General features: G+C 36.5%; 50 protein-coding genes, 4 tRNA genes, 3 rRNA genes and 3 pseudogenes (2 of these 60 running past the window's edge). 28 read left to right on the top strand and 32 right to left on the bottom strand.

Annotated elements, in window-relative coordinates; translation table 11 throughout:
• The 3 genes from lysA to H5J24_RS24415 all read right to left on the bottom strand — a co-directional run.
• On the bottom strand, window positions 1-352 hold the beginning of the coding sequence (lysA, locus tag H5J24_RS24425) for a diaminopimelate decarboxylase (protein ID WP_185124638.1). Its footprint begins 851 nt before the window's first position; 352 of the gene's 1,203 nt are visible here — the first part of the coding sequence; it begins with the start codon at window positions 350-352; the stop codon falls past the left edge of the window.
• A 260-nt stretch (window positions 353-612) separates the two neighbouring features.
• Window positions 613-1,836, bottom strand: coding sequence for a 3'-5' exonuclease (locus H5J24_RS24420; RefSeq protein ID WP_068939009.1), 1,224 nt, complete (start codon window positions 1,834-1,836; stop codon window positions 613-615).
• A gap of 140 nt (window positions 1,837-1,976) precedes the next feature.
• Window positions 1,977-3,503: a helicase HerA-like domain-containing protein gene (locus H5J24_RS24415; protein ID WP_068939007.1), complete on the bottom strand. Its 1,527-nt coding sequence runs from the start codon at window positions 3,501-3,503 to the stop codon at window positions 1,977-1,979.
• A gap of 342 nt (window positions 3,504-3,845) precedes the next feature.
• On the opposite strand from H5J24_RS24415, the gene H5J24_RS24410 reads away from it, so the two are divergent.
• From H5J24_RS24410 to H5J24_RS24400, 3 genes are read left to right on the top strand one after another with little or no spacing between them, the layout of a single operon-like run.
• Window positions 3,846-5,255, top strand: a complete 1,410-nt coding sequence (locus H5J24_RS24410) for an MBL fold metallo-hydrolase (protein WP_068939005.1) — start codon at window positions 3,846-3,848, stop codon at window positions 5,253-5,255.
• 4 nt (window positions 5,256-5,259) lie between these two features.
• Window positions 5,260-5,631 (top strand): rhodanese-like domain-containing protein, encoded by a 372-nt coding sequence (locus tag H5J24_RS24405; protein WP_068939003.1) that lies wholly within the window; start codon window positions 5,260-5,262, stop codon window positions 5,629-5,631.
• A gap of 18 nt (window positions 5,632-5,649) precedes the next feature.
• Window positions 5,650-5,949, top strand: coding sequence for a thioredoxin family protein (locus tag H5J24_RS24400; protein ID WP_047097250.1), 300 nt, complete (start codon window positions 5,650-5,652; stop codon window positions 5,947-5,949).
• 44 nt (window positions 5,950-5,993) lie between these two features.
• Here H5J24_RS24400 and H5J24_RS24395 read toward each other — a convergent pair whose 3' ends face one another.
• Window positions 5,994-6,746 (bottom strand): nitrilase-related carbon-nitrogen hydrolase, encoded by a 753-nt coding sequence (locus tag H5J24_RS24395; RefSeq protein WP_068939001.1) that lies wholly within the window; start codon window positions 6,744-6,746, stop codon window positions 5,994-5,996.
• Between the two features lie 187 nt (window positions 6,747-6,933).
• Between H5J24_RS24395 and H5J24_RS24390 the strand changes: the two are divergent.
• The 4 genes and pseudogenes from H5J24_RS24390 (at window position 6,934) to H5J24_RS24375 (ending at window position 9,975) form a co-directional block, all read left to right on the top strand.
• Window positions 6,934-7,373: pseudogene (locus H5J24_RS24390) on the top strand (DUF6646 family protein).
• Window positions 7,374-7,480: 107 nt separating this feature from the next.
• Entirely contained in the window at window positions 7,481-8,962 is a 1,482-nt protein-coding gene (rseP, locus tag H5J24_RS24385; protein WP_068938997.1) for an RIP metalloprotease RseP, read from the top strand.
• 81 nt (window positions 8,963-9,043) lie between these two features.
• Window positions 9,044-9,117: transfer RNA gene (locus H5J24_RS24380), tRNA-Asn, on the top strand.
• Between the two features lie 784 nt (window positions 9,118-9,901).
• Window positions 9,902-9,975 (top strand) — tRNA-Asn (locus tag H5J24_RS24375).
• Window positions 9,976-10,070: 95 nt separating this feature from the next.
• Here H5J24_RS24375 and H5J24_RS26335 read toward each other — a convergent pair.
• The 9 genes from H5J24_RS26335 to H5J24_RS24335 form a co-directional block, all read right to left on the bottom strand.
• The gene (locus H5J24_RS26335; RefSeq protein WP_228407550.1) at window positions 10,071-10,310 is read right to left on the bottom strand and encodes a transposase; all 240 of its coding nucleotides are present in this window, start codon (window positions 10,308-10,310) and stop codon (window positions 10,071-10,073) included.
• A gap of 115 nt (window positions 10,311-10,425) precedes the next feature.
• Window positions 10,426-10,590, bottom strand: coding sequence for a transposase (locus tag H5J24_RS26330; protein ID WP_262495829.1), 165 nt, complete (start codon window positions 10,588-10,590; stop codon window positions 10,426-10,428).
• Window positions 10,591-10,665: 75 nt separating this feature from the next.
• Window positions 10,666-10,905 carry a hypothetical protein gene (locus tag H5J24_RS26325; protein ID WP_262920572.1) on the bottom strand — a complete coding sequence of 80 codons (240 nt, stop codon included), beginning with the start codon at window positions 10,903-10,905 and terminating at the stop codon, window positions 10,666-10,668.
• 41 nt (window positions 10,906-10,946) lie between these two features.
• Window positions 10,947-11,300, bottom strand: a complete 354-nt coding sequence (locus H5J24_RS24360) for an ISAon1 family transposase N-terminal region protein (RefSeq protein ID WP_068938995.1) — start codon at window positions 11,298-11,300, stop codon at window positions 10,947-10,949.
• Window positions 11,301-11,861: 561 nt separating this feature from the next.
• Window positions 11,862-11,969 (bottom strand): 5S ribosomal RNA (gene rrf / locus H5J24_RS24355).
• Between the two features lie 179 nt (window positions 11,970-12,148).
• Window positions 12,149-14,906: ribosomal RNA gene (locus tag H5J24_RS24350) — 23S ribosomal RNA — on the bottom strand.
• Between the two features lie 157 nt (window positions 14,907-15,063).
• Window positions 15,064-15,137: transfer RNA gene (locus H5J24_RS24345), tRNA-Ala, on the bottom strand.
• Window positions 15,138-15,224: 87 nt separating this feature from the next.
• A tRNA-Ile gene (locus H5J24_RS24340) sits at window positions 15,225-15,298 on the bottom strand.
• Window positions 15,299-15,506: 208 nt separating this feature from the next.
• A 16S ribosomal RNA gene (locus H5J24_RS24335) occupies window positions 15,507-17,023 on the bottom strand.
• The 16S, 23S and 5S rRNA genes sit together here with 2 tRNA genes alongside, the layout of an rRNA operon.
• A 1,734-nt stretch (window positions 17,024-18,757) precedes the next feature.
• On the opposite strand from H5J24_RS24335, the gene H5J24_RS24330 reads away from it, so the two are divergent.
• Window positions 18,758-21,289 carry a DUF5686 family protein gene (locus H5J24_RS24330; protein ID WP_228407588.1) on the top strand — a complete coding sequence of 844 codons (2,532 nt, stop codon included), beginning with the start codon at window positions 18,758-18,760 and terminating at the stop codon, window positions 21,287-21,289.
• A 255-nt stretch (window positions 21,290-21,544) separates the two neighbouring features.
• On the opposite strand, the gene H5J24_RS24325 is transcribed toward H5J24_RS24330, so the two are convergent.
• From H5J24_RS24325 to rplU, 4 genes are all read right to left on the bottom strand, one after another.
• Window positions 21,545-21,712 (bottom strand): bacteriocin-like protein, encoded by a 168-nt coding sequence (locus H5J24_RS24325; protein WP_167386968.1) that lies wholly within the window; start codon window positions 21,710-21,712, stop codon window positions 21,545-21,547.
• Window positions 21,713-22,042: 330 nt separating this feature from the next.
• Window positions 22,043-22,204, bottom strand: a complete 162-nt coding sequence (locus H5J24_RS26320) for a bacteriocin-like protein (RefSeq protein WP_141395633.1) — start codon at window positions 22,202-22,204, stop codon at window positions 22,043-22,045.
• A 196-nt stretch (window positions 22,205-22,400) separates the two neighbouring features.
• Window positions 22,401-22,658: a 50S ribosomal protein L27 gene (gene rpmA / locus H5J24_RS24320; protein WP_027372929.1), complete on the bottom strand. Its 258-nt coding sequence runs from the start codon at window positions 22,656-22,658 to the stop codon at window positions 22,401-22,403.
• 12 nt (window positions 22,659-22,670) lie between these two features.
• The gene (gene rplU, locus H5J24_RS24315) at window positions 22,671-23,246 is read right to left on the bottom strand and encodes a 50S ribosomal protein L21 (RefSeq protein WP_073299989.1); all 576 of its coding nucleotides are present in this window, start codon (window positions 23,244-23,246) and stop codon (window positions 22,671-22,673) included.
• A 183-nt stretch (window positions 23,247-23,429) separates the two neighbouring features.
• On the opposite strand from rplU, the gene H5J24_RS24310 reads away from it, so the two are divergent.
• Window positions 23,430-24,317, top strand: a complete 888-nt coding sequence (locus H5J24_RS24310) for a neutral zinc metallopeptidase (RefSeq protein WP_068941473.1) — start codon at window positions 23,430-23,432, stop codon at window positions 24,315-24,317.
• A gap of 118 nt (window positions 24,318-24,435) precedes the next feature.
• A pseudogene (locus H5J24_RS24305) lies at window positions 24,436-25,531 on the top strand (acyltransferase family protein).
• Here H5J24_RS24305 and H5J24_RS24300 read toward each other — a convergent pair.
• A complete protein-coding gene (locus H5J24_RS24300; RefSeq protein ID WP_096788276.1) occupies window positions 25,521-26,714 on the bottom strand; it encodes a porin in 1,194 nt (397 codons plus the stop codon). The pseudogene H5J24_RS24305 and the gene H5J24_RS24300 overlap by 11 nt on opposite strands.
• Window positions 26,715-26,911: 197 nt before the next feature.
• On the opposite strand from H5J24_RS24300, the gene H5J24_RS24295 reads away from it, so the two are divergent.
• Both H5J24_RS24295 and H5J24_RS24290 read left to right on the top strand, forming a co-directional pair.
• Entirely contained in the window at window positions 26,912-27,490 is a 579-nt protein-coding gene (locus tag H5J24_RS24295) for a MiaE family protein (RefSeq protein WP_068941469.1), read from the top strand.
• 25 nt (window positions 27,491-27,515) lie between these two features.
• On the top strand, window positions 27,516-28,139 hold the full coding sequence (locus H5J24_RS24290) for a DUF502 domain-containing protein (RefSeq protein WP_068941467.1): 624 nt from the start codon (window positions 27,516-27,518) through the stop codon (window positions 28,137-28,139).
• 2 nt (window positions 28,140-28,141) lie between these two features.
• Here the strand turns inward: H5J24_RS24290 and H5J24_RS24285 are convergent, their stop codons facing one another.
• Window positions 28,142-29,389: an aminotransferase class I/II-fold pyridoxal phosphate-dependent enzyme gene (locus H5J24_RS24285; protein ID WP_068941465.1), complete on the bottom strand. Its 1,248-nt coding sequence runs from the start codon at window positions 29,387-29,389 to the stop codon at window positions 28,142-28,144.
• Window positions 29,390-29,747: 358 nt separating this feature from the next.
• Here H5J24_RS24285 and H5J24_RS24280 point away from each other — a divergent pair, with 358 nt between their 5' ends.
• From H5J24_RS24280 to H5J24_RS24265, 4 genes are all read left to right on the top strand, one after another.
• Entirely contained in the window at window positions 29,748-30,098 is a 351-nt protein-coding gene (locus H5J24_RS24280; RefSeq protein ID WP_232815922.1) for an NAD(P)-binding protein, read from the top strand.
• Window positions 30,014-30,823, top strand: a complete 810-nt coding sequence (locus H5J24_RS24275; protein WP_232815921.1) for an FAD-dependent monooxygenase — start codon at window positions 30,014-30,016, stop codon at window positions 30,821-30,823. The genes H5J24_RS24280 and H5J24_RS24275 overlap by 85 nt, the downstream gene beginning before the upstream one ends.
• 4 nt (window positions 30,824-30,827) lie before the next feature.
• Window positions 30,828-31,985, top strand: coding sequence for a pyridoxal phosphate-dependent aminotransferase (locus H5J24_RS24270; protein WP_068941460.1), 1,158 nt, complete (start codon window positions 30,828-30,830; stop codon window positions 31,983-31,985).
• Window positions 31,986-32,147: 162 nt separating this feature from the next.
• Complete coding sequence (locus H5J24_RS24265) at window positions 32,148-34,586, top strand: TonB-dependent receptor plug domain-containing protein (protein WP_068941458.1); 2,439 nt, start codon at window positions 32,148-32,150, stop codon at window positions 34,584-34,586.
• A gap of 159 nt (window positions 34,587-34,745) precedes the next feature.
• On the opposite strand, the gene H5J24_RS25785 is transcribed toward H5J24_RS24265, so the two are convergent.
• Both H5J24_RS25785 and H5J24_RS24260 read right to left on the bottom strand, forming a co-directional pair.
• Window positions 34,746-35,132, bottom strand: coding sequence for a PQQ-dependent sugar dehydrogenase (locus H5J24_RS25785; RefSeq protein WP_283250754.1), 387 nt, complete (start codon window positions 35,130-35,132; stop codon window positions 34,746-34,748).
• Window positions 35,053-35,964, bottom strand: coding sequence for a PQQ-dependent sugar dehydrogenase (locus tag H5J24_RS24260; protein ID WP_283250753.1), 912 nt, complete (start codon window positions 35,962-35,964; stop codon window positions 35,053-35,055). The genes H5J24_RS25785 and H5J24_RS24260 overlap by 80 nt, the downstream gene beginning before the upstream one ends.
• 105 nt (window positions 35,965-36,069) lie before the next feature.
• Between H5J24_RS24260 and H5J24_RS24255 the strand changes: the two genes are divergently transcribed.
• The 3 genes from H5J24_RS24255 to uvrB all read left to right on the top strand — a co-directional run bounded on the left by H5J24_RS24255 (window position 36,070) and on the right by uvrB (window position 40,009).
• Window positions 36,070-36,441 carry a BlaI/MecI/CopY family transcriptional regulator gene (locus H5J24_RS24255; RefSeq protein ID WP_068941455.1) on the top strand — a complete coding sequence of 124 codons (372 nt, stop codon included), beginning with the start codon at window positions 36,070-36,072 and terminating at the stop codon, window positions 36,439-36,441.
• 2 nt (window positions 36,442-36,443) lie between these two features.
• Window positions 36,444-37,829, top strand: coding sequence for a M56 family metallopeptidase (locus H5J24_RS24250; RefSeq protein WP_068941453.1), 1,386 nt, complete (start codon window positions 36,444-36,446; stop codon window positions 37,827-37,829).
• Between the two features lie 188 nt (window positions 37,830-38,017).
• Complete coding sequence (gene uvrB / locus H5J24_RS24245) at window positions 38,018-40,009, top strand: excinuclease ABC subunit UvrB (RefSeq protein WP_068941451.1); 1,992 nt, start codon at window positions 38,018-38,020, stop codon at window positions 40,007-40,009.
• A gap of 68 nt (window positions 40,010-40,077) precedes the next feature.
• Here uvrB and H5J24_RS24240 read toward each other — a convergent pair whose 3' ends face one another.
• From H5J24_RS24240 to H5J24_RS24225, 4 genes are all read right to left on the bottom strand, one after another.
• On the bottom strand, window positions 40,078-40,314 hold the full coding sequence (locus H5J24_RS24240) for a DUF3820 family protein (protein ID WP_082811073.1): 237 nt from the start codon (window positions 40,312-40,314) through the stop codon (window positions 40,078-40,080).
• A gap of 11 nt (window positions 40,315-40,325) precedes the next feature.
• Window positions 40,326-41,402 (bottom strand): AI-2E family transporter, encoded by a 1,077-nt coding sequence (locus H5J24_RS24235; RefSeq protein WP_068941448.1) that lies wholly within the window; start codon window positions 41,400-41,402, stop codon window positions 40,326-40,328.
• 464 nt (window positions 41,403-41,866) lie between these two features.
• Window positions 41,867-42,154, bottom strand: coding sequence for a hypothetical protein (locus tag H5J24_RS24230; RefSeq protein ID WP_232815920.1), 288 nt, complete (start codon window positions 42,152-42,154; stop codon window positions 41,867-41,869).
• A 73-nt stretch (window positions 42,155-42,227) separates the two neighbouring features.
• Complete coding sequence (locus H5J24_RS24225; RefSeq protein WP_068941444.1) at window positions 42,228-42,950, bottom strand: hypothetical protein; 723 nt, start codon at window positions 42,948-42,950, stop codon at window positions 42,228-42,230.
• A 47-nt stretch (window positions 42,951-42,997) separates the two neighbouring features.
• Here H5J24_RS24225 and H5J24_RS24220 point away from each other — a divergent pair.
• Together H5J24_RS24220 and H5J24_RS24215 are read left to right on the top strand one after the other, a co-directional pair.
• Window positions 42,998-43,976 (top strand): annotated as a pseudogene (locus H5J24_RS24220) (aminodeoxychorismate synthase component I).
• The gene (locus H5J24_RS24215) at window positions 43,960-44,586 is read left to right on the top strand and encodes an aminotransferase class IV (protein ID WP_068941440.1); all 627 of its coding nucleotides are present in this window, start codon (window positions 43,960-43,962) and stop codon (window positions 44,584-44,586) included. Before H5J24_RS24220 ends, H5J24_RS24215 begins: the two are co-directional and overlap by 17 nt.
• Here H5J24_RS24215 and menD read toward each other — a convergent pair.
• Window positions 44,583-46,259, bottom strand: a complete 1,677-nt coding sequence (menD, locus tag H5J24_RS24210) for a 2-succinyl-5-enolpyruvyl-6-hydroxy-3-cyclohexene-1-carboxylic-acid synthase (protein WP_068941438.1) — start codon at window positions 46,257-46,259, stop codon at window positions 44,583-44,585. The two genes, H5J24_RS24215 and menD, sit on opposite strands and share 4 nt — an antisense overlap.
• A gap of 84 nt (window positions 46,260-46,343) precedes the next feature.
• Between menD and H5J24_RS24205 the strand changes: the two genes are divergently transcribed.
• Entirely contained in the window at window positions 46,344-47,294 is a 951-nt protein-coding gene (locus H5J24_RS24205) for an isopenicillin N synthase family dioxygenase (protein WP_068941436.1), read from the top strand.
• Window positions 47,295-47,333: 39 nt separating this feature from the next.
• On the opposite strand, the gene H5J24_RS24200 is transcribed toward H5J24_RS24205, so the two are convergent.
• Window positions 47,334-47,606, bottom strand: coding sequence for a hypothetical protein (locus H5J24_RS24200; RefSeq protein WP_068941435.1), 273 nt, complete (start codon window positions 47,604-47,606; stop codon window positions 47,334-47,336).
• Window positions 47,607-47,824: 218 nt separating this feature from the next.
• Here H5J24_RS24200 and H5J24_RS24195 point away from each other — a divergent pair, with 218 nt between their 5' ends.
• A complete protein-coding gene (locus H5J24_RS24195; RefSeq protein WP_167386967.1) occupies window positions 47,825-47,989 on the top strand; it encodes a bacteriocin-like protein in 165 nt (54 codons plus the stop codon).
• 157 nt (window positions 47,990-48,146) lie between these two features.
• On the top strand, window positions 48,147-48,317 hold the full coding sequence (locus H5J24_RS26315; protein WP_407918885.1) for a bacteriocin-like protein: 171 nt from the start codon (window positions 48,147-48,149) through the stop codon (window positions 48,315-48,317).
• Window positions 48,318-48,353: 36 nt separating this feature from the next.
• Here H5J24_RS26315 and H5J24_RS24190 read toward each other — a convergent pair whose 3' ends face one another.
• Both H5J24_RS24190 and H5J24_RS24185 read right to left on the bottom strand, forming a co-directional pair.
• Entirely contained in the window at window positions 48,354-49,400 is a 1,047-nt protein-coding gene (locus H5J24_RS24190; RefSeq protein WP_068941434.1) for a PA0069 family radical SAM protein, read from the bottom strand.
• 123 nt (window positions 49,401-49,523) lie between these two features.
• A complete protein-coding gene (locus tag H5J24_RS24185) occupies window positions 49,524-49,796 on the bottom strand; it encodes a hypothetical protein (RefSeq protein WP_232815919.1) in 273 nt (90 codons plus the stop codon).
• Window positions 49,797-49,891: 95 nt separating this feature from the next.
• On the opposite strand from H5J24_RS24185, the gene H5J24_RS24180 reads away from it, so the two are divergent.
• Window positions 49,892-50,242, top strand: a complete 351-nt coding sequence (locus tag H5J24_RS24180) for a hypothetical protein (protein WP_068941433.1) — start codon at window positions 49,892-49,894, stop codon at window positions 50,240-50,242.
• A 141-nt stretch (window positions 50,243-50,383) separates the two neighbouring features.
• Here the strand turns inward: H5J24_RS24180 and H5J24_RS24175 are convergent, their stop codons facing one another.
• Genes H5J24_RS24175 through H5J24_RS24165 form a run of 3 tightly spaced genes read right to left on the bottom strand, consistent with a single transcriptional unit; the run spans window position 50,384 to window position 54,937 of the window.
• Window positions 50,384-53,014, bottom strand: a complete 2,631-nt coding sequence (locus H5J24_RS24175) for an AsmA family protein (RefSeq protein WP_232815918.1) — start codon at window positions 53,012-53,014, stop codon at window positions 50,384-50,386.
• 33 nt (window positions 53,015-53,047) lie between these two features.
• Window positions 53,048-53,845, bottom strand: coding sequence for a DUF2797 domain-containing protein (locus H5J24_RS24170; protein ID WP_068941431.1), 798 nt, complete (start codon window positions 53,843-53,845; stop codon window positions 53,048-53,050).
• A 36-nt stretch (window positions 53,846-53,881) separates the two neighbouring features.
• A complete protein-coding gene (locus H5J24_RS24165) occupies window positions 53,882-54,937 on the bottom strand; it encodes a DUF389 domain-containing protein (RefSeq protein WP_068941430.1) in 1,056 nt (351 codons plus the stop codon).
• Window positions 54,938-55,013: 76 nt separating this feature from the next.
• Here H5J24_RS24165 and H5J24_RS24160 point away from each other — a divergent pair, with 76 nt between their 5' ends.
• The 3 genes from H5J24_RS24160 to secA form a co-directional block, all read left to right on the top strand.
• Window positions 55,014-56,042, top strand: a complete 1,029-nt coding sequence (locus H5J24_RS24160; protein ID WP_068941429.1) for a GDP-mannose 4,6-dehydratase — start codon at window positions 55,014-55,016, stop codon at window positions 56,040-56,042.
• A 135-nt stretch (window positions 56,043-56,177) separates the two neighbouring features.
• A complete protein-coding gene (locus H5J24_RS24155) occupies window positions 56,178-56,399 on the top strand; it encodes a DUF2795 domain-containing protein (RefSeq protein WP_002662059.1) in 222 nt (73 codons plus the stop codon).
• A gap of 125 nt (window positions 56,400-56,524) precedes the next feature.
• Window positions 56,525-57,671 carry the start of a preprotein translocase subunit SecA gene (gene secA, locus H5J24_RS24150; RefSeq protein ID WP_068941427.1) on the top strand. 1,928 nt of this gene lie beyond the right edge of the window, so only the first 1,147 of its 3,075 coding nucleotides appear in the window; its start codon is at window positions 56,525-56,527; the stop codon falls past the right edge of the window.

The raw sequence follows: 57,671 nt of genomic DNA, 5'->3' as shown, positions 1-57,671 counted from the left end.
GCTCAAGAATAGAAATGTTATCAATATTAATATGAACTCCAAAAGTCATTGCTTCTTCTATTTCAGCTAAGTCAACACAATTTGGAGTAAACAATATTTTCTCTTTTGGAAATCCTGCTTTTAGTCCAAGTTTAACTTCATTAATAGACACACAATCCAGAGAGGCCCCCAGGTTCTTGACATACTTTAGAATATTAATGTTTGTCAACGCTTTTGCCGCGTAGAAAAACTTTGTATGTTTTAAAAAAGAAGATGTAAGTTTTTCGTATTGGATTTTGATGGATTCAGCATCATACACATACACCGGGGTGCCAAACTCATTGGCAATCTTTAATAATTCTTTTGAATTCATAATTTCATTTTAACATAAAAAAAGGCAGATTCTTTACAAAAGAGCCTGCCACATTGATTATTTTTTATGCAAGACAAGTCTTTTAAATATTCCAAACCTTAGAGAACTTAATAGCTCCCTTTTTTCCAGTTTTTATTTGTTTAAGAATTTGCATTGCTTCTATTTATTTTTTGCAAAAATACTATTTATTTTTTATTCTGAGAAAATTGATTTGAAAAGCATCTGCTTCTTAATCAAATTTTAAGGTATCAATTTCTCTATTATTTAGGTAGCGGAAGGGTTTCAAAATCACCACGCAGAAGTGCCAGCTGCAGTTCATTGTTCAAATCTGTTGATGATAACTGAAGGTCAATTTTTAATTTCGCAAGTTTACTTAACGTCTGTATCTGCGTAAATAATTCATAAAAACCAAAAGATAGTACCTTTCCATTTTCAATGATCAAGAATAATTTTTCTCCTAATTTTCTTCCAGTTCCCAGCCAAAGTTCATTTCTTTTTCTAAACTCTATTTTCTGTTTCAATACAGCTACATCATTATATTCTTCCTGAGATCCAATAAACTGAACAGCTTTTGTTCCCTGGGTAAATGATCTGAACTTCAGGATTGGCTTTTCCGTTTTATTGAGTGTATTCTTTTCAACAATGTATTTGTTATTTCTGAAATAGAGTCCGAAAGGAAGGATCTCTTTTTTCTTACTATTTTTTGAACTCAGCATCAGTTTAGCAATAATATCAGTTCCGGTAAGTTCAAAATTAACCTGCTCAGCATTTTTTTGAGCTTCTTCCCATTTTTTTGATTTGGAATTAAATACTTTTTTCGAAAACTTATTAATATCCTGAACGTAATCAGAAAAAATAATTCTTCCCGCTTCATCCTGAAAATAAACAAATCCTTTTTCATTGGGAAGATCCTGTGTCAATTGTTTAATCTTATTGATATAAGTTTTGGCATTGGTTTCTTCGTGCTGTTTTTGGATAATCTCGTTTTCAGTATCTTTAGATATTAAGAGTTTAAACAGCTCAAGAGTGGCTCTGGCATCTCCATCCGCTCTATGGTGATTTGTCAATGGAATTCCCAATGATTTCACGAGCTTTCCTAATGAATAGCTTACTTCGTCAGGAATTAGTTTTTTAGCTAAAGGAATTGTATCTAAAGTATTGATTTTAAAATCATACCCCAGCCTTTTAAAGGATTGACGAAGCATTCTGTAATCGAAATCAATATTATGGCCTACCAAAGTTGTATTTTGGGTAATTTCGATAACTCTTTTGGCTATTTCATGGAATTTCGGAGCCGTTTTTACCATTTTCGGGGTAATACTGGTCAACTTCTGAACAAAAGGTGTAATATCTCCTTCCGGATTGACAAGGGATATAAACTGATCTGTAATTTTCTGCCCGTCATATCTGTAAATGGCGATATCTATAATGCATTCATTTCTATAACCTGCACCATTACTTTCTATGTCTATAATTGAATACATTGATTTCTGTTAACTGCTGTGTTTATTATTAAAAAATTTTAGTTCTTTAATCCGATATTACTTTTCCGTCAGTAAAGATAACCTGCTAAAATAACAAAAAATATATCAAAATAGAGCAGTTTATACTTATTACATTCAAATTATCGTCTTCTTCCTCCAAGACCAAACATCCCCAGAATGGCTTTTGCCCCTTCACGCATCAGCGTATTGGTAAAGGTTCTTCCTGCCTGGCTTTGCAAAACCTGTTCAAACATTCCCGGTTCTTCTTTTACTGGCTTTGTTCTTTGATTAGGTAATGGATTCTGAGCAGCCTGTTCCATTCTGTTAGTCAGCATTTCATAGGCAGATTCTCTATCTATTGCTTGCTCATATTTGGCCACCATGGCTGAACTGGACGTTAATTCTGTAATCTCTGCCTCACTCAAAACATCCATTCTGGATTCCGGAGAAATAAGATAAGTATGCACTAACGGAGTGGGAATACCTTTCTCATCCAAAGCGGTTACAAATGCCTCACCAATTCCTAAATTCTGGATCAGATTGGAAGCATTATAGAATTCTGTTGTTGGATAGTTTTCTACAGCCTTGGAAATTTCCTTTTTATCTTTTGCTGTAAAACCTCTCAGGGCATGCTGTATTTTTAGCCCTAATTGAGACAAAACACTTTCCGGAACATCCCCGGGAATCTGGGTAATAAAATAAATTCCCACGCCTTTTGAACGAATAAGTTTCACCATCGTTTCAATCTGGGAAAGAAGTGTTTTTGAGGCTTCATCAAACAGCAAGTGAGCTTCATCTATAAACAGTACCAATTTTGGTTTTCCACTATCCCCTTCTTCCGGGAAAGTCATATAGATCTCTGCAAAAAGAGAAAGCATGAAGGTAGAAAACAGCTGTGGTTTATTCTGAATGTCTGATACTCTTAAAATATTAACCACTCCTTTTCCGTCTCTGGTTTCCAATAAATCCTGAACATCAAAGCTTAACTCTCCAAAGAAATCTCCTGCTCCCTGCTGCTCCAATGCCACAATAGATCTAAGAATTGCGCCTAAAGAAGCTGGTGCTATGGATCCATAGTTGGCTGCAAGCTCAGCCTTTCCTTGTGCATTATCTGTCACATACTGAAGAACTTTCTTTAAATCTTTAAGGTCAATCAAAGGAAGCCCTTTATCATCACAATATTTAAAGACAATAGACATGATACTTTGCTGGGTATCATTAAGCTCAAGAATTTTGCTTAATAAAACAGGTCCGAATTCTGTTACAGTAGCTCTCAGCTTTATTCCTTTTCCTCCTGAAATACTCATCAATTCTACGGGAAACCCCTGTGGAGTATATGGAAGCTGAGTTTTCGCATATCTTTCCTCAATAATGCCATTCATCTGTCCTGCTTCCGCAATTCCGGAAAAGTCACCTTTGATATCCAACACAAGAGACGGAATCCCCTGATGAGAAAGCTGTTCTGCAAAAACCTGTAGTGTTTTTGTCTTTCCTGTTCCGGTTGCTCCGGCAATAAGACCATGACGGTTGATTGTTTTTAAAGGAATGGTTACATTCACTTCAGGAACTACTTCTCCGTCCAGCATTCCTTTTCCTAATATAATATGTTCTCCCTTTGGAGTGTATCTAGCATTTAATTCTTCAATAAATTGTGCTTTGTCTGCCATTTTGATTGCTATTTTTAACTTATAAATATAATTGTTTTTGTAAAATATTTTGTGATATTTTCCCGCTAACTTTCATTCATAGTTTGAAGTAACGGTTTTGCCGTCTGTTTAAGCAAAATTCAAACCATGGTATCTGAAATAAAAAAACTGTGCTGATGAACAAACATGATAAAAAACAGTATTTGTTGATTAACCCTATGTAAGGCATCCTTTTTGCTGAAAAAACACAACACATTAAACATTTGTTTAACACAAGTATTGAAAGAAACTATCAATCGAATTTAACATTTGATTTAGAATTTATCTAATACTTTGTATCTTTAACTATTAAAAAAATACCCAATGAAAATTGAACAAATATATACGGGCTGTCTGGCTCAGGGTGCCTATTATATTGTATCAGAAAACGAAGCTGTCATTATTGATCCTTTAAGAGAGGTAAAACCTTACCTGGATCGTCTGGAAAAAGACAATGTCACTTTAAAATATATTTTTGAAACTCATTTCCACGCTGATTTTGTTTCAGGACATTTAGATTTAAGTAAAAAAACCGGAGCTCCGATTGTATACGGTCCAACGGCAGCACCTGAATTTGAAGCAATTATCGCAGAAGACCACCAGGTTTTCGAAATTGGAAAAGTAAAAATAAAGGTACTCCACACTCCAGGACACACAATGGAGAGTACAACCTATCTTCTAATTGATGAAAATGGCAAGGAAACAGCCATCTTCACAGGAGATACTCTATTTTTAGGAGATGTAGGAAGACCAGATCTTGCACAAAAAGCAACAAACCTTACTCAGGAAGATCTTGCAGGGATTTTGTATGACAGTCTTCAGAACAAAATTATGCCTTTGGATGACAGCATCACAGTGTATCCTGCTCACGGAGCTGGTTCTGCATGTGGAAAAAACATGCAAAAGGAAACTGTAGATATTTTAGGCAATCAAAAAAGAACAAATTATGCACTTAATCAACCTGATAAAGCTTCTTTCATTAGAGAGGTACTTGATGGGTTGACAGCACCCCCAAAATATTTCGGAATGAACGTAGCCATGAACAAAGGTGGCTATGAAAGCCTGGATACAGTAATGGACAAAGGGCTAAACCCTATTTCCCCTGAAGATTTCGAAGCAATGGCTGAAGAAACCGGAGCTTTGATTCTTGATACAAGAGGAGCTGCAGATTTCCATAAAGGTTTTGTTCCAAACTCCGTCAATATTGGATTAAAAGGTGATTTTGCTCCTTGGGTAGGAACTTTAATTGTAGATGTTAAGCATCCTTTATTATTGATAACCGATGAAGGAACTGAAGAAGAAGTCATCATCAGATTAAGCCGTGTAGGTTTTGATAATGTAGTTGGCTATCTGAAAGGAGGTTTTGAAGCCTGGAAAAATGCAGGGAAAGAAATTGATGAAGTAAAGAGGATTACTCCGGCAGAATTTGCAGAGCAGTTTACAACTGATGCCAAAGTAATTGATGTGAGAAAACTGACGGAATATTCTGCGGAACATATTGATAATGCTTACAACAAGCCTTTGGACTCTATCAGTGACTGGGCCCGTAATCTTGACGACTCTGAACATTTCTTCCTACACTGCGCCGGTGGATACAGAAGCATGATTGCCGCAAGCATCCTTAACTCACACGGAATCAGAAATTTCACTGAAATAGAAGGAGGTTTTAATGGCATTAAAAAAACAGAAAAACTTCCTACATCAGACTTTGTATGCCAATCCAAAACATCTTAACAATATGAAAGTTACGATTTTTGGAATTGCTCTAGCTTCTATTTTAGCATTAAGCAGCTGTAAAACAACTCATTCTATTGATGTTTCTAAGACTAACATTAAGGAAGTGGTGACCAGCTCAGATGTAACATTGGTAGACGTAAGAATTCCCGAGCAATATGCTGCAGGAACAGCTAAGAATGCTATCAATATTCCATTGGCAGACATTCAGAACAATCTTGAATCGCTGAAAGGCAAAAAAGTAGTTGTTTTCTGTAATAAAGGAGTACAGGCAGATCAGGCTATGGAAATTTTAAAGAAAAACGGAGTGGAGGCCTATGATGGAACGAGCTGGAAAAACGTAAAAGGCATCCAGGACGAAGCTGATAAAAAATAAACTCATAAAACTCAAACTATGTCACAAAAATTTCAGGAAATCATCAATTCCGAAAGACCGGTACTTATTGACTTTTTTGCCACTTGGTGTCAACCTTGTAAAGTTCAGTCTTCGGTGTTAAATACGGTAAAAGAAAATATAGGTGAAGGAGCCAGAATCATCAAGGTAGATGTAGACCAATACCCTGCTCTCGCAGCACAATACGGGGTAAGAGGCGTTCCTACTTTAGCCGTTTTCAAAAATGGAGAACTTCTATGGAAAGAAAGCGGTGTACATGATGTAAATACATTGACGCAACTTCTACAACAATATATTTAAGATTAAATAAGGCTGAGTTCGATGAAATTCAGCCTTATTCTTTATTATAAATCCATTGAGAAATGATCTCTGTCGTTTAAAAATTGGAAGTGAGTCCTGAAATCGTTCAATTCATTCATATCCAATTCTGCAGATACAATATTGCCATTTTTATCAGAAATTTCTCTTCCATCAGCAAAAAAACAGTGAGAACTTTCCTGATAAAACAAATTATTCCCATCTGTTCCAATTCGGTTTAACCCAAATACAAAAGAGAGGTTTTCAATAGCTCTTGCTTTTAAAAGATGCTCCCAGGCTCCTACTCTTTTCTCCGGCCAGTTCGCTACATATAAAACAGCATCATAATCATCATTATTCCTTGCAAACACAGGAAAACGAAGATCATAGCAGACTTGAAGTAAAAATCGTATTCCTTTATATTCTACAATGACTCTGTTTTTACCAGGAGAATATACTTTATCCTCTCCTGAAAAGGAAAACAGATGTCTTTTATCATAAAATGTAACCTCTCCATTGGGTTGTACAAAATACATTCTATTGTAAAAATGACCATTTTCTTCTACAGGAGCACTTCCACAGAATGCTGCATTTTTTTCTTTTGAGATCTTTTTCAAAAACTCCAGAGATTCTTCATTTCTGTCGGAAACTTCCGATGCATCCATACAAAAACCTGTTGAAAACATTTCAGGAAGAAGGAATAAATCTGCTTCAAGAGTTTCAAGCTCATTCTTTATTATGCTAAAATTTTCAGTTTTATTTTTCCAGATGATATTCAAATTCAGCCCTACAATCTTCATCTTTATCTATTTATTAATTATTTTAATATCTGAAGTATAAAAATACGCCTTTTAAGTCTAATAAGGAAAAGAGATCTATAATTCTTAATATTTATTAAAGTCTTCTATTTTTGTATCATTCAATACCTTTCGGTTTCATTTTTGATACAGGTTATTTTTATTAATATCATTAAAAATTGTGAAATTTATGAAGAAATTGGTTTTTATGGTGATGATTTTCTTTTTGGAATCACGGCTAATGCTCAAGCGTGGACTGGAAAGGGAGATCAAAAAATTCAACTGGGTCTGAGTGCCTGGGGATATGGAACCGGAATAGCAGGAACCTACGATTATGGATTGAATAAACTCATATCTGTTGGAGCCGGTCTTAACGGGTATTTCAGTAATTACAAAAACAACGACAAGGATAATCGGGTATTTGTTTTCGGAAGACTGAATTTCCACCTACAGGAAGCATTAAGCCTTCCGCCAAAGTTGGATATTTATCCGGGAGTTGATGTAGGGGTTGTTGGAAAAGACTTTGGAATTGGTGCTCATATCGGTGCACGTTACTTCTTTACAGAAAGAATTGGAGTGTTTGCAGAGGTAGGTAATAACGGAAGTCTTGGAGTTTCATTCAATTTATAATCAAATAAGTCCTGAAATATGACAAAGCTTCTCGTTTTGAGGGGCTTTTTTATTTGGCATAGTTTTGATAATTGTTACCTTTGCAAATTAAAATCTAAAATCTATTAATGGAAATAGCAATCAAACTCTTCCAGTTCATTCTGAGTATTTCTATACTTGTAGTTCTTCATGAGCTTGGGCACTTCTTACCAGCAAAATGGTTCAAGACCAGAGCAGAGAAATTCTTCCTGTTTTTTGACCCTTACTTCTCCATATTCTCTATGAAGAAAGTGAACGGAAAGTGGAAATATAAATTCTTCTCACAGAATCTACCTGACACTGAAGTGATAGAGGTAAACGGAAAAAAGGAAGAAGTTCCTATCGATATATCAAAACTTTCTGATGATGATTGGAGAAAATATCCGGAACAAACTAAGTATGGTATCGGATGGCTTCCTTTCGGAGGTTATGTAAAAATAGCCGGAATGGTAGACGAAAGTATGGATACCGCTCAAATGAAAAAACCAGCTGAATCTTGGGAATTCAGATCTAAACCAGCTTGGCAGAGATTGATCATCATGCTGGGCGGAGTTACCGTAAACTTTTTCTTAGCTTGGATTATATTCTCAGCTTTAGTTGGGAAAAACGGAGAAACAATTTTTGACGCTGATAAAATCAATACACCACTTCATTATACTGCTGCAGCCAAGAAAATGGGCTTCCAGGATGGTGATAAAATATTGAAAGTTGACGGAAAAGTGCAGAAAGATTTCAAAAAACTAGCGCTAGATGTCTTATTAAGTGATGAAATAACTGTTTCAAGAAACGGAAAAGAAGTTACTTTCCCAACCAGTGATGATGGAAAAGTAATGGCATTTCACGATCCGGAACCAAGATCATTCCTTACTCCAAGAATGTCTCCTATTATTGATACTATTGTTACTCAATCTACAATGGATGCAGGGTTAAAACTTGGTGATAAGATTGTTGCCATCAATGGAAAACCCGTTTCTTATTATGATGAAGTAAAGCCTTTGGTAGTTCCAAATGCAGGTAAAGTAGTAGATTTCCAAGTATCAAGAAACAATCAGATTCAGGATCTTAAAATTCCGGTATCTAAAGAAGGAACTATTGGAATTCTTTCTTTCAAGGAAGCTGAGAAATTTATGGTTCACAATGAATACAGTTTCTTTGGTTCTATAAAAAGAGGATTTACCCTTACAATTGAGAGTTTAACATATCAGATCAAACAGTTTAAGTTAATCTTCAACAAAAAAATCCAAGGATATAAGAAAGTAGGCGGTCCACTTGCTATTGTAAAGAATATGCCGGTAAGCAAAGATGCACAAGGTGGAGTTTCTATTGATTGGACAGCATTCTGGGGCTTTACAGCAATGTTCTCCGTATGGTTGGCATTCCTGAATCTTATTCCTATTCCTGGACTTGATGGTGGGCATGTTATATTTACCCTCTATGAGATGATCGTAGGAAAACCAGTTCCACAAAAAGTATTGGAAAACGCTCAGATGGTGGGAGTTATCTTCCTTTTAGGATTAATGGCTCTTATCTTTGGAAGTGATATCATTAAAGCCATTACAGGAACTTTATAATTTTTTTGAAAATTTTTCTGAAAAATATTTGCAGGGTATAAATATTCGTCCTATATTTGCACCACTTAAAACAAAGGACATTCCTCCTTAGCTCAGTTGGTTAGAGCATCTGACTGTTAATCAGAGGGTCGCTGGTTCGAGCCCAGCAGGAGGAGCAAAAAAGACTTACAGAAATGTAGGTCTTTTTTTATTTCTATCAACAACCAGGATCATAAAGTTTTTGCATAACCTTATCGGAAATTAAAAAAACTTAGATCAGAGCCAAAAATTGGAGCCCTAATACAGTATTATTAAAGAAAAAATCAGAAAAGGCAATCTGAAATCATCGATTTTTGTTTTTCTGAAATACTCTGAAATTTCGAGCAGGGGCAAGGTGGCTGAAAAGAACAAGTAATCATCAACCTGTAAGTTTATTTTTAACAGTTTTTCCACATAAAGCTTTTATACATCGATAAATGAGCTTAAAAAATGATTTTAAATGCGAAGTCCCTATTTATAGAAAAACATATCAAATTAAGCCCATTATGAACCAATTTCAGAGAGCTGGATAGAGAGCTGTTGAAATAAAAAAGATAAAAATCTTTTACAGCTCTAAATACGGTTAATTGACTTTCCTTATCAGATCGAGTTTCAAATAGTAGTAGAGGTAAGATTTACTGATGCTAAGAATTATTATAAATTCAGACATAAAAAAATCTTTGCCCTTTCAGTACAAGTATTCATTAATAAGTTTCTGGCCATAGTGTAAACATATATTGCTTCAAGAAAAATTCTTTTAAGTACAGTTCTTATCATCCTACTTTAAATCCAAAACAATTTTATTGAAATTTAATTTATTGAAAAATAAAACAATAGAGATTTTCATTAAATATTAAGCTATAAAAACTTGCATGGTACGGATATTCATATTATATTTGCACCACTTAAAACAAAGGACATTCCTCCTTAGCTCAGTTGGTTAGAGCATCTGACTGTTAATCAGAGGGTCGCTGGTTCGAGCCCAGCAGGAGGAGCAAAAAGACTTACAGAAATGTAGGTCTTTTTTTATTTCCTTATATTCTATAAATTAAATTGGGGATGGTAACGGATCAATGTCAAAAGTTGTGGACTACGCAAAAAATTTCGTTAATCTAAAGAGAAAAAATGTTCTATCCTTTACACCTCTAAACTGCATTTTGAAGTTTTTGATTTTAGCATTAAAAGATTCAGCAGAAGCATTAGTGCTTCTTTTCTCAAAAAAGGCTAAGATCTCTTCTCTATAATGATTCATTATTGTTTTTCTTAAGATAGAGAATGATTTAAAATCGGCTTCTTCAACCTTTCTAAACCAATGTGAAAATTTAGTCATCGCTGCAGATATTATCAGCCAGAGTCCATTTCTCCCTACTGTTGTAAAGTAAATATCTACTTCTTGCTAAAAGTTGTTTCAGACTGTCTCCATTCTCAAAACTCTGTATATCCTGTTATCCTTCTGAAAGATCTCTAATAGCATTATTTTCCATTTCAATAGCTTCCCAACGGTGTTTGATCCTAAATTCCTGAATAGCCTCTACAGCTAATTTTTGCACATGAAAACGATCTATTACCTGCAAAGCGTTAGGAAAGCTCTTTTTTACAATAAGTTTCATTGATCCTGCCTGCCATATCAAGAGTAATTTCTTTTACCTTCAGACGAAGTCTTCTGTCTATTTTTGAAAGATGCTCTATAAATGTATCGCTCTTGGTGGTTTTAATAATGTCTGCAATACAACCTTTTCTACCTTTTGCTCTTTTTGAAGTAAGAACAGTGTAAAGCTCTCCATCTGATAAAGAGACTTCATCAATTGATAACTGCTCTGAGATATTTTCAGGGAAAATAAGCCAACATTCAGCGTGTGGCTTCTGCTGCCAGGAATCAAACTGGCTAAGACTGTTTTTGTATTGTCTCTGGAACTTTTTCCCATTAAGTCAATAAAACTCTGTAATGGCTTTACAGGAGAATGCTTTAGTATCTACTAAGTTTTTTTAAGAACATCGCAAAATCCTGAGTCATGCGAGTGCCTTTTGCTATCAAACTCCAGTTTCTTTGAAGAACTTCTCCTGTAGTTTTATCAATCCATCTTCTCCTTTTGACATGAAGGAGAACCTGTTTACCCCTTAAAGGAAAATCTTCAGCAAGAACCGAAGAGTGAAATCCATTAGACTGATAGGGGCGATGGGTGAATTCTTGGGGAATGATATTCTTCTCCTCAAATTCGATATGAAGAACTCCATCAACCTCTTCTGCTTTTATGATATCAAAGTACTCTACTAAAAAATCAGGAAGTAAGAGTTTTACTAATTCATCAGGAATATACATCCTCCAAATTTAAAAACTTAACACTACGAGACTGATCCAAGAAAAGATCAATAATTGGCTAGTTCAATCTAAATTCTCATCATCTAGATCATTCATTACTTTTATATTTTCAATCTTAAATGTATTTACACTACAATTTTTCTTTAAGGGCTTTAAATAAGCTCATTTTTCTCGAAATACTTCTGAAGCAGGGATTTAATATAGCTAATATTTTTTGAAGGAAAAAAGGCATTAATCATAGATGATAGGCATCTTGATCATGAGTCATTAATAATGAGCAATGAGTAGTCTGATAAATATTGGGATGATGTAGTGATACCAGGAGTATATCTGTTATAGAATAAAGAATAAAGAACAAAGAATAAAGAACAAAGAACCGGATAAGAAACCGGTGGTAGGAATAGGAATAGCAGCAACACGGGAATACAAGTATCATTTGATTACTCATTACTCATTGCTGATTACTGATATTTTCTCTTTGCTTTCCCTTGGGGATAAAAAGTATAACGCAAAAAAAAAGTCTCACACATTGCTGTATGAGACTTTTAAAAATAAAATAAAAACTGGCGGCGGCCTACTCTCCCGCGTTAGCAGTACCATCGGCGCTGGTGGGCTTAACTTCTGTGTTCGGAATGGGAACAGGTGAGCCCCACCGCTAAAACCACCCTAAAGGTTGTATATAGCAGCTGGCTTATTGCTTATTGCTATTGGCTTGTATGCCAATCGCTAATTGCTTTTTGCCAATTGCGTTTTTAAGCGATAAAAACTTTCACAAAGACAAAACCTTTACTGCGCATAAAGTACTTGTCTATTTAATATGATATTATTCTAGATTACAGCAACCAATAGGCTATAAATCTACGGGTAATTAGTACTACTTGGCTATGACATTACTGTCTTTACACCTATAGCCTATCAACGTCGTCATCTACAACGACCCTTAAAAGATGTCTCATCTTGAGGCGAGTTTCGCACTTATATGCTTTCAGTGCTTATCTCTTCCAAACGTAGCTACTCAGCGGTGCACCTGGCGGTACAACTGATACACCAGAGGTTTGTTCAATTCGGTCCTCTCGTACTAGAATCAAGCCCTCTCAAACATCTAACGCCCGCAATAGATAGAGACCGAACTGTCTCACGACGTTCTGAACCCAGCTCGCGTGCCACTTTAATGGGCGAACAGCCCAACCCTTGGGACCTTCTCCAGCCCCAGGATGTGACGAGCCGACATCGAGGTGCCGAACCTCCCCCGTCGATGTGAGCTCTTGGGGGAGACTAGCCTGTTATCCCCGGAGTACCTTTTATCCTATGAGCGATGGCCCTTCCATACGGAACCACCGGATCACTATGTCCTGCTTTCGCACCTGATCGACTTGTTGGTCTCACAGTCAAGCACCCTTATGCCATTACACTCTACGCACGGTTACCAAGCGTGCTGAGGGTACCTTTGAAAGCCTCCGTTACTCTTTTGGAGGCGACCACCCCAGTCAAACTACCCACCACGCAATGTCCTTCTAAAAGAAGTTAGGCTCCAAGTAAGTAAAGGGTGGTATTTCAACGTCGGCTCCACAAACACTAGCGTGCCTGCTTCAAAGCCTCCCACCTATCCTACACATTACTTACTCAAAGTCAATACGAAGTTATAGTAAAGGTTCACAGGGTCTTTTCGTCCCATTGCGGGTAATCGGCATCTTCACCGATACTACAATTTCACCGAGCTCGTGGCTGAGACAGTGCCCAGATCGTTACACCATTCGTGCAGGTCGGAACTTACCCGACAAGGAATTTCGCTACCTTAGGACCGTTATAGTTACGGCCGCCGTTTACTGGGGCTTCAGTTAATGCCTTCGGTTTAAACCTAAGCACCTTCCTTAACCTTCCAGCACCGGGCAGGTGTCAGACCCTATACAGCATCTTTCGATTTAGCAGAGTCCTGTGTTTTTGATAAACAGTCGCCTGGGCCTCTTCACTGCGGCCACCATTGCTGATGGCGTCTCTTCTTCCGAAGTTACGAGACTATTTTGCCTAGTTCCTTAGCCACGACTCACTCGAGCACCTTAGGATTCTCTCCTCGACCACCTGTGTCGGTTTTGGTACGGGTTGCTTCACTTCGGCTTTTCTTGGATCAGATTACACTGCAGCAGCTTCGCCCGAAGGCTAGGCCTTGACTATTCCGTCAGTCTCCAGCAGCTACATCCAACCGTCCCCTTTATTCGTGAGCAAGTATGGGAATATTAACCCATTGTCCATCCACTACCCCTTTCGGGTTCGCGTTAGGTCCCGACTAACCCTCAGCTGATTAGCATGGCTGAGGAAGCCTTGGTCTTTCGGTGAGCAGGTTTCTCGCCTGCTTTATCGTTACTTATGCCTACATTTTCTTTTCTATCCGCTCCACAATACCTCACAGTACTGCTTCGGCGCAAATAGAATGCTCTCCTACCAGATGTATCTTAAATACAAATCCATAGCTTCGGTAATATGTTTATGCCCGATTATTATCCATGCCGGACCGCTCGACTAGTGAGCTGTTACGCACTCTTTAAATGAATGGCTGCTTCCAAGCCAACATCCTAGCTGTCAATGCAGTCCAACCGCGTTGCTTCAACTTAACATATATTTTGGGACCTTAGCTGTTGGTCTGGGTTCTTTCCCTCTCGGACATGGACCTTAGCACCCATGCCCTCACTGCCGTAGAACATTTATTAGCATTCGGAGTTTGTCAGGAATTGGTAGGCGATGAAACCCCCGCATCCAATCAGTAGCTCTACCTCTAATAAACTTATATACGACGCTGCACCTAAATGCATTTCGGAGAGTACGAGCTATCTCCCAGTTTGATTGGCCTTTCACCCCTACCCACAGGTCATCCGAAGACTTTTCAACGTCAACCGGTTCGGTCCTCCACTCTGTGTTACCAGAGCTTCAACCTGCCCATGGGTAGATCACAAGGTTTCGCGTCTAATCCTACTAACTATACGCCCTATTCAGACTCGCTTTCGCTCCGGCTCCGGTACTTAATACCTTAACCTCGCTAGTAAAATTAACTCGTAGGCTCATTATGCAAAAGGCACGCCGTCACAGCTTAATGCTGCTCCGACCGCTTGTAGGCGTACGGTTTCAGGTTCTATTTCACCCTTCTATTCGAAGTGCTTTTCACCTTTCCTTCACAGTACTTGTTCACTATCGGTCTTTCAGGAGTATTTAGCCTTGGAGGATGGTCCCCCCATATTCAGACAGGATTTCACGTGTCCCGCCCTACTCATTTATCACTCAAATATGCCTTTCATATACGGGGCTATCACCCGCTACGGCTGTTCTTTCCAGAACATTCTATTAAACATATATTAGCTTTTGGGCTAATCCGCTTTCGCTCGCCACTACTTACGGAATCTCTTCGATTTCTTTTCCTCCGGGTACTTAGATGTTTCAGTTCTCCGGGTTTGCTCCTCTTACGAGGTGACTGGTCTTCAACCAGCCGGGTTGCCCCATTCGGACATCTGCGGATCAATTCGTGTGTGCCAATCCCCGCAGCTTTTCGCAGCTTACCACGTCCTTCTTCGCCTCTGAAAGCCTAGGCATCCGCCATACGCCCTTAACGATTTCTTTCCTATTTTTAGGTTACTCAAGCGCTTTATGCGCTCGGTTTTCTCTTTGTGATGTCTTTACCGTTAATGTCAATGATCTTAATGTCTTCTTTTCCAACTGATGAACAAATGTTGTTTTTGGCTCCATTCGTAACTTTTAAATCAGTCTTCCAAAACTGTGGAGAATAAGGGAGTCGAACCCTTGACCTCCTGCGTGCAAGGCAGGCGCTCTAGCCAGCTGAGCTAATTCCCCCTCTAGTAGACTTCAGATGTCAGATTCTAGATCTCAGACCTAAATGTCTGATGTCTATTATCTCATATCTTCCCGTCTTTTAATTAGTAGTCTCGGGCAGGCTCGAACTGCCGACCTCTACATTATCAGTGTAGCGCTCTAACCAGCTGAGCTACGAGACTGTCTCTTAGACTATCAGATTTCAGATAATAGATATCAGATTTAACTGACCATCTTATCTTACATCCTCGTCTCTCTCAATCCCTTTACTAATTTCTAGTGGGTTTTGTATTTTTAATATAATTCAACCAAACAAAAAACTAAAGCTGGAACTTTAAGTAAGTTCTGTATCTTGCGATACTAATTTTTTTATCGTCCGAAGACGCTCTAAAATGAGATGTTCCAGCCGCACCTTCCGGTACGGCTACCTTGTTACGACTTAGCCCTAGTTACCTGTTTTACCCTAGGCAGCTCCTGTTACGGTCACCGACTTCAGGTACCCCAGACTTCCATGGCTTGACGGGCGGTGTGTACAAGGCCCGGGAACGTATTCACCGCGCCATGGCTGATGCGCGATTACTAGCGATTCCAGCTTCATAGAGTCGAGTTGCAGACTCCAATCCGAACTGAGACCGGCTTTCGAGATTTGCATCACATCGCTGTGTAGCTGCCCTCTGTACCGGCCATTGTATTACGTGTGTGGCCCAAGGCGTAAGGGCCGTGATGATTTGACGTCATCCCCACCTTCCTCTCTACTTGCGTAGGCAGTCTCACTAGAGTCCCCAACTTAATGATGGCAACTAGTGACAGGGGTTGCGCTCGTTGCAGGACTTAACCTAACACCTCACGGCACGAGCTGACGACAACCATGCAGCACCTTGAAAAATGTCCGAAGAAAAGTCTATTTCTAAACCTGTCATTTCCCATTTAAGCCTTGGTAAGGTTCCTCGCGTATCATCGAATTAAACCACATAATCCACCGCTTGTGCGGGCCCCCGTCAATTCCTTTGAGTTTCAAACTTGCGTTCGTACTCCCCAGGTGGCTAACTTATCACTTTCGCTTAGTCTCTGAATCCGAAAATCCAAAAACGAGTTAGCATCGTTTACGGCGTGGACTACCAGGGTATCTAATCCTGTTCGCTCCCCACGCTTTCGTCCATCAGCGTCAGTTGTTGCTTAGTAACCTGCCTTCGCAATTGGTGTTCTAAGTAATATCTATGCATTTCACCGCTACACTACTTATTCCAGCTACTTCAACAACACTCAAGACCTGCAGTATCAATGGCAGTTTCACAGTTAAGCTGTGAGATTTCACCACTGACTTACAGATCCGCCTACGGACCCTTTAAACCCAATAAATCCGGATAACGCTTGCACCCTCCGTATTACCGCGGCTGCTGGCACGGAGTTAGCCGGTGCTTATTCGTATAGTACCTTCAGCTACTCTCACGAGAGTAGGTTTATCCCTATACAAAAGAAGTTTACAACCCATAGGGCCGTCGTCCTTCACGCGGGATGGCTGGATCAGGCTCTCACCCATTGTCCAATATTCCTCACTGCTGCCTCCCGTAGGAGTCTGGTCCGTGTCTCAGTACCAGTGTGGGGGATCACCCTCTCAGGCCCCCTAAAGATCGCAGACTTGGTGAGCCGTTACCTCACCAACTATCTAATCTTGCGCGTGCCCATCTCTATCCACCGGAGTTTTCAATATTCATCGATGCCGATAAATATATTATGGGGTATTAATCTCCCTTTCGAAAGGCTATCCCCCAGATAAAGGCAGGTTGCACACGTGTTCCGCACCCGTGCGCCGCTCTCAGGTCTCCGAAGAAACCCTACCGCTCGGCTTGCATGTGTTAGGCCTCCCGCTAGCGTTCATCCTGAGCCAGGATCAAACTCTCCATTGTATGTTTGTCTGACTCACTCAAAGTTTTTTAACGCTTTAGTTTTTCCTTACTTGGTTGTTATATTGTATGTCAATGATCTTTATATCTTCCGCTTTGTAACGAAGCAATCTCTCTGTCAGTGTCGCTCCGTATTTGCGAGTGCAAAAGTAAAACTTTATTTCGTAATGACCAAATGTTTTGAAAGAAAATTTTAAAGTTTTTTAAGTAACCTTAACCTCTATCATAACCCTCAATCTCTCTACTCCTGCGCTCCCTTAATTGGGACTGCAAAGATACAAACTCTTTTTTAACTCACAACTTTTATTTGATAAAAATTAAAAGTTTTTTTTCGTTTGCTATCTTAGTAGATCTTAATGTTCCTGCCTATCTAAAGGCTCTTCTGCGCTTACTGATACTCTCGTTTTCAGTGGGGCAAAGATAGAAACTTCATCCATACCCCGCAACTTTATTTAACATAAAGTTTACATCACCATAACAATTGTGGGTAAGTTATATGTTTAAATAATTGATAAATATATATTTATACAGTTACTAACACTTATCCACAATAGTGGAATTGTTTTTTACAAAGTATAGAATGTCGCTTTGAGGGGGATATAAAGGGGTTTTATACATATATATAAGATATGCTATTATATAATATATATGATGTGAGTCGTTAGGCTGATATAGGTTTGGGCTAAAGCCAGTGGAAGGGGTTTATATTATTTGAGCGGGCTCCCTTCGGCTAAGCTCAGGATTATAGCCCACTTCTATTGATCAACTTCTATTTGTTGGATGATAATGATTGAGTACAGCATTGTTTAGATCTTTACAGGATGACAAAGATACTGGGAAGAAGAAGAGAGAGATGGGAAATAAAGAGACTATATAATATATAAGGAGAAAGATTATTATGAAAGATTCTAGTATAGATTATAAAAATGGTTAAAAGGAAACGTTTTTTTATTTTCCCACAGATCGCACGGATTTTCACAGAGGACTGGAAATAATGGGATAACCACCCCGTCAAAAATTCTTTGAATTTTTGACACCCCTCCAAAGGATGGGAATGATGGAAGCCGACGCATATGGACAATAGGTAATACTATTAATGGATGCCAACCTATTACCTATTACCTATCATTTATAAATCCGTCCCCTACCCTAGCCCTGATAGGAACGGTTACCCCGCAACATGGGTTGGAGAGTGGGAGGGTTTGAGGGTGGCCAGCTCAGTGTGAGGAGTATGAGTGGATAGCAGGAAATAGCTCCTGAAGAAATTTGAGAGATCGCAGTATTGAAGAACGTGAATCGAAAGAAGATTGACATTCCACTTCCTTAATATAAGAATGTATAATGTATGGTAAAGTGTTTTGTACGCCCTGACGATTATCTTCTCTCTACTATAATAAGATGCAAGAATTTGGATCTATTGAGAGCATTAAAACAAAAATCTAATTTAAAAGAATTCATTTTTTTGCCAAAGTCATTAAAGACTTTCTATTTTACTCTTTCTTAAAAAAAGGATTTGGATGTATATAAATCATAAATACAACAACTTTTCACTTGGTCATTAATTAATTGATCCTTATCTACTAAGGTAATAAACATAGTATTTATTTTTTCTTAAATGATAGTACTATTTTTGTTAAATTTGCCGTTTTACATAAAAGCGTAAAAATATTTTATTTTTTTGTATATTTTTTAAAAAACTGCATACTTTTTGTTTGTGCTAATTGCCTGAAGAAACGAATGATGTTAAATAACAATTCCAAAAAACACTATTTTTTATTTTTTTTCCTGACCATTACCAGCTTCGTATATGCTCAAAACAGGGCCAGCGGAAAGATTGTTGATGCTAAAAACAAAGAAGTGAGCAAAGTTGATATTTTTATCAACGATAATACAACTCCATCCCTTACTACAAGTTCTGGAAGCTTCAGCGTTCAGTCTGACAGCATTATCCAAAGATTAAGGTTTGTTCGAAAGAATTATACTACAGAAACTTTTGATGTTACGCCCGAAAACGCAGAAAATATTTTTGTACAGCTTTCCCAAGCTAAAGTAAGTAATATCCAGGAAGTGGTGATCCAGGCAGGAAAACCTAAATACAAAAGCAAAAAGGAAAACCCGGCTTATGCTATTATGCAAAAAGTGTGGGCTCAAAAAAGAAATAACGGTCTCGAGAAATTTGATACTTATTCTTACAAGGAATATGAAAAGACTCAATTTGACCTCAATAATATAGACAGCGCTTTTATGAAGAAGAAAATCTTCAATAAGCTGGACTTTATATTTAATTATGCAGATTCTACAGCCAGTGGCAGACTCGGCCTTCCTATTTTCCTGAATGAAGCCGTTTATGAAAATTATGGTAAAAACAGACCGGATAAAGATAGCAAAAGGACTTTGGTGGCTCAAAAAACGTCAGGTTTTCAGGATAATCAGGTCATTACTGTTTCTGCCAAAAATCTTTACAGAGACATTAATATTTACGATAATACTTTAAATTATTTTGACATTGGATTTCAGAGCCCTGCAGGAAGTGATGGATTCGGGACTTATGATTATAACCTTGTAGATACTATTTCTATTCACGGAGAGAAGGCTTTTCAAATAAGATATCAGCCTAAACGTAAAGATGTATTGGCATTTCAGGGAAATCTTTATATAGATACGGATAGCTATGCTGTTCTGGGTGCGACTTTAAGATCGACACAAAAAATAAATGTCAATTTTGTCAATAGTGTTTACACTCAGCTGGAGTATGATAATCCGGATGAAACAACATTTCTTCCAAAGAAGTTGATTACTGAAGTTGAGATGAGTCCTTTTTCAAAAAAGAAAGGGTCTAAGAGTATTATTGCCCGAAAATCTGTTGATTATTCAGATTATCAATTCAACATATCTCTTGATCCTAAAGTTTTTAAAAGAAAGGAAGAGGAATACGAAGACAAATTCACAGATAAAGATGATGCTTACTGGGTAAAAGCAAGGCCAGATACTTTATCTAAATCTGAACAGGGTGTATATAAAATGTTGGACCAATTACAGCAGACACCCAAGTTCAACCGTATGGTAAAATTGTTTGAAACCCTTGGTTCTCGTTATTACAATGCCTTTAAAGGCGTAGACTTCGGGCCTATTTTCTCAGTGTATGGAAGAAATGAAGTAGAAGGAGACAGGATAAGATTGGGAGCAAGAACCTATTTTGGGTTGAATGATCCGTGGAGAGTTCAATTTTATACGGCTTATGGGTTTAAAGATCAGCAGGTAAAATACGGTGCTGAAGCGCGATATATGTTCAACAGGCTTAACCGATTTATGATTGGAGCCGGAACCAGCAGAGATATTGTTCAGCTAGGAGGGCAACTTACATCCGGAGACGGAGTGGCATCACGTTCTTTATCTTCAAGTACATTTTTTGCAAGAGGTGAGAATACTTCTTTAAGTTCTGTAAACCAAACAAGTGTTTTTGCTGCTATTGAGCCTTGGAAAAATATACAAATACGAGTTGACGGAGTCATGCAAAGTATTAAATCTGCTATTCCGGAAAAATTCAATCTAATGTATTATCAACCGGATGGGCAGCTAAGAAAAACTGTAAATGATTCTCACGTTACGATTAGTTTGATCGCAAAACCGGGAGCACGTTTTTCCCAAACCGGAATTGACCGATACCAAGCAAAAAATCTGGCTCCTACGATTGTATTAAGATATACGAGAGGTATTGAAGGATTATTTAATGCTGATTTCAACTATGATAAGCTTCAGTTTATGTTCTACAAACCATTTTTGATTGGAACATTAGGAAAAACGGTGGTAAGTTTTGAAGCGGGTAAAAACTTCAATACAGTTCCATTAGCTTTGCAGAATATTATTCCTGCTAACCTTTCTTATGGTTTAGTTCCCAATACTTTCTCTCAGCTTAATTATTATGAATTTGTAGCTGACGCCTATACCACTCTTCATTTAGAACATCATTTTAATGGTAAAATACTGTCTTATATCCCTTTAATTAAGAAGCTAAAGTTTAGAGAGGTAGCTTTTATAAGAGCAGCATACGGAACTTTGAGTGATGCATCTAAAGCTATCAATGTAGAAGGATTTAAGTATTCAGCTCCAAGTGATCATATTTATTATGAGTATGGATTCGGAATTGAAAATATTGGTATCGGAAATCTAAGGCTTTTCAGAGTAGATTTCAACTGGAGAGGAAATTATCTTGACAGACCGGATATTTCAAAATTCGGTGTTAAAGCCGGTATTCAAGTAGGATTTTAAAGTGAAACGAGCAAAATAAACAGATCGGGCGGCTTCTTCGAAGCCGCCCGATCTTATTATAAACTTTACGAAGAGCAATTACAAGACTCTTCTAAAGTATTCAGACAATATTGCTGCTGCCAGGAGCTTAGTCCACACCATTGTGCACATGTCTTTATTATGAAATCCGGGCATGTATAATCATTACCACCTCCAATTGACTTCAGCTGCTTCTTTGCAATTTTTTTATAATTTCTCATGTCTGGATAGCTTCTATTAAATACATTCACAAGGCTCTTCAAAGATATTACTTGGGCAATGCAGTTTCTGCCATGTCGTCCATCTACACCATGCATTACAAGAACTTGCCACAGGAGGACAACTTCCTGCTCCGCCATTAATTTCTTTCAATGTCTTTTTTGTTAATTTTTTCAGATTTTTCATAGTATTTAGTTTTAATTCATTGTTATTGTATATATTTTTGGCATCCGCTGCTCCTTTAGAGTTTATTGGAGCAAATAAAATCAAAAACACCGCTGCTAAAAAACAGTGTTTTCAATTTTATTTTATTTATTCATCGCAAGGCATACAAAGTATTTCAAGTAAACAACGTTGTCTCTGGCGCGGCGTCCATCTGCACCAATTGAAGCAATCATCTGTTACAGGAGGACAATTTTCTGAGCCTCCATTAATATTTTTCAGGCTCTTTTTTGTAAGTCTATTTAAATTCTTCATGATTCTATGACAATTTATTGACTGTTTATAAGAAATAGACTAGCAGTCACAAGGCATGTCAATAACCGCATTGGCACAATGAGCTTTTTGCCATGCGCTCCATCCACACCACTCGCTGCACCATGAAGCTGGAATTGGACATCTCTCACCACCAGCAATTGTTTTTAGCTGTCTTTTTGATAGTTTTTTTAGGTTTTTCATAGTATTTAGTTTAAATTTTTTGCCTACTCTGTATGCTTTTCGGCTACCGCAACTGATTTGTTATTTGATATATAGCAAATATATAAATATTTCACAATCTGTAGAATATTTATAAAAATTTTAACTCCTGGGTGTTGAAACAAAAAAAAGCCTCAGCAAAAATGCTGAGGCTTTAATTTTTATAAAACGCTTACGATTATGCGTTTGGTTCTACAGATACGAAAGATCTGTTGTTTGCTTTCTTTCTGAAAACTACTTTACCATCTACTAATGCAAACAAAGTGTGGTCTTTACCGATACCAACGTTATCACCTGGGTGGTGTTGAGTACCTCTTTGTCTAACAATAATATTTCCGGCAATAGCTGCTTGTCCTCCGAAAATCTTCACACCTAATCTTTTAGAGTGAGACTCTCTACCGTTCTTGGAACTACCGACTCCTTTCTTGTGTGCCATTTTATTACTGGATTATTTGTTAAGTGCTTTAAATTGATCAATATTCTTAATGATAGCAGCATCTACTTCTTCATGAGTAAGAATATTCTTTTCTAATTCAACTTTAACTGCTTTACCTAAAGTAATTAAAGTTTCTCTGTTCTCTTTAGACTGAGACAAGTTATTTTTCTTTAAGTGATAGTTCAACTCGTGATCTTCGCTAAAGTTAACAGTTGCGTTGTCAGAAAGAACCTCAGACTTTACAGTTTCTTTTTTAGCAGCTTTTTTAGCTCCTGCTTCAAATCCTGTAATACCAGTGATTACGATTTGAGTTAAAGATTGTCTGTGACCGTTTTTCACTTTGTAACCTTTTCTTCTTTTCTTTTTGAAAACGATTACTTTATCAGCTTTTACATGGTCTAGGATCTCTGCCTCCACAGTGATACCGCTTACAGCTGGGGCGCCTACAGTGATTGCTCCGTTTACAGTAAGAAGAACTTTATCGAAAGAAACTTTTCCTCCTTTATCTCCTTTTAAACGGTTCACAAACAACTTCTGGTCTTGCTCAACTTTGTATTGAAGCCCTGCTATTTCTACAATTGCAAACATTGTTTATAAATTTTTAGTTATTTCGAGGTGCAAATATACAAAGAAATTTCTAAACACCTTACAATCAAAGCAATGTTTTTTGTAAAAATAATATATTCACTATGTTTTGAATAATTTTTCATAGTAAAGTGCTCATACATAAAAGATAATTTCTTACCTTCGTTTCACCAACTAAATAATTATATGAAAAGAAACTTTAATCTCTGCTTTATAGCAGGCGCTATTGCTGCAACATTCCTGACAGCATGTAGTGATGACAAAATGGAAGAGACTGTTCTTCCTCAACAGGAAAACCTTAGTGCAAAAATAGAACAACCAGGAGCCACAGAAAAAAACTGCTCTTATGTAGACAACTATTGGAGTTCCAGTTCTGTTTTAGTTACCGGACTTCAAAACTCCACAGACACCAATTTTATGAATGCTCAGATGACTAAAATTGCAAGTTTATGGGGAAGAAGTAATCCTACTCTACGATTCGTAAACGATCCATCCAATTTCAATTCAACGTACAATGCTATTTCCTACTCTACAGGAAAAATCTATTATGGATATGCTATCTATTATGATGCAAAAGCAAAGGGCGGTGATATTGTGAATGCAATGATCCTCGCTCATGAGTATGGACATCAGTTACAATATATATTCGGACTTCCTTCCGTAAACGAAAATACAGCAAGACCCAACGAGCTTGAGGCAGATGGTTTTGCAGGATATTATCTGAGAAGACCTAATGGATATAACAAAACCAATTTCTCTGAAATTGCTGCAGCTTATGAGTTTGCACAAAGTATTGGAGATTATCAAACATCAGATCCAGGACACCATGGAACCCCTGCACAAAGAAGATCAGCAGTTCGTTTAGGTTTCCTTTTAGGGCAGTATGACCTAAATGCATCTAATTTTGATTACAATTTCTTCTATTATTATCAAGGTGTTCTTAACGGAACTTATAAAATGGCTAAAAACACTGTAAACCCAGAAATTGATGCTTACATGAGCCAATACATAGATGAATTAAGAAAAATTCAATCTGGAGAAATCTCAGCAGAAGAATTCAAACATCTTCAATAACGAAACATTCATTTTTAGCATATTTAAGAAAGGAGGCGGACGATTAGGTTCTGCCTCTTTTTATTTGACTTGAAAAATAACGGAAGTTTATTTACTTTTGATCCCACATCCAATAATAATGAACAGAGATCTCTATATTGACTTCGCCAAAGGATTGGCTACCCTATCCATTATCTTTATCCATACTGCTTTTTGGTCGGGGCAGTTTTATATTCCTGCGGAAATAAGGGTCTTCTCACTTGTTTTTGATGTTGCCTTATTCTATGCATTAAGCGGAATCACTTCAGGTGCTAATATTGAAAAAACTTTTTACAGATTGCTCAAATTACAGATCACTTACATGATCTTTGTGACTTTTCTGTTCTTTTTAGATTATTTCTTTAAGGTATTTGGCCTTACTTTCTTTTCTTTGGAATGGCTTCAGAGTTTTTATTCCACATTTGGGTCCAAATACTCCACAACCAGTATTTCTACAATACCTCAATGGCAAAATCTGGGCAACTGGTACCTTCATCAATATACCAATGCTGATACTTTTCCAGTAGTAATGGGAAGCTTTTGGTATTTGAAGGTCTATTATATTCTTACTGTTTTGGGGGTATTAATCTTAAGGTTTTTTTCCAAAACACATCAATTGGTTCATTGGCCTTTGTATTGGTCTCACTTTGTTATTCAATATCTTGCCGGAATATTATCCGACAGGACAGGTAGGTTACGTTGCCTTTTATATGGCAGTATTCTTAATCGGAAACAGAATGCGTGGGAAAAAGATCCCTATGAAGTTTATCCTTGTTCTATATGCACTTGTAGGAACTGCTTTAGCATGGATGTTTTGGTATTATGGAAATGAAATTTTCTACAAAATCAATAAGAATAAATTTCCGCCCCAAATTCCTTATATCATTTGGGCACAGTTCTCATTGGTTACCTTATTTGTTCTTTATAACAGATTAAAGATCACTAAAGAAAATCTCATTACTTATATAGGTAAAAATGCCATTTTCTTCTATTTCGCACAGGGAATTAGTTCATCATTGGTTTATTTCCTTGTAGTTTCATTGAAGGAGAAAATGCCTTGGTGGATTTTGATGTTATTTATTTATGGAATTAATATCATTTTAGCTTTTGTCATTTCTGCAGGACTGAAGAAAGTAGATGTATTAGGATGGAATATCCTTGAATTTTTAAGAAAGAAAACAGCTGTTAAAGACTGATTTTCTTACTAAAACTTCCTGAAAGATCAATTCTGAGACCTAAAGTAAAAACACTCTTTTCTCTTTCTCCTGTTGATGTTTTTCCCATAGAAAATCTTTGTTCACTATAAATTTGTGCAAATTTAAAAGGGAAATAGGAAAGACCTATAATAATATCATTCTTTTTAAATCCTGAATCAAGAGCATATTGCGCTGAAGCTTCATCTACAGATTTTATCTCGGGTAGATATAGGTTATATCCTGCTAAAAAAGAAAACTTCTGGAACTTATATTTCCCGAAAACTTCTAATCCTTTAGCATTGAAAACTGTTGTAAAAGGCAATGATCCCATGGTGGGGTCAAGATAGTATCCCTGAGAAAAATCCCCGTTTTTCTGCAGCACACCAACAATACTAAAATCTATAGCTTCCCCAATATATTTAGTTCCTAAAGAAAAATAAGAAGGCTGCCCTGTAAGACCAATAATTCGACCATTATTGACCAGATCATCACTAAGCAATGCTCTATTGTAAGCTGCTCCTGCGAAAAAACCTTCTTTTATCTGGTATTGAAGAGAAACACCGAATCCATCGATAAATTTGCCGTTATTTCCACCTCTGGCCTGAATCTGCCCTCCTAAATAAAATGGTCCCAAATGATTACGATAAATAACAGCCTGATCTGCACGGCCAGTTCCTGTTTCTCCGCCATCTGTTCCACCAATAAAAGTTGCGGATGCCCTTGAACCGAAAACATTAAACCGATCTGTATAGGCAGTAACATCCCGATAAACACTCCACTGCTTTCCGATAGTCAGGGTTCCGAATTTTCCTAAATCCAATCCTAAATATCCAAGTCGATTACCAAAAACCTGCTGTTTCTGTGCAGATTCTACATTGAGAAATCCTCCTGACAAATTGCCATCTACATTAAAAGACGTTCCCCCTTTGAACATATTCAACTGAATTTCGCCCCCTGCAATGATACCAAAATCATGTTTTTTAATATTCACTTCTAATCCAATTCTGGAAGCGTTTTCCTGAAGCTCGAGCTTATTATCATACACCGCCAGATGTCCACGAAGGCTTGCATAAGGTTTTACTAAGATTTCCAATGAATCTTTTTCCTGCGCATACATCTTTCCTCCGCCTATAAAAAGCAATAAATATCCTATTGACCAACAGAACTTTCTCCTTATATTCATTCGAATGATTATCTGATTATTAGTTTCGTTATTAGACAGAAATTTAAGAAAAAAATAATAATCTAAGGGTACGGGTATTTATAAATACTGCATAAAAAAAGCTCCTCACTAAACAAAACCCAACAGAATATAAATTCTACTCCGCCAAAAGCACCGAATTATGCCTAATTTGTTTTAAATTTACAAAAATTTAAAACATGTTTAAGTTGAAACTCCCAACCGATCCAAGGTGGGCAAACATTGCAGAAGGAAACATCGAAGAAATTTTAACAGACCATGCTTGGTGTGAGCAAAAAGCAGCTACCAACGCCATTGGCCTGATCACCATGCTTCCTGAATATCCGGAGATCGTTACAGAGCTTCTTGCTATTGCTCAGGAAGAACTGGATCATTTCAATCAGGTTCATGAAATCATTAAAAAGAGAGGCTATAAGTTTGGAAGAGCCAGAAAGGATGATTATGTGAATGAGCTGGCCAAATTTATTATTCAGGGAAGCAGAGAAGATCTGATTGTAGACAAAATGCTTTTTGCTGCTATGATTGAGGCCAGAAGTTGTGAAAGATTCAAGGTTCTTACTGAAAACATCAAAGATGAAGAACTTAAAGTCTTCTACAGGGAACTTATGATCTCTGAAGCCAACCATTATACAACTTTCATAGGGTTTGCCAGAGAACTTGGAGATCCTGAAAAAGTAAATGAACGATGGGAAGCCTGGCTGGAATATGAGGCCAATATCATTAAATCCTATGGAAATAAAGAATCCATTCATGGTTAAAATATAAAACAGTAAAGAAATAACGTTGAAGAAACCAAGCTTTGAAAGTATTGCCAATCTATTCCTGAAAAACTTTTTTCAGGGCCTGGTTATTATTGGACCAATCGGACTGACAATTTTTGTAATCTGGTATATTGTAAGTGCAATAGACAATCTTGTTCCTTCGCTTGCAAAGCAGATTCCTGGACTTGTTTTCGTTTCCATCATATTACTTACTGCTATTTTAGGCTATCTGGGAAATAAATTTGTGGTGGGGAGATTCTTTTTCGACACCATGGACAGCTTACTGGAAAAAACGCCGGGAGTAAAACATATTTATACTCCTACCAAGGACGTGATGTCCTCTTTCGTGGGCGACAAGAAAAAATTCAACGATCCTGTATGGGTAAAAACCAATGAAAATCCAGAAATCTGGAGAATTGGCTTTTTAACTCAAAAAGAAATGTCGGACGTTGACAAGCATAATTACGTTGCGGTATATTTACCCCATTCCTATGCAATTTCAGGCTGGGTAATTGTTACTGAAGAAAAAAACATCAAACCTGTAGTGGGGATGACTGCAGCTTCTGCCATGAAGTTTGCGGTAAGCGGCGGTGTAGCCGGTTTTAATTCCGCAGATGATCCTACAATATTTAAATCAGCTGATTAACCCTATTCCGATAGGGAACCAGCTATTTGTCTTTCCTTTTTTAAATCTGTTAAAAAGCTATCGATCAACTCTTTTTTAACATGATTCATTACGACTACTTTTCTCCACTGTGGATGTAAGTAATTATCTGCTACAAGATAATATTTTTCGGCAAGCTCTTCGGATATTTCATTAGAGGCAATGGTAACAATATTCATATCTGCATTTCTGTAATATTTAATCCCCATTTTATCCAAAGCAGTACATAGATAATCTGCGCGATCTATTAATTGTTTTATTACCTGAGCCCAACCATCAGAGCCATGGGTCATCAATATCATCCACATAGAAATCGCGTTCGCTCCTGACCGGCTGCCACAAAGCGTAAAGTCAGAACCATATACATAGGATGCTTCTTTTGTCTGAACATATTCTATCAATGATTTTCTACATAAAAACATCCCGGTACCGTAAGGTGACTGTAGCATTTTGTGCCCATCAATAGTAATAGAACTAACTTCAGGGTTCTTAAAGTCCAGATCGTTTTTTTGTGTAGAAAAAGGATAAATAAACCCGCCAAAGGCAGCATCTACGTGTACAAAATAATGTTTAAAATATTGTTTGACTAATGCAAGAAAAGTTTCAGGAGAGTCTACACTTCCAAATATGGTAGTTCCCATTGAAAGATGTACTATCAAATATCGAATCCCTTTATTACAGGCTGCTTCCAATTGATTTTTAAGATCGTCCAGTAAAACCTGTCGGCTATCATGATCTACTTTTACAGTAATTGGATGAATTCCTAACAAATTCGATCCTTTATAAACTGAGTAATGGGCATCTTCTGAAAATATTACTCCTATTTCTTCAATCTTAGCATTCTCCTGCTGCATAAAGTAATTCCGGTACATCCATTGCGCCTGAATATTTGCCTCAGTTCCTCCAGGAGCTACATAACCATCATAACTTGACTCTTCAGCACCCAGAATCTCTACAGCACAAATTCTAAGAAGATCTATTTCAAGCTTCTGTGTTCCAGAAAAGTACTTTTCACCATCACTGAAAGTGTGACACCCAATATGATTAGGATTATTCACCAAAACTGAAAGAAATGCAGCTTCTTTTAGGAAAGAGAAATCATAAAATTGCTCCTGATCCAGATAAGTTCCCGGAAGGCCAAGAATAGGTTCAGTGCTATAGTTTAAGTTTTTGTTTAATGCTTCAAAAACTCTTTCCTTAATTGTTGTTGTTGGAAGCTTTGGCCAATACATGTTTCCCTAGTTTAAAATTCAGTAAAATGACACTATCTAAGAGAGTAGAATCGTTTTTCCCAAAATTACATTTTTTTTTAGAGTCATGAAAATTGTCAATCAATAAGTTTGGGGATATTTTTACTTTTCTGGCAAAGAAAAAGCTAAATATCTTTAAATTTAACCTCAATTTTTACTACCAACTCACTTTTTCACAACACAATACATGTTATTACTTTCATATAATTTTTTAAAAATATGAAATCAATTTAATTTATTTTTTTTAAATAGTGAATGATTTTAATTTACTTTTGTATTCATAAAAAACAGACCGAAAAAGTATTTAAACACCAACCTGAAAAAATCCATTATTCCGAACATGAACAAAATTGCTGTCGTGGGCGCCGGTATTTCCGGCTTAAGCATGGCGAATTATCTCGAAAAACACAAAATTGATTACCATATTTATGAAAGAAGAAAGAAAGAAGATCTGGCGGGCCATGGCTTTCTTATTCCACAGGAAGGCATTGAGTATCTTACACAGATCATAGATCCTTCCCTTCTTTTCAAACATGGAAGTTTTCTGAAAAAATACATCCAGTATTCCCATACAGGAAAAAAATTGCAGAAAAGGACCTCAGCAATGTGTTTGCAATTTCAAGGCATGCCCTTATACAGCTTTTATCAGCAAATATCTCTCCTGAAAATATCTCGTACAATGCAACAGTAATTCCTTCTGAGACAGAAAAAGGAAAACTAAGACATGCTGACGGAACTGCTATAGATGTTGATATCCTAATTGTTTCAGACGGTTCTAAAAGCCGCATCAGAAAATGTCTATTCAAGGACGAAAAGATAATACAGGTCAGAGAAAATGAAGTGGTTAATATCATTAAAAATAAAGACATTGCTTCCTCAGTAGAAAATGACTTTATGAAGTTTCATCACGACCAGGGCGGGCTTACTTTTGGAATCCTTAAGCTTTCTCATGACACGATTCTTTGGTACTCTCAGTTTGATAATGAAAAATATCTAATCAATGAGTGCTCCTCAGACAACCTTAAGACCTACATGCTTGAAGTTTTTGCCGACTGGGATCCTTTAGTCTCTTCAATTATTCAACAATCGAGCTATGAAAATGTTCATTTGTGGTGCGTCTATGAACTGGAGGAACTCAATCCTTTCTATAAAGATAATATCGTATTCATAGGCGATGCAGCACATCCGCTCATCCCTTTTACAAGCCAGGGGGTTACCTCAGCGTTGAAAGATTCCCATACACTCACTAAATATCTAGTTGAAGAACCTAATTTTACAGAAGCTTTTCGTAAATATGAAGCGGATAGAAAACCCGAAATAGAAACTCATATCAATAATGGCAGACTATTATTGAATCAGTTTCTTCTCCCGATTGACCAACAGACAGATCGTATTTTACCTATATCTTATAAATAAAAAAATGTTCACCAATAACGATATCAACTTCGAAGCTTTAAAAAGAAAAGCCTATAATGGCAGATGGGCTACTCTGGAAGACGGAATCATCCCTTTAACCGCTGCTGACCCAGATTTTAGAACAGCTCCTGAAATAGAACAGGGAATCATTGAATATATAAAAGACGGCTACCTGAGCTACGGTCCCTTTTCCGGACTTCCTGAATTTAAGAAAAGTGTAGCTGATCATTTCAATCAGGAAAAACATGGCCGCTTCACTGCTGAAAATGTACTTGCCGTAAACAGTGCTGCACAGGGAATGTTTCTGATCGCCAAATATGTTTTAGCACCCGGAGATGAAGCCATCATTCTGGATCCTGTAGATTTTTTATTTAAGAAATCTGTTGAAACAGCTGGTGGAACAGTAAGATTATGTCCTGTAAACACCCAAACAGGGGAAATTGATTTTGAAAAATTGGTTTCTTTAATCAATACCAATACAAAACTGATCTGTATCTGTAACCCACACAATCCTCTTGGAAAAGTGTATTCTAAAGAGGTACTGAAGAAGGTTTCAGAGATTGCTTCAGCCCATGATTTATGGGTGATGAGTGATGAAATCTGGAGTGATATTATTTATGACAACAGAGATTTTTACACCTATTCTTCAGTATCTGAAGAAGCCAAAAGAAAAAGTTTCACTGTTTACGGATTTTCAAAATCATTTGGAATTGCAGGATTGAGAATTGGTGCTATTCTATCCAATGACCAGGAAATTCTGGAGGACTTTACAGAGAAATCCAATTTTAATTCAACGATAGAAGGAGTTTCCACTCTATCCCAGATTGCAGGAAGTGTAGCATTGGAAAAAGCTAAACCTTGGTACAAAGAGTTTTTAAATCATCTACAACAGAATAGAGATCTGGCTTTCCAACTTCTGAGCAGATCAGGTCTTGTCACTCCTAATCTTCCCGAAGCCACTTTTGTATTATTTCCGAAGATTGAAAACGGAATGTCCAGCGACCAATTTGCACAGCATGTTCTTCAGCAAGGAAAAGTCGCTATTGTTCCTGGATCAGAAAGATGGTTCGGAAAAGGAGCTGAAGGACATATAAGAATATGTTTTTCCACTTCTCAGGAAATTCTGGAAGAAGGTCTTAAGAGAATCATTACCAGCTTTTAACATTAAAAATTTTCGTTAAATTCTATATTTTAACTATTATTTTGCGTTTATTTACTACAAACAATATTAAATTAAGACATTCATAACAAATAATCAATTTAAGTATTGATTTAAAAATAAATATTGATAATTTTGAGTAAACCATCACTCAAAATTATCAATATGAAGATAAAATACATAAGCATTATTTTTCTTACGGCATCTTCGCTATCCTATGCCCAGCAGGTAAAAGACACCTTAACAAAGGAATCAAAAATAGACGAAGTAGCCATTACAGGAAGTCGGAATAAAAAAAGAACTGTCATCAACACTCCTGTTCCCATTGATGTTATCGATATCAAACAGGTAAGCCAGTCTACGGGTCAGGTAGAAGTAAACCAACTTTTACAGTTTTCTGCACCTTCCTTTAACTCCAACAAACAATCAGGGTCAGACGGTGCTGATGCCGTAGATCCGGCAACTTTGAGGGGGCTCGGTCCGGATCAAACTCTATTGCTCCTTAATGGAAAAAGATACCACCAGTCTTCATTGATTAACCTTTTCGGAACTAAAGGAAGAGGGAATACTGGATATGATATGAATACCATTCCCATCGGAGCCATTAAACGGGTTGAAGTGCTGCGCGATGGAGCTTCAGCTCAATATGGCTCGGATGCTATTGCCGGGGTTATTAATGTTATTTTGAATGACAGGGATAAGGGTTTTGAAGGTAATGCATTCTATGGAATGAACCTTTTTAAAAGCCCTGGAAACAATGATGTGGTTTCTGATCATAAAGTTGATGGAAATACCTTTAATTTTAACGGAAACCTGGGAACAAAAATAGGAAACAAAGGAGGCTTTGGTAATTTCACGGCAGAGTTTATCAATAAAGATTACGCCATCAGAAATGCCAACCCGGAAATGTATAGCGCCCCAAGGCAGCGCTTCGGAGACGCCAAAGCTCAAAATGTGTATTTCTTTGGAAATATTGAGCTTCCTTTAACGGATGGACTAAAGTTCTATTCCCGCCAGGGCTTTTCACACAGAAATACCAAAGCTTATGCTTGGACAAGAACTCCTAAAGCCAATGGCAATATCCCTGAAATCTATCCTATGGGGTTTGATCCTATTGAAGATACCAGCATCAGTGATTTCACCTTTGATAATGGTTTAAAATTTAAGGTTGCCAACTGGGATGTAGATTTTTATAATGCTTTTGGAAATAATAGGTTTACTTATGATATCACTAATACCGTTAATGCAACTTTAGGTAGTAAATCACCGACTCAATTTTACGCTGGCGGACATTCATTGCTTCAAAACACAACAGGATTTAATGCTGTAAGACAGTTTAAGGTACTTGAAGGATTGAATATTGCCTTCGGTTCAGAATTCAGATATGAAAAGTTTGACATCATTAAAGGAGAAGAGGCCTCCTACACAATGTATGACATCAATGGAAATCCCGTAACTCCAAACACTCCGGACAATTTATTGGTCACTAATCCTCTTGCTCCATTAGATGATAATATAAGACCTGGAGGATCACAAGGCTTCCCAGGTTATTCTACAGATATTGGTAAAAGCAGAAATAATTTTGCTGCTTATGTAGATACCGAACTTGACATTACCAAAAAATGGATGATTAGTATTGCTGGAAGATTTGAGAATTATAACGACTTTGGAAGTACATTGAATGGAAAATTTGCAACAAGATATGCTATTACTCCACAATTTGCTTTCCGGGGATCGGTCTCTACAGGTTTCAGAGCTCCTTCTTTAGCACAAAAATACTACAGTCAACAGTTCACCAATTTTCAGGGTGGTAAATTGGTTACCATTCAATTGGCTTCAAATGACAGTGATTTGGCCAGCAGAGTTGGTATAGAACAACTAAAACAGGAAACTTCAGTCAACGGAAGTGCAGGCTTTACTTTTAATACAGGCAAATTTACGGCAACGGTTGATGGTTATTATATTACTGTAAAAAATAGGATTGTTCTTACTGGCAATTTCTCAAGAGATGATTTACCTACAGATGTTCAAACTGATTATCCTTATATTGACCAGGCTCAGTTCTTTTCCAATGCCATTGATACCCGGACTAAAGGTATCGATGTCATCTTAAGCTATAGTGAAAGTTTAGGATCTGGAAAGTTAACAGCTACTTTAGCCGGCAACTATAATGATATGGAGATCACAAAAATCAATACTTCAAAACAATTGGCAGGGAAAGAAGACATTTATTTAAGCCGAAGAGAAAGAGGCTTTATTCTCGCTTCCGCTCCAAAGACAAAAATAAACCTTAACCTCAACTATAAGATCAATAAATTCAATGCAAATCTTCAATTGGTAAGATTTGATAAGGTTACATTAATCGGGTATGATGATGCAGAACAAGTCTACAATCCAAAAGTAACAACTGATATTTCTTTTGGGTATGAATTTACAAAGAACCTCAACTTTACCTTAGGGAGCAAAAATATATTCAATAGATATCCAACTTTGCAAAAAACACATGTGAGTGATGGAAATACAGAAGGAGGCGGAATTTTTGATCCGGTACAGATGGGATTTGCAGGAAGGCAGGTTTTTGCCCGACTTAATTTTAAGTTTTAAAAAGAAAAGAATAGAAGCTGGAAAAGGGAGGATGGAAGTTACTATTAGCCGTTTAATATTTACTGATCTTTTTTATTATTATAAATTAAATCTTTAAATGATTCTTAACTTCAGATACAACTACAAAAACGCCAGCTGAAGCTTTTCAGCTGGCATTTTTTATTTCTTCGAAATTCTATATAGTTTTCCGCTGTCTGTTACTGCATAGAGATTACCGTCTATCCCATTCAGGACATCACGGAAACGCTCGCCCTGATCTGCAAGAAGACGTTCTTCCCCTACAACTTTCTTATCCTTCATCACAATTCTATTGATATGTTCACCACTCAGACATCCGATAAAAAGATTTCCTTTCCATTCATCTATATTCCCGGTATAAAAAGTAACTCCGCTTGGAGAAATTACAGGGTCCCAATAATAAACAGGCTGTTCTGTACCTTCTTTCTGGGTAATTCCAGCTCCTACTTTAGCTCCAGAATATTCTATACCATACGTTACATCTCCCCAGCCATAATTTTTTCCCCGGCTGAATAAGATTGATTTCATCACCTCCTCTTGGACCCATTTCCACATCCCAAAGATTTCCATCTGGATCAAGAGCCAACCCCTGAGGATTACGGACTCCGTAGGCATAAATTTCAGGTTTATAACCTTGCTTGCCTATAAATGGATTTCCGGGAGAAGGCAGCCCATCCTTGGTAATTTTTATTATTTTGCCTAAATAATTGTCTGTTTTCTGAGCGTAGACCCTTGTTTCCTTATCAGACCTTTCTCCCGTACTTACGAATAAGTTTTTATCTTTATCAAAAACCAGACGGCTGCCATAATGTTTATCGCCATCATAAGAAGGTTCTGCTCTGAAGATAACTTTTACTTCAGAAATGGTTTTAAGGTCTTCTGATAATTTTCCTTTAGCAACAGAAGTCAGATTTCCTTTTCCAAATGGTTCAGAAAAACTGAAGTAAATAACAGAATTAGTTTTAAAATCAGGATCAAGAGCTACATCCAGCATCCCACCTTGCCCTTTGGAATCTACTTTAGGAAAACCATCTATCTTAGAAATCTGTTTTCCATCTTTTGAAACCACATTCATATATCCTCTTTTATCTGTAATGAGGAATTTTCCATCTGGCAAATTAATAATTCCCCAGGGCTTCCCAAGCTCTTTATTCAATACATCTATACTATAGGGGGCATTTGTTCTTACTGCCTTAATCCTTGTTTGCCCCTTAAATGCAGGCTGATAGTCAGAATTAGGTTTTTCAGTCTCTACACTACTATCGTTTCCGGTCTGTTGTGCATTCGCATAATTCTTTTTACACGAAGATAAAGTCAGAAAAAGACTTAGCAAAGAGATATAAAATTGATTGATTTTCATACTATTACGATTATGTGTTTAAAAATGAATGGAAAAATAATGCCATAAAGTTTGTGTAATTAAATTTTTATTCTACATTTGTAGAACAAATTGCAACATTGTAGAATGAAAGAGATTAAACTTACTGATTCTGAAAAAGTTCTTATGGATATTCTTTGGGAGAGAAAGAAAATTTTCATGAAGGACATTCTGGAAGCTTATCCGGAACCTAAACCAGCTGCCACTACCATAGCAACTTTATTGAAAAGAATGCAAAATAAGGAGCTTGTAGGCTATACATTATATGGAAATTCTCGTGAATACTATCCTATGGTAGAGAAAGGAGAATATTTCAAGGAAGAAATGACTTCTATGATTGACCGTTTTTTCAACAGCTCTGTAGCACAGTTTGCCTCATTTTTTACCTCCAATGCTAAGCTTAGCCAAAAGCAATTGAAAGAACTTCGTGATATTATTGACGATCAGATAAAAGAATAGCTATGGTACCAATTATTCTAAAAATAATTCTGTGTTCAGCACTTTTCATTGCAGTATATTATTTGTTTTTGGAAAAAGAGAAAATGTATAGATTCAATCGTGTCTATCTGTTAAGCTCACTGCTCCTTTCATATGTAATTCCATTTATTACGTTTACAGTACAGGCACCAAAAGCAACTCATCCACAGCTGATTATTGAAGAAGCAACACAACTTGTTACCTTGGTGCAGCCTAAATCAGAAAGCTTTAATTGGATCAATCTGATATGGGCAATTTATGCCGCTGTCACTTTTTTCATATTGATTAAAGGTATTCTAGCCATAATAAGCATTAAAAAAGTACGAGGAGAAAAGTGTAAGTACCAAAATTACAATATTATTTTTACCCAGAAGAGCCTCTCTCCATTTAGCTTTTGGAATACTATCTATATGGGAAAAGAATATGTAAAGAATGGCATTATCGATCCAAGAATTTTTCTTCATGAGAAAAGCCACCTTGACCAAAAACATAGTATAGATCTCTTCATTATACACTTTGTGAAAATTTTCACATGGTTCAACCCTGCTCTTTTCCTATATAAAAAAGCAATGATTACCAATCATGAATTTTTAGCAGATGAAGCCGTATTGAATAATGAATTCAACCTTAAAGAATACCAGAACCTAATCCTGGATGAGCTCATAGGCAGCCAGAATATGCCATTTACTCATTCACTTAATTTTAATAACACAAAAAAACGATTTATTATGATGAAAGCTCAAAAAACAAAATTCAGCTTATTGCGGAAGACCGTAGGTATCACGGCACTTGTAGCAGCTACAGTATTACTTTCGGAAAGAACGTATGCCAACAACTCTGTTAAGACTGAGAACAATACAGAGTTCAAACCTGTTTTTGCACCTATCAAAACCTTAAATACAGAAACAACAAAGGTTGTACAGTATTCAATGAAAAATCTTCCGGAAGATATTTTGAAGGAAGAAAGCCCTATAGCTTCCAAAGCTTTAAAAACTGTCACTGACACAATTTCTCCGAAAAAAGACGAAGAAGGTAAGAACACAAACATTCAGGAAGACAAAAATTTTGTCAGTGCAGAATATCCAGGCAGCATGCGAGATCTTAGAGTCAAAATAGGTCAAACTATGGATTTAAGTGAACTACAACCTGTGACTGGAGTCATAAAGGGAATGGCGTATGTTCATATAGACCAAACAGGAAAGGTCACCAACGTGACAACTTCAGGAGATAACGATATTTTCAATAAGGAATTCCTTAGAACGATGACAGCCATCAGCAACGAAACAAGCTGGAAACCTGCAATGAAAGATGGACAACCCATCGCATCAGTGTTAAAGATTCCGGCAACCATGACTTTCACAAAACCATGAGAATGAAGCGCTTTTTAAAGCGCTTTTTTTGTATATGATCCTGTCATTTTTCTTTAAAACTTATTTTCCAAAAAAACAAAAAGCTAAACAAACAATCAACTTAAATTTTATAATCAAAATATTCATCATCAAAACCTTATCATGCCTAATAATTTCTTTTGTACTTTTGTTCTATACATTCTTTTCTTATGGATTTTAAGCTTCAATCAGAATATAAACCCACTGGGGATCAACCCCAAGCTATTGATAAATTAACTGCAGGAATAGAGATTGGTGAAAAATACCAGACTCTTCTTGGGGTAACAGGGTCCGGTAAAACCTTTACTGTTGCTAATCTTGTTCAAAACGTTCAACGCCCTACTCTGGTTCTAGCCCATAATAAAACACTGGCAGCACAGCTTTTTATGGAGTTTAAAGAATTCTTCCCTGAAAACGCCGTGGAATACTTTGTCAGCTACTATGATTACTATCAGCCGGAGGCTTATATTGCTACAACCGGAACTTATATTGAAAAGGACCTGAGCATTAATGAAGAAGTTGAAAAGTTACGTCTTTCCGCAACCGCCAGTCTTCTTTCGGGGAGAAGAGATGTGTTGATTGTGGCTTCTGTTTCATGTATTTATGGTATTGGAAACCCAACAGAATTTCACAAATCATTAATTTCCATTGCTATTGGAGAAAAAGTAACGAGAACAGCATTACTCCATTCTTTAGTGAATGCTTTATATGCAAGGACATTAAATGAATTCCAAAGAGGAACATTCCGTGTAAAGGGAGATGTTATTGATGTTTTCCCTGCCTATACAGATAATGCCATCAGAATTCAGTTTTTTGGAGATGAAATTGAAAAGATTCAAAGCTTTGATCCAGTGAGCGGAAATGTAGAGGATAATTTTGACCAAATTCAGATCTATCCGGCGAATCTTTTTGTTACATCAAAGGAAACACTCAACGGAGCTATCAAAGATATTCAGGACGATATGGTAAAACAGGTAGACTTCTTCAGCTCTATCGGAAAACCTTTGGAGGCTAAACGACTTCAGGAAAGAACAGAATTGGATCTGGAAATGATCAAAGAGCTTGGATATTGTTCTGGAATTGAGAATTATTCCAGATATCTAGATGGCAGACTTCCCGGAACAAGACCTTTCTGTCTGATTGATTATTTCCCCAAGGACTTCTTAATGATTATTGATGAAAGCCACGTAACCGTTCCACAGGTTCATGCCATGTATGGTGGAGACCGAAGCAGAAAAGAAGCATTAGTAGAATATGGATTCAGGCTTCCCGCAGCGATGGATAACAGGCCTTTAAAATTTGAAGAATTTGAAGCTATTCAGAATCAGGTTGTCTATGTTTCTGCCACTCCCGCTGATTATGAGCTGGAAAAAACAGGTGGAGCTTATATAGAACAGATCATACGTCCAACAGGGCTTCTTGATCCCATTATTGAAGTGAGGCCAAGTTTAAATCAGATTGATGATTTAATGGAAGAAATTCAAAAAAGAGCTGATGCCGATGAAAGAGTTCTGGTAACGACCTTAACCAAGAAAATGGCGGAGGAATTAACAAAATACTTCACAAAATTCGGAATCAGGACAAGATATATTCACTCTGATGTAGAAACCCTGGAGCGTATTCAGATTATGCAGGATCTTCGTTTAGGGCTTTTTGATGTTTTGATTGGAGTCAACTTATTAAGAGAAGGATTGGACTTACCGGAAGTTTCATTGGTAGCAATTTTAGATGCTGATAAAGAAGGAATGCTGAGAAGCAGACGATCCATGATCCAAACAGTAGGACGTGCAGCAAGAAATATCAATGGTAAAGCAATTATGTATGCTGATAAGATCACCAAATCTATGCAGGCAACATTAGATGAGACCGAATACCGCCGTGCCAAGCAGATGAAGTACAACGAGGATAATGGTTTGGTACCAAAAGCTCTTAATAAAAAGATATCTGAAAATCTCGTAGGAAGAAGTAAAGACTTCCCGGATGAAAAATATACGCAGAAAGAAATTCTTCAAAAAGTGGCTGAAGTGAAATCTACCTATGCCAGTGAAGATGTAGAGAAAATGATCGAGCAGAAGCAAAAAGAAATGGAAGCGGCAGCTAAAAATCTTGATTTTATTAAAGCAGCTAAGCTTAGGGATGAAATTGCAGCACTTAAAGCTTAAATATCTTAGATAAAAAGTTGGGGCGGCTTCTTCGAAGCCGCCCCAACTATATCATAAAACAGAACTTCTTACAATCCGTTTCTTACAGAAGCTCTGATTGGTGTTAACAGGTCCATCAATCCGTTTAACTTAATTTCATAAACAGTCGACAGCTGCATTCCCAATTTGCCTTTAGGCATTCCATTTTTATTGAACCATTCCAGATAGCTTATCGGAAGGTCAATCAATACTGTTCCTTCATATTTGCCAAATGGCATTTTAAAAACACAGATTTCTTTTAATATTTCCGTATTGAGTCCCTCCACTTTTTATATAATTAAATCAATTTATCTTCTACTTCACCCTGATTGGGTAATTCCAGGTCAGGAGGTGAATTTTCATCCGCGAACTCGTTTCTGTACACTTGTATCAAAAGAAGAGTAAGCGAAATCAGGATAGGCCCAAAAATAAGCCCCATAAAACCAAAAAGATTCATACCCATGATAATTCCAAAGACGGTATTCAGAGGGTGAATATTTTCAAGTTTCTTTAAAAGTGTAAAGCGAAGCAGGTTATCAGTAAGCCCTACTACCACTACACAATAAATGGCCAGCCCCAGTCCTTGTCCAGTATTGCCTTCTGCAATCATAAAGATACAGACAGGAACATACACAATAGCCGTTCCTACTACCGGAATAACAGAAGCTGCTGCTGTAAGAGCAAATAATAGTACTGCTCCTGGAGCTCCAAATATAAGATATCCGATCAGAGAAACAATCCCCTGGCCAATAGCCACTACGGGAATACCAATAGCATTGGCCATAATCAGCTTTCTCAACTTATCGCCTAACAATGAAATATTTGACCGCTTTAGAGGTGCTGAATTCGTCAGAATTCTTTCAAACAGCCTTGGCTTTTCGAGCATAAAATACAGAATAAAGTACATGGACATTATTACTGTAAGCGTATTGAATGTTCCACTCAACGCTGAAGTAGAAAACTTACCTACAAAGCTTTTCAGTTTGTTCATATTCTCCTGGCTCAGGATATCAAAACCTGTCTTGGTTTGGATATAGGAATGTATTTTATCTAAAAACACATTGAATTTGTCCATATAAGCCTGAGCATTCCCTAATTTATCAATAATCAGATCTGCAATGAAATAAATAGGCAGGATCAGAACAATAAGACTCGCCAGCATTAATACAAAAGCGGCAAGCGAAGGCTTCCATTTCTTTTCTTCTTGAAGATAAAAATTATACTTTCTGCAGACCACATAAATGGTAATTGCTCCTAAAACCGATGGAATAAACAATGCAAGATTAAAGCAGATCAAACCTGCCAGCACCAAAATAATGGCGAGCAAAGAAATCTGCTTTATGGCAACACTGCTTATTTGATTGTCCTTATTCATCAATTGTTATTTATTTTTATTGTTTTGTATACGTGATTTGTCTTGGTTTTCCCGCAAAGGCACAATATGCAGAATACATTACAACCATAATGAATGGTGCCGTTAAAATAAACCCGATTCCACATAAAATAATCCCTGCCATTGAGATCAAAAGCCCAAGGAAACTTACTCCTAAAAGTGTTCCGTAATTCTCTTTGCAATATTGAATGACTTACTTAAGGCATCAATAGCTGATGAGTTTTCAAATAATAAGATAGGATATCCTAGCAATAGAAACGGATAAATAAAAATAAACGGAAGAAAGCAGAGCGTCAGCGCAACAGAAGAAATAATCCCAGAAATGAAACTATAGATCAATATATTAACAAAGTTCTGGCGGTACCCGATGAAGAGATCAGAAAACTCAATTGGATTTTTGGTATTGAATTTATTCACCATATAGATCAAACCCACATACAGTGGTGTTAATAACAATAAAAAAGACTGGAAAATGTCATATACATTGAGAATCCAGGAGTTTCCCAATATCTAAAATTCCCATAATCACCTGAGGTTCTCATTTCTTCCATGATCGCAGCAGAATTGAAACCGGTAAGACTTTGGATAATAATTCCTCCAACGATATAAATTATCATGGCAACAATAGCGTACCCAAAAACCCCTTTATACATTTCGAAAGCGTGAGAAATAATTGATCCCGTTTCCCTGTTGGGAACAGAACCTTGCTGATCAAATTCGTTAAATTCAGACATAGTTTAAATATTTTAATGATTTTACCAAATTTAACTTTTTTTGATAAAAAAACATATTAAACCTGATTGAATTTTAGCCTTTCTCTGAAAATATTGTTTTATATAAAGAATAAATCATGGCATTCCAGAAAGGAAAAGTAAAAAGACCGCCGATTAAAAACAAGCTGAATCCAAGATATTTAAACAAAACTGCAACAAATACACACACCATGATTTCTACAAAATACATTTTAAGAGCTTTAAAATTTAAAAAAATCGCTTCAAATATCCTTTTATTGGTAAAGAACATTAATGGCGCTACAAATACGGTCACTGCTACCCAGACAATTGCCAGAAGAATCGTAGGCATAGTAAACCTGTAGATCATAAACCAGAACAGGTAATAACCGAGGTATTTGAAAAAATTTATTCCGTTGTAGCCTACAAATAAATCTCCCAATTCAATCTTTTCGTTCAGATCCAGTTTTCTGAAGATCTGAAACATTCCAAGATTCAGAGGATACAGAAACGCTGTTGTTGCCCAGATGGAGAGTGTAAACATCTGATAGTTTTCCGTTGCACTTAGTTGGGCTATCTTTTCCATATAAGCTTGTGTCCCCTCTTTTAAGGCATCTGTTAATACCTGATTCTGCTCCCATATTCCATATCTTTCTCCAAAGAAGAACAAAGAGGTAAGAAAGATTCCAAAAAATATCATTGAAAACATCAACTGAAAAACCAGTGTTTTATTCCAGTAGAAAAAAGCCTGCTTCAATATAAAATCTATTCCTGGTTTCTGAGGATATTTACTCTGCATCATAAAAATTTTATGCAAAAGTAAACATCAATAAGTATTTTTGCCGAATGTTTTCAGTGAATCATCAAAAATTTATGGAAATGGACGAACTTTCCCTTCAGAAAGTTCCCTATTTCTTTGTCATTGACTTTCTTTCAGAGAATGTTGAAATCTATCAGGAAAACGAAATTGAAAAATCAGGCTTATTAATTGATTTTCAATTATTTTCAAACACAAAAAAAAAGCACAAGCTTGATAAAAAAGTAGAATGGAAATTCTTTCCGGAAACCCTGGAAAGCTTTAAAACAGGATTTGATAAGGTTCAAAAAAATATTCGTCTCGGAAATTCCTACCTGGTAAATTATACCAGAAAAACTGAAATTGAGACCAATTTAAGTTTAGAAGAAATTTTTTATCACTCGGAAGCAAAGTACAAGGTTTTTATATAAAGATTTTTTTGTATTTTTTTCTCCTGAAACTTTTGTAAAGATTATTGACGGAAAAATTCTGACTTATCCTATGAAAGGTACTATTGATGCCTCCATAGAAAATGCTGCCGAAATTCTGAAGAACGACCCCAAGGAAAAAGCTGAGCATTATACAGTCGTGGATCTACTCCGCAATGACCTGAGCATGGTAGCAGACAATGTACGTGTAGACCAGTTTCAGCATATTGATTTCCTCAAAACCCGGCAAAAGGACTTATATGCTATGAGTTCTGAAATTTCAGGAGTATTAAAATCTGAATTTGACGGAAAAGTTGGAAGTATTATGCAAAAATTGCTCCCTGCAGGTTCTATTTTAGGAGCTCCAAAACCTAAAACACTGGAAATAATTCTGGAGGCTGAAGGCTATGACCGAGGATACTACACGGGAGTGTGCGGCTGGTTTGATGGAAAGAATCTCGACAGCTGTGTAATGATACGTTTTATTGAAAAAGAAGGCGATAAGCTCTATTTCAAAAGCGGAGGCGGTATAACGCACATGAGTAAATTAGAAGACGAATATCAGGAAATGAAAAATAAAATCTATGTCCCAATTCATTGAAAGCATTAAGGTAGAAGATAAGGAGGTTTTTCTATTAGAACTCCATCAAAAACGTGTCAATCAAACATTCTCTCACTTTGGAAAAGAGGGATCTATTGATCTGGCCAAAATCTATAAAAATCTGCAGCATGATGAAGACGGACTTTTCAAGCTAAGAATCTCCTATGATCTTGACAAGAGAATTAGAACCCAGATGATTCCATATGCAATTCCTGAAATTCAGGATTTCCAGCTGGTAGAAAATAACAGTTTCGACTATTCCTTTAAGTTTGAAGACCGAAAGGAACTAGATAAAATGAAGATGAAATCCAAAGCTGAAGAAATCATCATCGTTAAAAATAATCATATCACCGATACGTCTTTTTCTAATCTCTTATTTTTAAAGGGTAAAGACTGGTTTACTCCCAACTCTTTTCTTTTAAATGGGGTACAAAGACAACATCTTTTAAAACATAAAAAAATAAAAGAGGCTGAAATTACTTTACAAAATATAAAGCAGTTCAGCCACTTTCAACTCATCAACGCTTTAAACGATTTTGATGATATGTTTATCTACCCTATTGACAGAATTATGAATCTGCCGGGAAGTGAAGAATATTTAGATCTTTAGCTTTCTTTCATAAAGTTAAAGTAAGCTTTCTGAACATCAGCACTGTTTTTCCCATAGGTATTTACTTCCAGAATTTTTGGCTGTGCATCCGGTTTGAAGAAATTCTCCAACACCCTGTCCAGCGTCAATTCATCTTCCACTTTGATGTAAGAGAATCCGAAATGTTTGGCCAGATGTTCCGCATTTTTACGGTGTTTAGTGGCAATAAACTCATCCAGGGTATTAGGATTGGCATTGCCCGGTCCAGGAATGATTTTAAAAATATTCCCTTCTCCGTTGTTGAAGATCATAATTCTTACAAATGGCGGAATATATTGGTTCCAAAGACCATTGATGTCATAAAAAAAGCTTAAATCTCCGGTAATCAACAAAGTAGGATTAGCATTTTTGATTGCAAACCCCATTGCTGTAGACGTTGAACCATCAATTCCGCTGGTTCCTCTGTTACAGTACATTTTTCTTTTCCCAAAATCAAACAACTGTGCATATCTGATTCCTGAAGAGTTGCTGAAATGGATATTATAGTTTTCAGGAACGGTTTGTGCAGCCTTATTGAAAAAATAAAAATCCGAGAACTCAACTGTATTTAAAAACTGTTGATGTTTCGCATCTTTTTTATCTCTCAAAACATCCCAAAGGTTGAAATAAGGTCTTGGTTCCAAATTAATAAACTTTAATAATTTAGAAAAGAACACCTCCGGCTTTACCTCTATTTTTTCTGTTAATGAAAAATAAGTATCAGGCTGCCAAACTTCATCCAGATGCCAGTGCTGTTTTGGTCTTGCACTTCTCAGAAACTGTTTCACTTTTTTGGAAACCACGTTCTGTCCTACTGTAATTAATAGATCTGGCGCATAGGTTTTATAGTCTTCTTCTGTAAAATTGAAGATATAACGGTCTATATGTCTGAAAAACTTCTCATGGTAGAGGTTAGAATTCGCTTCACTCAGTACCACTACAGAATGATTTTTAACCAATTGCGTCAACTGATTTTCCAATTCCGGACTATAATCTCTTGTCCCTACCAACAGCATAATTCTCTGAGAGGTATGCCAATCCGCAATGAGGTTGGATGGGATCTCATAATCTTTATGCTTGATCGTTTTTTCAACAGTAGGGAAAGTAGGAAGTTCTGAAACCAACTCATACAGAGGCTCTTCCAAAGGAATATTAATATGTACCGGGCCCTGCTTTTCAAAGCAAAGCTCAATTGCCTTTTTAATGATATCAAAATTTATATCTTCTGCATTCTCAACACTGTCTTCAAGCAGCTGGAAGTCTCCATAAGAATGCTGATGAAAAACATCCTTCTGCCTGATGGTCTGGCCATCAAAAATATCAACAAAATCTGTTGGCCTGTCGGCAGTTAGCACCAAAAGTGGAATATTCTGATAAAAAGCTTCTGTAACTGCAGGATAGTAATTGACAACTGCAGACCCGCTGGTACAAGTGATTGCTACAGGTTTTTTCTCACTTTTAGCCATTCCCATTGCTACAAAAGCAGCACTTCTCTCGTCTACAATGCTGTAGCAGTTGAAACTGTCTATTTCTGAAAAATGAATCGCCAAAGGAGCATTCCTCGATCCCGGGGAAATGACAACGTCTGCAATTCCGTACTGCTGAAGAAGATGTGCAAGTATTTGAATACTTCTCTTAGAAGAATATTTTTTCATACAGCAAATTTAACTTATAAATAATGATTTTAAAATCATTTAATTTAAAAAAAATGTAATTTTGCTATTCGTAAATTTCTAAAAATGGATAAAATACCTAGTGTAGACCTGCGTGATTTCCTTTCGGGTAACCCGGAACGCAAACAGAAATTTGTAAATGAAATCGGAAAAGCTTATGAAGAAATTGGTTTTGTTGCCTTAAAAGGCCACTTTCTTGATGACAACCTTGTAGAAGATTTATATGGAGAGGTAAAAAACTTTTTTGACCAGCCAGTGGAAACGAAACAGAAGTATGAGATTCCTGGAATTGGCGGCCAAAGAGGATATGTAGGATTCGGTAAAGAAACGGCAAAAGGTTTCAAAAAAGGAGACTTAAAAGAATTTTGGCACTTTGGACAATACTTGTCTGATGATTCAAAATACAAAGCTGAGTATCCAGACAATGTCATTGTTGATGAACTTCCAAAATTCAACGAAGTAGGTAAGGAAGCCTTCCAGATGCTTGAGAAAACAGGACAGTATGTTTTAAGAGCATTAGCTTTACACCTTGGTTTAGATGAGTTTTATTTTGACGATAAAATCGCTGAAGGAAACTCAATCCTAAGACCTATTCACTATCCGCCAATTACTGAAGAGCCGGATGATGCGGTAAGAGCGGCGGCTCACGGAGATATTAACCTGATCACTCTTTTAATGGGAGCACAAGGAAAAGGTCTTCAGGTTCAGAACCACAACGGAGAATGGATCGATGCGATCGCAGAACCAGATGAATTGATGATCAATGTTGGAGATATGTTATCAAGACATACCAACAATAAATTGAAATCTACGATTCACAGAGTGGTAAACCCGCCGAGAGAATTATGGAGTACTTCAAGATATTCAATTCCTTTCTTTATGCACCCTATCAGTGGTATGTCATTAAATGCTCTTGACAATTGTGTAGACGAAAACAATCCAAAGTTATACGAAGACACTACAGCAGGAGAATTCTTGCACGAGAGATTAATCGAATTGGGATTGATTAAAAAATAAAAAAGAAAGCCAGTAATTTTAAATTTACTGGCTTTTATTTTATCCTGTTATACAGTAAAACTCTGGACATGGAGTAGATTGCGTAAAAGTTCCCCATGGACAAATGCAGGTATATGTATCTCCACCTCCACCAGTTCCTCCACCACCTCCAGGATCACCTACATAAGGTACACATTTTCCTCCAGAGCAGATATATCCAGGTGCACAGCCACCTGTCCCAGGCCCTTCACCTTCAAAACAATAAGCAGGTCCTACGCCTCCTGTAATCATTTTCTTTTGATCTTCTCTTGAAATTTTTTTGAAATTTTTCATAGTTTTTGAGATTTAGTTTTTCCTACTCTATATTAGCTTTTCGGATACCGCTCCTCTAAAATTAAGACTTATTAATCTAACAATCAAATATTTATCATTAAAATTCACATTCTATTGATTTTTTTAAATAAATTTTCATTTTTCTCACCTTACAGCTTATATAATTGAAAATATTTTATATAATTTTGTTATACTATCAAATTTTTAATTAAAAACATATGAAAAATCTAAAAAAACTAAGAAAAGACCAATTGAAAGGTATTGCTGGCGGAGCTAATTTCCCAGGTGTTGAATACTGTTTGTATGCTTGTAATGGCACCATTATTTGTGCTGCTTGCAGCGATGACTTTCAATGCCCTGTTACGGGAGGGGAAATAATGTAAATATCCCCCATTAAAATGTAATAAAAACCGTTTTTCAGTAAAACGGTTTTTATATTTTTATGATCTTCAACATTCATGAATTACAACAAAATAAAAAACTCATAAACAAATACTTAACTAATTTTTCATATCTTTATTTATACCAAAATCAAACGATATGAAAAATTTACAAAAATTAAGTAAAGACAAATTGAAAACCATTTCAGGAGGAATAAGTTACCCATATCCTGGTGATTGCTTTTATGTATGTAGTGATGGAATACAATATAAGGCACTATGCAGGTTAGAATTCATTTGTCCTGATGGTGAACAACCTGTTATTTACTAGAACAAAAAAACGTTCCTTTGGGAGCGTTTTTTATATTTAGTCAAAAAGTCTTAGCTGCTGATCCTTTGTTCCTGTAAAATTAGCCGTTGATAATTTTGGGAATTCTTTTCCTTCAAAAAACTTTTTCCGTCCTATTTTGAAAGTAGTATGGATCATTTCTGCAATATTGCCTTCTCCTCTCTGTCTTTCAAAATATCTTTTATCACCCAGTTTTCCGCCACGCATAGAGCGTATTAGATTCAATACTTTCTGGGCTCTATCCGGGAAATGTGATTCGATCCAATTGACAAAAACAGGTTCTACGGTATCATTTAATCTAACCAATGTATATCCGAATCCTATAGCACCGGCATCAGAAATAGATTTCAGAATATTTAAAGGCTCATCGCTATTCAATCCGGGAATAATAGGGGCTATCATTACATGAACCGGAATTTTATTTTCGGAGAGAATTTCAATAGCTTTTAATTTATTGGGAGCAGAACTTGTCCTGGGTTCCATTTTTCTTCTTAAATCCTCATTGATGGTAGGAATACTCAAGGAAACTGAAACAAGATTCTGTTCAGCCATTGGTTTCAGAATATCTAGATCCCTCAGTACCAATGCGTTTTTTGTCAGAATATTGACAGGATGCCTGTAATCCAGACAAACCTGCAGTAATTTTCGAGTAATTTCAAATTGTCTTTCAGCAGGCTGGTAGCAATCGGTATTTCCCGAGAGCAGAATAGGAGCTGCTTTATACCCTCTTTTCTGGAAAAATTTCTCCAGCAATTCGGGGGCATTTTTTTTCACCATGATCTTTCTTTCAAAATCAATCCCCGCACTGTATCCCCAATATTCGTGGGTGGGTCTGGCAAAACAGTAAGAACAGCCATGCTCACAACCCTGATAAGGATTCATAGAGTATTCCATGGGGAGATCTTCACTTTTAACCTGATTGACAATGGTTTTCGGAAAAACTTCGGTAAAAGAGGTCTTTACAGTCTCGAAATCTTCATCTTCCGGCTCATAAGTATATCTGTCGAAACGATTGATAACGTTTCGCTGAGCTCCCTGACCTTTTATGAAATTTTCGTTTGACATTCTGTTGTAAAATTAGAATGGATTTTTTATAAAATAATGAACTTTAACATTTAAGTTTTCCACAAAAAAAATCCAACACTTTCAAAAGCATTGGATTTAAACATAATTTAATATATTTTTTTACTACTTCAGCGCGTAAAATTCCACTCCGTGTGTTTCATCGTCGTGGTTCTTTTCATCAAAGTGTCTGTGATAGTCTGAATAACTATCACTATATTTTTTATCTTTTTTAGTCAATATTTTTTTGATACTTATTAAACTTAATACTGCCAAAAGACCAACTCCTCCTGCCAGTAAAACTCCAACTTCTTTTTCATATTTTCTTTGATTTATTATTTTGGATATTGCAAAAAGTGTACCTATTTTATCTTTCTGAATTATAAATTTTGTTAACATTAAACTCTATTTTTAAGAAATTTATAATCAGTTATTTTTCTTATCTTTAGAAAAGATATGGTTTAATTATTGTACTAACCAAGAAAAATATCATTATGGAAAATCCAGAAAACATTGATCAAATGACCACCTTAAGTCAGGTAATGAAAAAGCTCTCTGAGAGAGGGATACAGAGAGAATTCAGAATGAATGAAAATTGTGAGATGAAATTCGAAAATTCTGAAAAAATTTATACTCCAGCTGAACTGACTATTTTAAAGACATACCGCTTTGAAGGTGATAGTAATCCTGATGACAATGCCGTATTATATGTAGTGAAGGATGATGCAGGAAACCGTGGGATGATTATTGATTCTTACGGAGCAGACAGTAATTATCCCGGGCCTGAATTTGATACATTTTTGAGAGATATCCCTATTCTCGAAAGTGATGAATTCAACTTTTAATGATTATTTCCTCAATATTGATTTTTTAAACCATTAAGGATATTTAAATTCAATTTGATTTCCGCCAATCACAAAAAATCAACTCATTATTTTCCCTTTAATGGTTTAAAAAATTACTTTTCCTCAGCATTATCTTTCTTTTTAAAAATACCGTTTAAAAAACTTTTCTTCTCTTTTTTCTCTTCCTGAGATGGAGTTGTATTTTTTTTTCTGTTTTATTTCTTCTTTAATATCCTTTACAGATTTTTTCATCTCTTTCACTGAAGAAACCGCATTTTTTACTTTCTGTTCTGTTTTTTCAACATTCTTTCCGATGAGAGTTTTCTTTAATCCCTGCTCAATTCCCTTCCAGAAAAGATTAAAAAATGATTTTGTAGGATCGCGTTCTACATTTTCAACCGTTACTGATTCCGGATAACTTCCAGAGTCTGATTTCAGGAAAACATTTGCTACAGCAGTTAAAAAACCTTTCTTCTCATGATTGTTTTTATTCAGAACAGCAATCTTCAGGTCTTTATGTTTTAAATTAAATGCTCCATGCAATCCGGCTGGATTTCCTTTAAAATTAAACTGCATTTCCTGAATCGTCCCCGCAGTAGCCGTCACATGCAGATAAGGTCTGATGAATGGATTAATCCCACTTGCCGGAAGATTGGTTGTTTTTCCTGCGATGGTAAATGTATCACGCTGATCAGCAACATCAAAGCTCCAATTCACAGAAAGCGGTGATAAATTCATGAATGAACAATGAATATTGATATCAACTTTCGTTGGTTTTCCTTTTGCTTTTGCAGAGTTCAGATTTTTGACATTCATATTAAAATTACTGAATGTAAGCTTACCAGGCCCCATACTTTCCGGTGTATCTTCCTCATATACCAAAACAGAATTTTTCAAATCCAGAGTATTGATATTCATAGGGATTTTAATAGAACGAAGCATTTTGGAATATAATGCCTTAATTTTCGGATCATCTTTTGGAATTTTACTTCTGAAAATATTAGCATCAGCAGATTGAATTACAACGTGAGAGGCATTAATGGACTTATACTCTGAAAAAAGATCCCAATCACCCTCAGCTGTTATTTGACCAGCTTTCAGATCATACAGATCTCTTTCTACAGGTATCATTTTGATAAATTGACTTCTCGAAACGAGAGGCTTCATTGCAAAATTATTGATCTGAACCTTATTTTTGTTCAGTTTTAAAAGTCCAAGACTGAGGTTGTAGAATTGAGTTTTGTATGCAAAATTGCGGGTTGTCAGAAAATAATCTTTGATCTTAAAGGAAAGTTCCTCGCTATTTAATTTAGGACTTATTTCAATACCGTTTACAGTAGCATTCAGATCATGAAAAGACAGTGGTTCTTTTCCTTTATCATAAGTAAGATTTGAATTCTTTAAGGACACCTTTCTTACAATGACAGACTCTATAACACCAGAATTTGTATTTTTCTTTGGCTTATTTTCTCCTGCATTTATAACTCCGTTTGCATTTTCAACCAGAACATCTTTGACATCCAGGTTCAGTTTTTTATTGATAAATTCCAGTTTATTAATATTAAAAGCAATATGGCTGGTATTCAGATCCATTGTCGTCTTCCCGGAAGATTGATGACTTGGAGTAAATGAAAGATCTCGAATTTCCCCGTTCGTTGGTTTTAAGGCAATACTTCCAATAGCAATATTCTGATGATCAGCATACACAATGTCTTTTCCAGAGAATGTAAAATCTTTGTAACCAACTGGAACTAACTGCTCAGAAGTCTCCTTGTTGAAGACCAGCTGATTGATATTCAGGTTCAGATTTCCAGCAGACAGAAGCTTATTTCCATCGGGCTTGTTAATTTGAGCAACAGCATTTTTGAGTTTTATATTTTCCAAATTAACTTCAAAATCAGAGGCCTTCTTTTCTTTCTTAGCCTTTTTTACGCCAGTATTGTATACTGTAAAAACAGGATTCTGAAATACAGCATCGGCAAGAGAAACTTTATTTTTCTGCAAAACCACATCTTTAAACTCCATTTTTGGAATAGCGAATTCAAACAGCTGAGCCTTTTGAGGATAAAACTTTTTAAACTGTATAAAAGAAAGCAAAGGAATCAGCTTAAAATTTTCAACAGCCATCTGTCCATCTATAGTAGTAATGGAGCGAATAGTAATGGCATATACATTATCCGGTCTAAAGAAAAAGTTTTGCCCTTTAATATTGTATCGGTCCAAAGTAACAGGTAGTTTATCTTCTACAGACTCTTCTGTCATCTGTAGGTTTTCTACAAACAGGTCAAGCTGTTCTACAGATAAAAATTTCTGTTTGGTATGCTTGAAAACAGCTACCTTTCCTTCATTGATCCTGATATTTTCAAATAAGAAAGGATTTCTTTTCTTTCCTGTTTTCTGATCAATGGGTTTTGCTAAAATAACATTCAGGTTCGGTTTTGCCAATAACAAATCGGAAGAGCTTATTGTTTTATTAAAAACAGCATCATAGATTCCAAAACGACTGATCTTCAATGTATCAATAGTTCCCTGAAGCCCAATAACATTAATATTTTGTGGGTTCTTTGAGTTGACGGAAATTCCTGTAGCCAAAATATTTCCTGTGCTAAGATCTACATCCAGACTTTTATAGGAAACCTTATAGTTTGTATTTTTTTTGATGTATTCCGGAAGTTGGGTTTTAAGCCAGAAATTCAGTCCGAAATTCGCAGCAAGAAGTAACCCCGCCAGGATTCCGAAGCTGATTAATAATCTTTTAACCCATTTATTCATATTTGTGATTTGGTTAGATATTTCTTGATAAGATTAATTTTTAATTTCCAGCTCTATCACATATCCTTCATGTCCTCTTACATTGATAAAGTTCCCGCCTTCAAATCCAAGATATTGTCCTTTGATCCCTGTAAGTCTTCCTGTAAATTCCGGTTTTTTATCTAAAGTAAATGAGGTTACTTTCTCCGGTTTTTCAAAAGGATAATCAAATGCCCAAAGTTCTTCTCCGTCACTGTAAAACTGCTGGAAATCTTCTGGGAAATGTTCTTTGATCTTTTGTCTGAAATCTGCAAGATCTATCTCACCTTCAAAATCATCCTGAAGCATCTTTCTCCAGTTTGTTTTATCAGCAAGATGTTCTTTTAGGGCAACCTCTATCATTCCCGCTTCATAACGGTTTTCTGTTCTTGCGATAGGCAGTGCAAAAGTAGCTCCCTGATCGATCCATCTTGTAGGAATCTGAGTATTTCTTGTTACCCCAACTTTTACATCTCCAGTATAGGCCAGATACACTGTATGAGGCTGAAGCTGAATTTCTTTTTCTACTTCCAGATCACGTTCCGCCACCCCTAGATGAGCTGTAGAAAGTTCCGGACGGATAATCGTATCACTAGCATAAGGACTTTCAAAAAAACAGTTTTTACAGAAGCCCATTCTATAGATAGGTTTATTTTCACCACAGTTTACACATTGAAACCCTACATGCTTAATGCTTAATTCTTTTCCCAACAACTCATTGATATGAATCAAATCTCCTGAAAGATTCAGATAGTACTGGATAGGTTTAGCATCGTAGCTTATCATTTTTAAAATTTGCCCTTGAAACTGCATAATGATGTTTTTTAAGTATAAGTAAATATAGAAATTTTATTTGATCTTGTTTTGCAATTTCATCTGGTCTAGTTCCTTTTTCAAAGCAGTTATCTGACTTTGAAGCCTTTGCAATTCCGGATCATTTATATTTTTTGACTGAGGTGAATACTGCCATATTAGATGAATATCCTTTATTAATCCATTATGCTCATCCAGTCTTTTTTTGCTGATGGTAACACTATCATTCAAAAGGGTAATTTTTAAAAAATCCTGCCCCTTTTCTTTAAATGACTCATGATGAATAATAGCCAGCTCCGGATGGCTTTCCCTAATAATTCTGATATATTTCTCTGATCTCTCTTTCAATGTTTCTTTCTCCCACTTCTTTTTGGTAAGCAGGATACTTGGAATCAGGATAATAACGGAAAGTAAACTAATCCATACGGAGGCTTTACGATTATTACTGTTTTTTTCTCTATAATATTTCTGATATCCCAGCACGAGGCTTAATATCCAGGTTCCTACCGCTATAAAAAAACAATTGATAAGATAAAAATAAAAACCTCCCCAAAAATAGTCCCAATTTCCATTGGCAATACCAAATCCTGCAGTGCACAGAGGAGGAATACACGCTGTGGAAACAGCCACCCCTGCAATAACCTTGATTGCTTCTTTCCTTATAATCCCCAGAAACCAAGCCAATCCTCCAAGCAGTGCTAAAAAGCAGTCAAAAATAGTAGCCGTTTTAAAGCTTTCCAACTGTGAAGTTTCAGAATGAAATGGGGAAACCAGAAAGTATAATGTGGAAGAACAAATAGCCACCACTATCATCAGTAGCCAGTTAAAAATACCAAGTCTTATAAGCCTTCTGTTTCCTATAGAAAACCCAAATGCAATTCCAACAATAGGACCCATCAACGGGGAAATAAGCATTGCTCCTATTACGGCAGCCGGGCTATTAACATTTAATCCAATACAAGCTATACCCATAGAGATTACCAAGAGCCAAAGATTGTGGCCTCGGAAATAAATTCCTTCCTCTATCTCACCGAATGTAAATTCTTCATCTTCCTCCTTAGGAATTACAAATAACTTTTGAAGATTTATCATTGATTTATATTTTCTGACAAAAGTATAAAAACACTATTCAAGTTTTATTAATAAATTTGTCTATTAAAATCAACAAATGACTTATCTTGTAACCGGAGGAAGCGGCTTCATTGGTTCCCATTTAATAGAGAAATTATTAAGAAATGGACATTCTGTCATAAACATTGACAATTTTGATGATTTCTACAGCTATCAGATCAAAATTAAAAATACTTTAGAGTCTATTGATAGAATTTCGGATTTTGAATTTTCTGATAAAGAGGCAGATATTCAACGGCTGATTTCCCTCTCTCAGTCTGATCAATATTCCCTTTACTATCAGGATATCAGGGACAAAAAAGGTCTTGAAAACATTTTTAGAAATTACTCGATTGATATGGTGATTCATCTTGCGGCATTAGCAGGCGTTCGCCCTTCTATTGAAAGGCCTTTGGAATATGAAGAAGTAAATGTTCGCGGAACAATGAACCTTTGGGAACTTTGCAAAGCATTCAATATTAAAAAATTTATTTGTGCTTCTTCATCAAGTGTTTATGGAAACAACGAAAAGATCCCTTTTGCAGAGACAGATAATGTAGACAATCCAATTTCTCCATATGCCGCAACAAAAAAGTGCGGAGAAATTTTAGGCCATGTGTATCACAATCTTTATCATATCGATATGATTCACCTGAGATTCTTCACGGTATATGGACCGAGACAGCGCCCAGATCTTGCCATCCATAAGTTTACCAAGCTTATTTCAGAAGGTATGGAAATTCCATTCTATGGCGATGGTACAACGGCAAGAGATTATACGTATATTGATGATATCATTGATGGAATCATGAAATCTGTCCTGTACCTGGAAAACAATTCCAATGTCTACGAAATTCTTAATTTAGGAGAAAATGAAGTTGTGACCTTAACGGAAATGGTAGCCACGATAGAAAAGACTCTGAGCATGACAGCTTTCCGAAAAATTCTGCCAATGCAACCGGGAGATGTCACAAAAACTAATGCAGACATCACCAAAGCGAAGACTTTGCTAGGGTATAAACCGGACACAGACTTCCAAAATGGCATAAAAAAATTTGTGGAATGGTTTTTGAGAAAACGACAATAGTAAATTACTGACATAGCTGCCATCCAGTTGGTGACAGTGATTTATAAGAAAATATTATAAAAAGAATTGAAAATCAAGTATAAAAAAGTTTATTATACAACCTATTTTTATACTTTTGCAAAAAATTAGAAAATTATGTACTGGACATTAGAATTAGCTTCATATCTAAGTGACGCACCTTGGCCAATGACAAAAGCAGAGCTTATTGACTACGCAATCAGAACTGGTGCACCTATGGAAGTAGTTGAAAACCTTCAGGCCATTGAGGATGAAGGAGAAATTTATGAATCTATCGAGGAAGTTTGGAGCGATTATCCAACAGACGAGGATTTCCTTTGGAACGAGGACGAATATTAATAAAGCGATAAGCTTTAGGCTACCGGCTTAGAGCTTTTTTGCCCTTTTTTATATATTAACTTACACGATAAGCGTGTCATTAAAACGCTTAAAGCATCTTGCATTAAGCATAAAGCAAAAAATTTATGAGTTTTTTAAACAAAGTTCTTAAAGGGTTTTTGGGAGACAAAAAAGCGCAGGACCTAAAAGAAGTAAAAAAAGTTGTAACAAAAATCAAAGCTGTAGAACCTAACATCCAACAACTGTCGGATGATGGTTTGAGACAAAAAACTGCTGAGTTTAAAGCAAGTATTAAAGATGCTACCAGCAAGATCACAGCTCAAATAGAACAGATTAAAGAGCAGATAAAGAACTCAACAAACGTTGACGAAAAAGAAGCTCTTTTCTCAAAAATTGAGTCTTTGAAGAAGGAATCATACGAAATTGAAGAGAAAGTTCTTGTTCAGGTTCTTCCGGAAGCTTTTGCATTGATCAAAGAAACCGCAAGAAGATGGGCTCAGAACGGAGAAATTCGTGTAACAGCAAGTGACTGGGACAGAGAACTGGTTGCTGCAGGGAAAGATTTCGTTTCTATTCAGGGAGACCAAGCTGTTTGGAAAAACTCATGGGACGCTGCCGGAACTCCTGTAGTTTGGGATATGGTCCACTATGATGTTCAGTTTATCGGAGGTATTATTCTTCACAGTGGTAAAATTGCCGAAATGGCAACCGGTGAAGGTAAAACTTTGGTAGGAACATTACCTATTTACTTAAATTCACTTCCGGAAAGAGGGGTTCACGTGGTAACGGTGAATGACTACCTTGCGAAAAGAGACTCCGCTTGGATGGGGCCATTATATCAATTCCATGGAATGTCTATCGATTGTATCGATAACCACCAACCGAACTCAGACGGAAGAAGAAAAGCATATAACTCAGATATTACTTACGGAACGAATAACGAATTCGGTTTTGATTATCTGAGAGATAACATGGTAACTTCACCTTCAGAACTGGTACAAAGAGAATTAAACTTTGCGATCGTGGATGAGGTAGACTCTGTATTAGTAGATGATGCAAGAACACCGTTGATTATTTCAGGTCCGGTTCCTCAGGGAGACAGACAGGAATTCGATGTTCTTAAACCTTCTATCGACAGAATCGTTGAAGTTCAGAAAAAGACTGTTTCTGCTATTTTCAATGAAGCGAAAAAATTAATCGCAGCAGGAAACACTAAAGAAGGTGGATTCAAATTGCTTCAGGCATACAGAGGTCTTCCTAAAAACAGACAAT

The sequence above is a fragment of the Chryseobacterium capnotolerans genome (genome assembly GCF_021278965.1).
Lineage (GTDB): Bacteria > Bacteroidota > Bacteroidia > Flavobacteriales > Weeksellaceae > Chryseobacterium > Chryseobacterium capnotolerans.
This window is presented reverse-complemented; position numbering and strand designations above follow the sequence as displayed.

What these genes read in the sequence shown, in the direction of transcription:
- H5J24_RS24420 (WP_068939009.1), bottom strand. Translation starts at nt 1,836, where the DNA reads ATGTATTCAATTATAGACATAGAAAGTAATGGTGCAGGTTATAGAAAT.
- H5J24_RS24415 (WP_068939007.1), bottom strand. Translation starts at nt 3,503, where the DNA reads ATGGCAGACAAAGCACAATTTATTGAAGAATTAAATGCTAGATACACT.
- H5J24_RS24410 (WP_068939005.1), top strand. Translation starts at nt 3,846, where the DNA reads ATGAAAATTGAACAAATATATACGGGCTGTCTGGCTCAGGGTGCCTAT.
- H5J24_RS24405 (WP_068939003.1), top strand. Translation starts at nt 5,260, where the DNA reads ATGAAAGTTACGATTTTTGGAATTGCTCTAGCTTCTATTTTAGCATTA.
- H5J24_RS24400 (WP_047097250.1), top strand. Translation starts at nt 5,650, where the DNA reads ATGTCACAAAAATTTCAGGAAATCATCAATTCCGAAAGACCGGTACTT.
- H5J24_RS24395 (WP_068939001.1), bottom strand. Translation starts at nt 6,746, where the DNA reads ATGAAGATTGTAGGGCTGAATTTGAATATCATCTGGAAAAATAAAACT.
- rseP (WP_068938997.1), top strand. Translation starts at nt 7,481, where the DNA reads ATGGAAATAGCAATCAAACTCTTCCAGTTCATTCTGAGTATTTCTATA.
- H5J24_RS26335 (WP_228407550.1), bottom strand. Translation starts at nt 10,310, where the DNA reads ATGACTAAATTTTCACATTGGTTTAGAAAGGTTGAAGAAGCCGATTTT.
- H5J24_RS26330 (WP_262495829.1), bottom strand. Translation starts at nt 10,590, where the DNA reads ATGAAACTTATTGTAAAAAAGAGCTTTCCTAACGCTTTGCAGGTAATA.
- H5J24_RS26325 (WP_262920572.1), bottom strand. Translation starts at nt 10,905, where the DNA reads ATGGGAAAAAGTTCCAGAGACAATACAAAAACAGTCTTAGCCAGTTTG.
- H5J24_RS24360 (WP_068938995.1), bottom strand. Translation starts at nt 11,300, where the DNA reads ATGTATATTCCTGATGAATTAGTAAAACTCTTACTTCCTGATTTTTTA.
- H5J24_RS24330 (WP_228407588.1), top strand. Translation starts at nt 18,758, where the DNA reads ATGATGTTAAATAACAATTCCAAAAAACACTATTTTTTATTTTTTTTC.
- H5J24_RS24325 (WP_167386968.1), bottom strand. Translation starts at nt 21,712, where the DNA reads ATGAAAAATCTGAAAAAATTAACAAAAAAGACATTGAAAGAAATTAAT.
- H5J24_RS26320 (WP_141395633.1), bottom strand. Translation starts at nt 22,204, where the DNA reads ATGAAAAACCTAAAAAAACTATCAAAAAGACAGCTAAAAACAATTGCT.
- rpmA (WP_027372929.1), bottom strand. Translation starts at nt 22,658, where the DNA reads ATGGCACACAAGAAAGGAGTCGGTAGTTCCAAGAACGGTAGAGAGTCT.
- rplU (WP_073299989.1), bottom strand. Translation starts at nt 23,246, where the DNA reads ATGTTTGCAATTGTAGAAATAGCAGGGCTTCAATACAAAGTTGAGCAA.
- H5J24_RS24310 (WP_068941473.1), top strand. Translation starts at nt 23,430, where the DNA reads ATGAAAAGAAACTTTAATCTCTGCTTTATAGCAGGCGCTATTGCTGCA.
- H5J24_RS24300 (WP_096788276.1), bottom strand. Translation starts at nt 26,714, where the DNA reads ATGAATATAAGGAGAAAGTTCTGTTGGTCAATAGGATATTTATTGCTT.
- H5J24_RS24295 (WP_068941469.1), top strand. Translation starts at nt 26,912, where the DNA reads ATGTTTAAGTTGAAACTCCCAACCGATCCAAGGTGGGCAAACATTGCA.
- H5J24_RS24285 (WP_068941465.1), bottom strand. Translation starts at nt 29,389, where the DNA reads ATGTATTGGCCAAAGCTTCCAACAACAACAATTAAGGAAAGAGTTTTT.
- H5J24_RS24280 (WP_232815922.1), top strand. Translation starts at nt 29,748, where the DNA reads ATGAACAAAATTGCTGTCGTGGGCGCCGGTATTTCCGGCTTAAGCATG.
- H5J24_RS24270 (WP_068941460.1), top strand. Translation starts at nt 30,828, where the DNA reads ATGTTCACCAATAACGATATCAACTTCGAAGCTTTAAAAAGAAAAGCC.
- H5J24_RS24265 (WP_068941458.1), top strand. Translation starts at nt 32,148, where the DNA reads ATGAAGATAAAATACATAAGCATTATTTTTCTTACGGCATCTTCGCTA.
- H5J24_RS25785 (WP_283250754.1), bottom strand. Translation starts at nt 35,132, where the DNA reads ATGAAATCAATCTTATTCAGCCGGGGAAAAAATTATGGCTGGGGAGAT.
- H5J24_RS24260 (WP_283250753.1), bottom strand. Translation starts at nt 35,964, where the DNA reads ATGAAAATCAATCAATTTTATATCTCTTTGCTAAGTCTTTTTCTGACT.
- H5J24_RS24255 (WP_068941455.1), top strand. Translation starts at nt 36,070, where the DNA reads ATGAAAGAGATTAAACTTACTGATTCTGAAAAAGTTCTTATGGATATT.
- H5J24_RS24250 (WP_068941453.1), top strand. Translation starts at nt 36,444, where the DNA reads ATGGTACCAATTATTCTAAAAATAATTCTGTGTTCAGCACTTTTCATT.
- uvrB (WP_068941451.1), top strand. Translation starts at nt 38,018, where the DNA reads ATGGATTTTAAGCTTCAATCAGAATATAAACCCACTGGGGATCAACCC.
- H5J24_RS24235 (WP_068941448.1), bottom strand. Translation starts at nt 41,402, where the DNA reads ATGAATAAGGACAATCAAATAAGCAGTGTTGCCATAAAGCAGATTTCT.
- H5J24_RS24230 (WP_232815920.1), bottom strand. Translation starts at nt 42,154, where the DNA reads ATGTCTGAATTTAACGAATTTGATCAGCAAGGTTCTGTTCCCAACAGG.
- H5J24_RS24225 (WP_068941444.1), bottom strand. Translation starts at nt 42,950, where the DNA reads ATGCAGAGTAAATATCCTCAGAAACCAGGAATAGATTTTATATTGAAG.
- H5J24_RS24215 (WP_068941440.1), top strand. Translation starts at nt 43,960, where the DNA reads ATGTCCCAATTCATTGAAAGCATTAAGGTAGAAGATAAGGAGGTTTTT.
- menD (WP_068941438.1), bottom strand. Translation starts at nt 46,259, where the DNA reads ATGAAAAAATATTCTTCTAAGAGAAGTATTCAAATACTTGCACATCTT.
- H5J24_RS24205 (WP_068941436.1), top strand. Translation starts at nt 46,344, where the DNA reads ATGGATAAAATACCTAGTGTAGACCTGCGTGATTTCCTTTCGGGTAAC.
- H5J24_RS24200 (WP_068941435.1), bottom strand. Translation starts at nt 47,606, where the DNA reads ATGAAAAATTTCAAAAAAATTTCAAGAGAAGATCAAAAGAAAATGATT.
- H5J24_RS24195 (WP_167386967.1), top strand. Translation starts at nt 47,825, where the DNA reads ATGAAAAATCTAAAAAAACTAAGAAAAGACCAATTGAAAGGTATTGCT.
- H5J24_RS26315 (WP_407918885.1), top strand. Translation starts at nt 48,147, where the DNA reads ATGAAAAATTTACAAAAATTAAGTAAAGACAAATTGAAAACCATTTCA.
- H5J24_RS24190 (WP_068941434.1), bottom strand. Translation starts at nt 49,400, where the DNA reads ATGTCAAACGAAAATTTCATAAAAGGTCAGGGAGCTCAGCGAAACGTT.
- H5J24_RS24185 (WP_232815919.1), bottom strand. Translation starts at nt 49,796, where the DNA reads ATGTTAACAAAATTTATAATTCAGAAAGATAAAATAGGTACACTTTTT.
- H5J24_RS24180 (WP_068941433.1), top strand. Translation starts at nt 49,892, where the DNA reads ATGGAAAATCCAGAAAACATTGATCAAATGACCACCTTAAGTCAGGTA.
- H5J24_RS24175 (WP_232815918.1), bottom strand. Translation starts at nt 53,014, where the DNA reads ATGAATAAATGGGTTAAAAGATTATTAATCAGCTTCGGAATCCTGGCG.
- H5J24_RS24170 (WP_068941431.1), bottom strand. Translation starts at nt 53,845, where the DNA reads ATGCAGTTTCAAGGGCAAATTTTAAAAATGATAAGCTACGATGCTAAA.
- H5J24_RS24165 (WP_068941430.1), bottom strand. Translation starts at nt 54,937, where the DNA reads ATGATAAATCTTCAAAAGTTATTTGTAATTCCTAAGGAGGAAGATGAA.
- H5J24_RS24160 (WP_068941429.1), top strand. Translation starts at nt 55,014, where the DNA reads ATGACTTATCTTGTAACCGGAGGAAGCGGCTTCATTGGTTCCCATTTA.
- H5J24_RS24155 (WP_002662059.1), top strand. Translation starts at nt 56,178, where the DNA reads ATGTACTGGACATTAGAATTAGCTTCATATCTAAGTGACGCACCTTGG.